The organism is Synechococcus sp. UW140, assembly GCF_900474295.1.
In the GTDB taxonomy this organism is placed as follows: Bacteria; Cyanobacteriota; Cyanobacteriia; order PCC-6307; family Cyanobiaceae; genus Synechococcus_C.
The window spans coordinates 1-56,781 of sequence record NZ_UCOB01000021.1; the positions used below are offsets into that span (position 1 = coordinate 1).

Consider the following 56,781-nt stretch of genomic DNA (forward strand, 5'->3'; position numbering starts at 1 on the left):
CCTGTGTATCACCAGCCTGCTTATGGCTATTCGCAGCAGAGCAGCTACCAGCAGCCCCGTTACGGCTACTGATCACACCGCCGGGGAGCCTGATGCCTGCGGGCTGAAAGCAATACAACACCAAGGCGTGGGAAAGCAGGGCAGTCATTGGAGGTGAGGACTGATCCATCCCCCGGCACAACACCACAAAGCCCCGCCAATGGCGGGGCTTTGTTTTGGCAAAAACGTCATCCCCTGAACGCTTGAGCGGCCAGCGTGGATTTCATTCCGGAACCGAAGACGGCTGACATTCAATCCAGAGAAGCCAAAGAGGACCAATAATTGGGACAAGCAATAAGAGAATCCATTGCCATTGACGACCAGTGTCGCGAATGCGCCGAACATTCATTGCGATGCCAGGGCAAATTGATGCAATCGCAAACAGGTAATAAAGAGGATCAGGGGTGAATTTTGAAAGGACTAGTCCTATGACAAGATTTACAAGAAAAATCTTCCAATAATCAATCCGCTTTGTACGCCCTTCAAAATCGAAGGCTTTCGTCCAGAACTGAGGATAAAAGTCGAGCATCAAAGACTTAGAAAGGCCATTTTCACAATGTATCCGTTTTCCACTTTTGGCAAGAGCTGTCAACAAAAGTAAGCACCAATGCTGCGAGCAGATCCTCTAAAAATCCTTCTCAACAACAGAAGCTAGTGCCTTGAATTCCGTCTGAAGAGGAATCCGTATGCCTAGGGTCCAAGACCGCATCGAAGAACCTCAAGAAATTACAGAATCAACGAGGCAAGAGATAACGGATGGATGCTCCCCAGGCGATAGCGGCTCAGCCCGTGCCTCTCGTATCTCTCTGTCAGTTCACCCAAGCAAGGCGGGAACTTTGGCCCGTGCATAACTGACGATTCCACCCGGCTCTGCCCACGTGGAACGACCCAATGCCTCGCGAAAGCCTTTAGGCACTCATCGCTGCAGGTGGTAGCTAGACCAACCCTGGACGATTGCGCGAGGCATCCGGTCAAAGGCATGAGCTATACCAACGGTTCAATAGGCACACTGCGAGATCTCTGCCCCGCACTGGCGAACAAGACCTACTTCAACTACGGAGGACAAGGGCCACTTCCCACTCCCTCGTTAGAGGCAATCAGCCTCAGCTGGCAGCGGATCCAACAGCTTGGCCCCTTCACCACAGAGGTGTGGCCTTTTATTAGCCGCGAGGTGAATAGCACCCGTGCGTTGCTGGCTCAGCTTTGCGGGGTTGCACCCCATCGCCTTGCCCTCAGTGAAAACGTCACAACTGGTTGTGTGCTTCCGCTTTGGGGGCTGCCCTTCGATCCAGGCGATCGTCTGCTCATCAGTGACTGCGAACATCCGGGCGTGGTGGCGGCCTGCCATGAGCTCGCCCGGCGCCAACAGCTGCAGATCGACACCCTGCCGGTAAAACAGATCCGTGGGGGCCGAGATCACCAGTCCGAAACCGAAACGGCTGTGCTGAAGGCTCTGGAACAGAGCATGCATCCGAACACCCGCCTCGTGGTGCTCTCCCATCTTCTCTGGAACACAGGCCAGCTGATGCCGATCGAAGCGGTGGCAGCACAACTGCACAACGAATCTCAGCCTCCTTATCTGCTGGTAGATGCAGCCCAGTCAATGGGGCAGATTCCCGTCAAGGCTGCCGCCAAGGCCGCCGACATCTATGCCTTTACAGGCCATAAATGGGCGTGTGGCCCGGAAGGGCTGGGCGGCGTCGCCCTGTCCGAACGGGTGCTAAGCGAAGCCAGCCCGACTCTGATCGGTTGGCGCAGCCTGCAAGATGAAAGCAAAGCCGTCCTGGATGATCCGGACCCCTTCCACCACGACAGCCGCCGCTTTGAAGTGGCCACCAGCTGCGTCCCTCTTCTGGCAGGACTGCGGACATCGCTTGAAGTCCTGGAACGAGAGGGCAGCGCTCAGCAACGCCTGGAGCGGATCCAAGCGCTGAGTGGTCAGCTTTGGCAAGAGCTCATGGCCATGCCCACAGTGACCCCTTTGCTCGAGGGGGCCCCACCAGCAGGACTGGTGAGCTTTAGCTTGAACGGTGACTCGGCAACGAGCACACCGGCCGAACTCGTGCAACGCCTCGGGAATAAGGGGATCTGGATCCGCGATCTGGCCGATCCCTCCTGCCTACGGGCCTGCACCCACGTCTGCACCCTGGCCAGCGAGCTGCAAAACCTGGTTGAGGCCCTCGATCAGTCCATCACCGAAACCACGCAATCATCAGCGCCTGAAGCGGCTCGAACAGACCGAACAGTCCCATCAGACTGAGCCCTACGCATCACACCACCCATGCTCTGGATCCTCGTCGTCCTCTGTGTGCTGACCATCGGAAGCTGCCACTGGCTGGCGGCCCTGATCTCGAAACAGCCCACCCCAATCCAGATCCGATGGGCCTCTGTGGGTGGAGGTGCAGGTCTGGCCTATGTGTTCATCCACCTGCTTCCGGAACTCGCCAGTGGAGGACAAACCATCAGTGACGCAGCAGGCATCAAGAGCTTTGTACCCAGCGCGATGACTGAAAGCCTGTTGTTTCTTATCGCTCTGGTTGGGGTGTTGATCCCATACACGCTCAATGTGATCAGCAAACAACACCCCACGAGCAAGCAATGGACCGGGGCAGCACGCCTACTCACCTTTGCGCTGATCAGTTATCTCTACGCCTATTCACTGCCGTCGCTGCTCAGCACAGGCATCAGCTACGGACTGCTCTTCACCATTGCCATCAGTGCCCATGTGCTGCTCGCCGATCGCACCTTGGCAGCTGAGCACCCGGTGACATTCCGACGCCGCTTCCGCTGGATTGGTAGCGCCGCACTAGTGCTTGGCAGCCTGCATGCCGCAGTCCTCCATCCCGTCTCCGATCTCACCTTGGCAATCGCCACAGCCTTTGTCGGCGGCGGGTTGCTGATCAGTGTGTTCCGCGAGGAACTTCCCGACGCCCGTCAATCACGTCTGATCTGGTTTTCACTCGGACTGTTCAGCATGGGGGGCCTATTGCTGATTGCGACAGGCCACGGCACAGCGATCCATCATTGAACCAGTCATCCGATCAGAAGAGATTCCAACCCATCAACCTCCAAGCCGACGGCGCAAAGCCATCTCTGCCTGTTCACGGTCATCAAAGTGCACCTTGCTGGTGCCGAGGATTTGATAGTCCTCATGGCCTTTGCCGGCAATCAACACGAGGTCATCGGGACCAGCCCCCTCAATGGCTGCGGCGATGGCTGCAGCCCGATCGCACTCCACTGTCAGCGATGTTCCCGCCGGAATCCCCGCCACCACGTCGTCCAGGATCCGTTGAGGGTCTTCCGTGCGCGGATTGTCGGAGGTCACCACCACGCGATTGGCCAGCGCAGCGGCAACGGCCGCCATCTGGGGACGCTTGCCTCGATCGCGATCACCTCCGCAGCCAAACACGCACACCAGAGCGCCGGTCACAAACGGCCGGCAGGCCGCCAGGGCATTACGCAGGCCATCAGGCGTATGGGCATAGTCCACCACCACCGACGGCAGCAGGCTCATGGCCTGATCAGACGGCACCATCACCCGTTCCATCCGCCCAGGCACCCCCTTAAAGCAGCTCGCCGCCTTCAGCAGCAGGGGCAAGGGCAACCCGTTCTGCACCAGCACCCCCACGGCCTGGAGCAGGTTCATCAGATTGAAATCACCCACAAGTGGCGACAGGAAGTCGGCGCTGCCCACCGGTGTGACGATCGTGCCAGAGACGCCCGAGGCCGTGAGGTTGAGATCCGTCATCGTCAGCTCAACGGGCTCAGGCTGGCGATCAGGCTTGAGCGAGCAGCGCCAGCAGCGATCACCAAGCTGCTGCGCCAACCTTTGCCCCCAGCGGTCATCGATGTTGACCACGGCGCATGCACCATCGCCCACGAGCAACGGCTCGGTGAACAACCTGGCTTTGGCGTCGAAATAGGCCTCCATCGTCGGGTGGTAATCGAGATGGTCCTGGGTGAGGTTTGTGAACACCGCCGCGGAGAACTGACAACCAGCAACCCTGCCTTGCTCGAGAGCGTGGGAACTCACCTCCATGGCCGCCAACTGGGTGCCACCAGACACCGCTTCTGCCAGCTGAGCCTGGAGCCGATCTGCAAAGGCTGTGGTGTGGGTCGAGGTGATGCTGTGCCCAGGCCAGCGGTTCACCAACGTGCCGAACAGGGCAACAGGGAGGCTGATCTGCTTGCAGAGATGCTCGATCAGATGGGTGGTGGTGGTTTTGCCATTGGTTCCGGTGACACCGATCAGGGTCATCCGCCCCGAGGGGTGCTGCCAAAACGCTGCCGCTAATGCCCCGGCCCAGACCGCCACTGGATCGGGCACCACCACCACTGGATCCATCCTCCCCGGTGGATCGGCAGCTGCCGCAGCCGGACCGATCACCGCAGCGACGGCTCCTGCCGCCAATGTCTGACGCCAGAAGGAGCCACCATCCACCCTCTCGCCAGGGAGACCGAGAAAAAGGCTGCCTGCACCGGCACAGCGTGAATCACAGGTCAGAACCGTGATCGGCGCATTAGGCAAGCCTTCTGCCAGAGGCAAACCGACTGCATTGAGCAGCGAATGGAGTGTCTGAGCCATTAGCCGACCACCATCAGTGGTGCAGTTCTAATCCGATCCAAGCGCGCTGGAGCAGGCCCGTTGTAACCAGGCGTACAAACCATCACCATCAAGTCGTGGTGACACTCGTGGCAGGGGCATGGAGGCCAACGCCAGCACAGGCACTTCGAGGTCATAGCGGGCCTTCAGAGCGGGATCGGTGCCCGGTGCATCGATATCGATCACTTCAAGCACGAGAGGCGGAGCGATAGCGCTGAGATCCAACCTTCTCAGGCGTTGTTCGAGGCCCTCGCACAAACAGCAACCCTGGCGGCTGTAGAGAAGCAGCGGCTGCTGGGCTTTAGTCAGGAACGGGGTCACAGCCACAAGGGGTGAAGGGATGGCAACGCAACAACCGACGCAGGGTTAGCCAGCCACCGCGCCAGGGGCCATGGCGCTCAATCGCCTCTATCCCATAGGCGCTGCAGGAGGGAATGAAGCGGCAGCGAGGGCCGATCAAAGGTGAGATGAAGCGCCTGTAAAAGCCGATCAAAGCAAGCAGCACAGCTGCGAATGCCCGGGTGATCGTGGTCTTTAACAGTGCCATCGCAATCCTGTCCCGTGCCTGACTGTTGCCTCTAGCTTAGGAATCGAGTGTGAAGCTGCCGTGACCCGACGACGTCGCATCAGGCTGCTCCTGATTGGCGTTGCGTGCGCATTGACCTTGCTGTTCAGCCTCCCTCAGGTAGGGGCTCAAGAAAGCATTCCCGGACAAGCCAACAGGGTTGGGGATCTCTGGAAACTGAACACAACACGGCAGCCATGTCCCGCAGCAGAGACACTGCCAAGCCATCCGTTTATCCCACCTCAACGATCGGATCAACCCGGACCGATCCCAGTGGGCTTGAACATCCACATCAACGAAATACCCTCGATTTCCGACACCCACAACCAATTTCAAGTGGATGGCCTACTCACCTCAACGTGGTGCGACAGCCGAATAATTGATGAACTCCCGAAGGGAGAGAAGGAACTGGTGCTCTACAACAGCGCCGCAGAGAACTGGATTGGAGAACACTGGTCTCCACAACTGGAATTCACAAACCGCATAAGAGAGGCTTTTTACCAGACCCAAACCATCACGCTTCGACGCAATGGTTCAGTCGAAAGAACAGCTCGCTTTGAGGAAGGACTGGGGTCAGAATTCAAACTCGAGAAATTTCCGTTCGATCAGCAACTGTTGCGGCTGTATGTGCAGTCGTTCACTTGGGACCAAAGCATCGTTCGCCTGATCGACCTGGGCGACGTTGTAAGCCTGAGCCGTACATCAAAACTTCCAGAATGGCAAATCAAAGGCCTAAAGTATTCCATTCGCAATCATGACGACCCGGAAAAAGGGAGCAAGGAATTTTCTCGCCTCTCCTCCAGGATCACCATCGCACGCCGATCGGGATATTACATCTACAAGATTTTCCTACCCCTTGGAATCCTCACCTTCACCAGCATTTTCTTTCTAGCCATTCCGATCGAGGCATTCGCCGATCGAATGGCCTTTATTTCCGGCCTGCTGTTCACAACGCTGGCTTATCAGATTATTATTGCAAGCTCAGTTCCGAGGGTCCCGTACCTCACCCTGGGAGATACATATACGATCTTCCTATTCATCTTCATGATATCGGAAGTCTTCATTGCCTATCATATTTCGCAAAATGTTCTCAAAAACGGAGCCGAACGAGTGCCCGCAATTGAACGTGTCATGGAGATCTTTTTGCCAACAATCTTCATCGCTTCACAGGTTCTATTTTCTTGGCTAGCAATGAGTTGAATTCAAGCCCGATCGGATTCATCGCCTCGGGTTAAGTAGGCACGGATAGAAGCAATTCCCTTCGCAATCGCGCCGAATTCATCGCGACGACCGTCAAGGTCTTGGTCCTCCTGCTCACCACGAAGCAAGCGCAGCAATTGAGAGAGCGGTCGTAGCACCAGCCGGGAGAAGACCCGATTGACCGCCAGCACTACCAAGATCGACATGGAGCCGACCGCCAACACCAACAGAAGCGCAAAACGGCCTGGAGTGGGGAGACCGGCATCTTCAGGAAGGGTGACAATCTGAGCCCCTACCACCTCGCCAAGTTTCCACCCAAATCCATTCTTGGATCCATAAGCCCTGATCTGACTGCGAGGGGCACGATCAGGGGTGGAATGGCAACTGAGACAACTCTCATTCGTGAGACGAATCGGCTTAGCCACGAAGTACTGACGATGATCACTACGACCGGCCTGGGTTCCACTCACTTCCCGCAGTGATGGGTTGGCCATGAAGCGGCGAATCAACTGAGCCTCCTGCTCATCAGCAAGGTCAGCCGAACTGGTGGGATTGAGTGATGCCTCGCGATAGTGGAAATCCGCGTAAGCATTGTTCAAGCGCAAGTACTCGAAGACTTTCGTTGCCGAATAACTGGGGACGGCCGCCGCAAGAAACGCTTCATCAGAGACTGCATTGATTGGAGCGATGATTGGGTTCACCTTGCGGGAGGTGTACTGACGCACTGCCAGCATCACGTCCATGAACTGGTGGGCCTGCGAGCTGACGTACTGATGAGCAACAAGGGAATAACCCGTAATCACCAGCACCACAGCCACCACCAGAGCCGCGAACTGAATGCCCACAAAGCGGAGCAGGAAATCGGTGGCTATGGATCGGGATGGCTGGCTGTCCACTCGCCTGGGCCCTGAAAGAGCTGGGAGCAGCCTACCGAGGCTTTAAGGTGGTGGATTCGTGCTTCGGCGCGAAATCCAGATCAATCAACGATTTCCCTATGTCTCGCTACCGCGGCCCTCGCCTGAGGATCACGCGGCGCTTGGGAGACCTTCCCGGTCTCACCCGGAAGGCCGCAAAGCGGTCCTATCCCCCTGGTCAGCACGGCCAAGCCCGTCGCAAGCGCTCTGAATACGCAATCCGTCTCGAAGAGAAGCAGAAGCTTCGCTTCAACTACGGCGTCTCCGAACGTCAGCTCGTGCGTTACGTGAAGAAAGCGCGCGCCCAGGACGGTTCCACCGGAACCAACCTGCTCAAGCTGCTCGAGAACCGCCTCGACAACGTTTGTTTCCGTCTCGGCTTCGGCCCCACCGTGCCAGGTGCCCGTCAACTGGTGAACCACGGCCACGTGACCGTGAACGGTCGCGTCACCGACATCGCCAGCTACCAGTGCAAACCCGGTGATGTAATCACCGTCCGTGAGCGCAAGTGCAGCAAGAAACTGGCCGAGGCAAACCTGGAATTTCCTGGTCTTGCCAACGTGCCTCCCCATCTCGAACTCGACAAGAGCAAGCTCAGCGCCAAGATCGTTGGTCGCTGCGAGCGTGAGTGGGTCGCACTTGAGATCAACGAATTGCTGGTGGTGGAATACTACTCACGCAAAGTGTAAGTTTCCCCTACAGCCAAGGGAGTGGAGATTTTCCGAGTCCCCGCTCAAGCTTGAAGCCAACTCTTGCGAACCGTTGCTCTCAACGGCTTGCAAGAGTTTTTTTATGTGCATGACCGAGAAACCCCAGAACTCACAACTCGAACCATTCAAGGACGATCAAAAGCCCCGACCACAATGGGCCTTCAACTCTTGACATGCATTGCACAGCAAGAGATGAGCAGCCTTCTCGACACAGACTTACCCCCGAGCAGCACGAACTCAAATGAAGGCCGTAGCAGCAGCGAACTACGAGGCCAGCCCGTCCCCAATGCACGCAAGCTATCGAGAAAAGCGGAGAATCAGAACGCTATTCAAATCCCTCCCAACCCTCTTGACCAATGCCATCGAGTCCATGCAAAACATGCGAAACCTGATCAGGATCCACCCAACGGATCGCTCCATCATCCACATCTGCAACCTGCAATAATCGATTCACTTTTGAACCCGTTAAACCTCCCTCGCAAAACAACACTTGCCCCATCCACCAACCCGTATCGGTCGGAATCGAGTGGTTGTGGTTCTCGTTAACAATGACGAACTGTCCCGGCTTTACACGCAAGAAAAGCGGAGCAGCGTTAACGACATTTGAAGGGGGAATCCCTCCTGCACGATGCGCACTCATTGGCCTATCCGTATTAGTACTTACGTTCTAGCCCTGGCGGCGTTGTGGATGCAATGAGTCAAAGCACCTCAAAAATCGTGACCCCACGCTTCGCAGGGAAGCCCCTCAACCAAGGCCGGGGCAGGAAAGGGCCATGGTGATGGTTGCACCGCAAGGGATGACGGTCTGACCGTTTCTTAGCCTTCAGCCTCAGAGGCGTGGCAGAACGCGTCATCCCCAACTGACCCGTGGCAAACGACTTCTCTTCCAGACCGCAACCCGCGGCAGCGACCCGTGCCATTCACCACGGTGAGAGCTTTGCCAGCGAAACCGGCACGGTGATGCCGCCGATTTACACCTCATCCACGTTTGCCCACGGCAACCCAGGCGGATTCGACTACACACGCTCAGGCAATCCCAATTTCAGGATCTTGGAAGGGGTGCTGGCCTCCATTGAGGAATGCAACCACGCCACCGTGTTCGGCTCCGGGGTGAGCGCCATCACCGCAATCGCCTCCTCTCTCAGCCAGGGCGACCTGGTGCTCTGCGAGGAGAACCTCTATGGCTGCACCGTGCGCTTGTTCGAGCAGGTCTTCGCCAAATTCGGTGTACAGACTGAATGGATCGATTTCACCAATTCTGCTGCGCTAACCACGATCGCCACCCGCAAACCAGCGATGGTCTGGCTGGAAAGCCCAACCAACCCCCTGCTCAAAGTGATCGACCTGGAGGCGGTCTGCGCAGCCGCCCGTGCCGCAGCTGTGCCAGTGGTGGTCGACAACACCTTTGCCACTCCCCTGGTGCAGCGCCCCCTGCAACTGGGAGCCACCCTCTCCCTCACGAGCACCACGAAATACATCAATGGGCATTCCGACGCCCTCGGTGGAGTCGTTTGCTGCGACGACGCTGAATGGCAGCAGAAGATGCTGTTCGCCCAAAAAGCGCTGGGGCTGATGCCCTCTCCCTTTGACTGCTGGCTGATCACGCGCGGGCTCAAGACCCTGCCTCTGCGCTTACGCCAACAGATGAACAATGCTGCCGCCGTGGCGAACCATCTCGCCCATCACCCTGCGGTGGCCTGGGTGCGCTATCCGCTGCGGGCGGACCATCCCCAACACGCTGTGGCCAGTCGTCAGATGAGCGGTGGTGGCGCGATCGTGACCATCGGCTTGAACGCCAGCCGCGACCAGGCCTATGCCGTCTGCAAGGCCCTGCATTGGTTCACGATGGCCGAAAGCCTGGGAGGAGTGGAAAGCCTGATCTGTCATCCAGCCACCATGACCCACGCAGCCGTGGCGACCACGGTCAAAGAGAAACTAGGAATTAGCGACGGACTGGTTCGGCTCTCGCTGGGTTGTGAAGACGAAGCGGATCTCATCGCCGACCTCGACCAAGCCCTTGCTCTGCTGCCGTGAGCACCCGCGATCTGCTCATCGACCCCTGTTGGCAGGGGCATGATCTGGGACAGCCCCTACCCGACAGCACGCATGCCGTCTCGGTGGCCCTACCCCGGTGGAGCGACGTCATCGCCTACGAGGAGAACGACCCCGCCTGTCGCAACCAACTCAGAGCGGTCTATCCCCGCTTCGGGTTTCACCCTCTGGTGGCGGAGCTGGCCCTCAAAGCCCTGCGACACGTGAATGCTCCAGCAGACAGCAAAGCCTGGCCGTATCCCACAGGCGCGGCAGCCAAGGCCGCTCGCGAGCACTGCCTGCGCTGCCAGCCAAACGCTCAGGCATCCATCGAGGTCGTCAACGGCCTGCACTGCCTGATCACCGATTCCACCGCCAGCCCTTCAGCGAAGGCCTTCTGGCAGCACGCTGGCCTCGGGGCTAGCTCCCGTCAGGCAGCGATAGCCCTGGGCCATGAAGCGTCGCCAGCCCAAAGCGCTGGCGATCAGGCCCGTGGCCGCATTCAGGAACGACTTGCTGCGATCTATGGCTGCCCTCAGGGTCAGATCAGCCTGCATCCTTCTGGCATGGCCGCGCTTCACAGTGCCCTGAATCTGGTCAGCGCGCTGCATCCAGGCCGTCCCACCCTCCAGGTGGGATTTCCCTATGTGGATGTGCTCAAGCTGCCCCAGGTGGTGTTTGCTGGCGCCGAGCTGCTCACCGACAGCTCCCCTGAGGCAGTTGCCGCCAGTCTCGACCGCCTCAACCCTGCAGCAGTCGTGGTGGAGTTACCCAGCAACCCCCTGCTGCAGTGCGTTGATCTGATCACCGTGGCTGAACTGGCCCATCAGCGCGGTATCCCTGTGATTGCGGACGACACGATCGGCTCCGGGCTCAACATCGACGCTCTCCCCTTCTCTGATCTGGTCTTCAGCTCCCTGACCAAAAGCTTTGCCGGCAGGGGAGATGTGCTTGCCGGCACTCTGGTGGTGAGCCCTAGCTCACCCTGGCGAGGCACGTTTTGCACCGGATCAAGCGTCGCCCCATCCGGCCTCGGCGATGCCGATGCCATTTGCCTGGAGGAAGCAAGCCGTGACGTCCACGCCCGGATCCCACGGCTCAATGCACACTGCAGTGCCCTCGTGGCACGGCTAAGGCGACACCCCGCCGTCAAGCAGGTGTTGCATCCTGACCGCTGCCCCACCTTTCAGGCGCTGATGCGCAGCGGTGCAGGCCATGGATGCCTGCTCTCGTTTGAACTCCATGGCGGAACCCCGAAAGCCCAACGCGTCTATGACGCCTTGGCTGTCTCCAAGGGGCCGAGCCTGGGCACCCATTTCACGCTGTGCTGCCCCTACGTTCTGCTAGCCCACTACGAAGAACTTGATTGGGCCGCGTCCTGTGGCGTTCCCTCTCACCTGCTGCGGGTCTCTGTCGGCCTGGAAGATCCGGATCAGCTTTGGCAGCGGTTTGAACGCGCTTTGGCGGCGTAAGCACGACAACGCTCACGGATCAACCCTGGCTTGGATTGGATTGGAGCAGAACCGTTTGAACGTACCCTCGCCGTTGCGTGGTGAAGCCATCGCCTTGTCAAAGTCTGAACAAGGCCTTAAAGCCAGAGCCCTAACGGGTTGATCTCACTAAGTTGACGGACCTGGGCATCCTGCGTACCCCTCCATGTCTCGCGTTTACGCCGATAACAGCCAAGCCATCGGCAACACCCCTCTGGTTCGTCTCAACAATGTGACCAAGGGCTGCAAGGCCACCGTGCTGGCCAAGATCGAAGGCCGCAATCCCGCTTACAGCGTCAAATGCCGGATCGGCGCCAACATGATCTGGGAGGCTGAAAAAAGCGGCGCTCTCACGGCAGACAAGACCATCGTCGAGCCGACATCTGGCAACACCGGCATCGCCCTGGCTTACACCGCAGCAGCGCGTGGGTACAAGCTGATCCTGACCATGCCCGAGTCGATGTCGATCGAGCGTCGCCGTGTGATGGCCGTGCTCGGGGCCGAGATCATTCTCACCGAAGCTGCCAAGGGCATGCCGGGCGCCATTGCCAAGGCCAAGGAAATCGCCGAGAGCGATCCGGCCAAATACTTCATGCCTGGTCAGTTCGAGAATCCGGCCAACCCCGAGATCCACGAGAAAACGACTGGGCCTGAGATCTGGAACGACTGCGACGGCGCCATCGATGTGCTTGTGGCTGGCGTCGGCACGGGCGGCACGATCACCGGCGTCTCTCGCTACATCAAGAACGAAGCGGGTAAGGCGATTGAATCCGTCGCTGTTGAACCAAGCCACAGCCCCGTGATCACCCAGACGATGAATGGGGAAGACGTCAAGCCCGGTCCGCACAAGATCCAGGGCATCGGCGCTGGCTTCATCCCCAAAAATCTCGACCTCTCCGTTGTCGACAAGGTGGAGCAGGTGACCAACGATGAATCGGTGGAGATGGCCCTACGCCTGGCCAAGGAAGAAGGGCTTCTGGTGGGCATCTCTTGCGGTGCCGCAGCCGCAGCCGCCATTCGCCTCGCCCAGCAGGATGCCTATGCCGGCAAAACCATCGTTGTGGTGCTTCCCGACCTGGCTGAGCGTTACCTGTCCTCAGTGATGTTCGCTGACGTCCCAGCAGGCATCATCGAGCAACCGGTCCCGGCCTGATTGAGGCGACCTTTCGAACAACCCCGTGCAGTCGTACGGGGTTTTTTGTTGTCTACAAGTCAGCGGTGAGGCCGTGCGACCTCAAGCACCGCCTCCGGGGGGATCCACATGGCATCCCCGTAGGAATAAAAGCGGTAGTTGTGTTCAATCGCGCAGGCATAAAGCCCTAACAAACGCTCACGACCGATCAGAGCACTCACCAAAAGCAGCAACGAGCTTTTGGGCAAATGGAAGTTGGTGAGCAGACCCTGCACCACAGCGAAGCGATAGCCGGGCTGAATCACCAGATCCACTGGACCCTTCAACGGCTGCAAGCGACCGCCCCCAGCCTGAGCAGCACCTTCAAGGGCACGCACACTGGTCGTCCCAACTGCGATCACCCTGCCGCCGCGTTGACGGCAGGCGGCCACGGCCTTCACCACCTCCGCTTTCACCTCCACCCATTCGCTGTGGAGCGTCAGCTGCGTGAGATCCTCGGTTTCAACTGGGCGAAACGTCCCCAGGCCCACATGCAGGGTGACTCGCGCAATCTCCACACCACGTGCCTGCAGGGCCGCCAACAGTTCATCGCTGAGATGCAAACCCGCCGTTGGTGCAGCGACCGCTCCCGGACGGGAGGCATAACGCGTCTGATAGCGCGTCTGGTCATCGGCATCGTGTCGAGAGATATAGGGAGGAAGAGGCACTTCGCCAAAACGCTCCAGCAGCCCCTCAATCTCCAAGGCATCATCACAACCTGGTGGGAACTGAATCAGCCTTCCACCCGTCGCGGCATCACTGGAAAGCACCTGCAACGGCAACGGTTCCTGGTCCAACCCTTCAAGCCAGAGCTGATCACCTGGTCGCAGCTTCTTTGCCGGTCTTGCCAGACACAGCCACTGCCCATCCCCCCGGGGCTCCAGCACCAACAGTTCCGCCAAGCCACCGCCGGAGCGGCGCACCCGCAGGCGAGCTTTGAGCACCCGCGTGTCATTGACAACCAGGAGATCACCAGGCTGCAACGCCTGCTGCCAGTCCCAGACCTGTTGATGGCTGGCCTCCTCCAGGGTGGCGTCCATTGGCGGCACCATGAGCAGCCGAGCCGCATGGCGAGGCTCCGCAGGCACCTGGGCAATGCGCTCCTGCGGCAAGGAGTAGTCGTAAGAGCGGAGCTGACGATCCCTGGAATCGGGCACAGATGCCTGTTGCACGGTCATTCACCATGCTGCCGAATAGCAAGGACGCGCAGATGCCGGTGGCGTCAATCCACCGGCTGCACAGGCTCCAGTGAGGTACGCACCACAGAGAACACGTGCGTGCCCTGGGCCGAGAGCGCTCGATACAGATAAAGCGCCCTCTGGTTGAGCAAGAAGCGATCAAGCAGATTGTCGGACACGGCCACCGGCATCACGACGGTGGTTCTTCGCTCGGGATGGGTGGTCTCCTGTTCGCGAACAAAGGCACAAAACGGCTGAATCACCGAGCTGTAGGGGCTGACCAAAAGCTTGAGCTGCAGATCACCGCTATCCGCTCCCACCAAGCGATCCCAATCGAGGCTGATCTGGCCGGGATCGTCGCGGTCCCCAACCACCATCACTGCCGTGACCTGTTCAGCGATCGTGCAGGCATAAAGCACCGCCTCAAGGGTTGCGCGCGTCAGTCCCCCCATCCAAACAATCGCCTGATGCTGCACAGGCGCTTCCACAGGCGCTAGATAAAGAGGCTCAATCAGCGGATCCGGAACCATGGCTGCAGCCACTTCCCGGTGACGCCGCCGAATCGCCGCGAGGGCCCAGACCAATAGAGGAATCGCGATCACGACCGTCCAGGCCCCTTCCCAGAACTTGCTGATGATGATCACCACCAACACCACGAATGTGGCGCTAGCACCAAGGGCATTCATCAGCATCCGGCCCTGCCAGCCCTCACCGCGCTGACGCCACCAACGCAAGAGCAATCCCAGCTGAGAGAGGGTGAAGGCTGTGAACACACCCAGGGCATACAAATTCACAGCCACGGTTGTGTCTCCTTGGCACACCCAAATGATCAGAGCCGTGCCAGCCAACAACACACCGATGCCGTTCTGATAGACCAGCCGATCGCCGAGCCACGCCATCTGACGGGGCAAGCAACGATCATCAGCCAACATTGCCGCCAAGAGCGGAAAGCCTGAAAACGCTGTATTTGCCGCCAGCACGAGAATCAAAAGGGTGGAGATCTGCAGGCCCCAAAGCAGTGGAGTTCCAGGCCCAAACACCTTGGTGCCGATCTGGGCCAGCACCGTGACGTTGGGGTCCGGGGCGATTCCGTAGAGGAACCCCATGCCACTGACGGAGAAGAACATCAACGCCAACAGTCCTCCCATCACCAGCAAGGTCTGCCTGGCATTAACGGGAGCGGGTTCGCGGAACACTTGCACGCCATTGGCGATGGCCTCGATACCGGTCATGGCTGAACAGCCGGAGCTGAAAGCACGCAGGATCAAGAACAGCCCCAAGGGTTCCATGCTCGTGACCAGAGGCGGTGGATCGGGGCGAAAGCCGTGATGCGCCACAAGATCGTGCAATCCCACCAGAGTGAGCAGCGCGATCATCACCACAAACGCATAAGTCGGTAGGGCAAAGATGCGCCCCGCTTCCCGCAAGCCCCTCAGATTCGCCCAGCCCACCAGCGCCAGCAGCAGCAGCGTGAGCGCCACCTCATGGTGAAGCAGAGATGGGATCAAGGAGCTGATCGCCTGACCGGCCGCCATCAAGCTCACCGCAGCGGTGAGGGTGTAGTCGATCAGCAGCGCCGCCGCCGCCACCAGGCCAACATTGCGGCCGAGGTTGTCACGAGCCACCACATACGAGCCTCCCCCCTGGGGATAGGCAGCGATCACCTGGCGGTAAGACAACACCACCACGGTGATCAAAGCGATGATCGCCAGCGTGATCGGCAGTGAGAGGCTCAGGGCCCGACTGCCCGCCAGGATCAGGACTCCAAGGGCTGCCTCGGTGGCATAGGCCACCGACGACAGCGCATCGGAGGAGAGAATCGGCAGCGCTTCCAGCCTGGGGAGGCGCTCCTGGCCAGCACTGCTTTTAGGGAGGGGTCGCCCGATCAGGACGGAATACAAGCTCATCCGGCGGGAATGCGATCACCGCCTCCCCACCATGCAGGCTGAGCCGGACTTCGGCAGCCCTAGATCGGCAGAGGCTCAAACTCGATCACCTAACAACACATCCATCAAGACCAACCAATCAACAGCTGAAGCATTGAAACAGCAATTCAGACAGTCGCCACAGCAGGCCTCACTGACGCCGAGAAAAACACTCAAAGACCACCCAAAACAAGGAGAAGAGTGACTCAGCAAAGGAAACAAGAACCTCGCATCTTTACTTCACTCAACCAGAACACAGCAGCGCAAGCAGAAATAGCATTAGCAACTAATTCAACCTGCCACCGAAACACCAAAACCAAGACTCACTTTAGAAATTATCCCAAAAGAAAACCTAAATCCAACGACAAAGGCACCTCGACCACTATCACTAAAATCAAACAACAATCAATTCCATACACATATTTCTAACACCACTCATGAATCAGCGGAGCCAAATAACGGGAAGAAACTATTTCACATTCGAGGCCAAGACGGCAAGCAAAAGCGAGATTCACAATGCAAATATTAGACTTTGATCATTGCCAACCTCAAATCTCAGCCCTTTACCACAGACAGAGACAGCCAAAAAACTGGTACGAGTTAACAGACAAAAACCAAGAAATGCATAAATTAACAAAAAAAGATTAGTCATGCCTAAAACCAGCACTTTTCTAAGTTTTTCTGGTGGCGGCTGGAATACTCATACTGCAAGCTCTGCCTTTATTGGTGCAGGCCTGCAAGCAGCCAAACGAGGATCTGCAAGCTATAACTTTGACTTATTATTTAAGAATATTGACGGCATCGGATCAATATCAGGAGGAAGCTGGTTTACATCCATGCTTTCAAACTCTAAAGGTTTTGCAGACTTTCTCGCGACTCGACCCGATGACTGGTTCGCAGCCGGAGGATACATGGGAATACAAAAAAAAATATTTACAGAGCAGGTTTCAAGTAAAGATGTTGCCAAAGCAAAAAAGTCTATTGAAGATAAGTTCGAAAATCTTTTATTCGGCACTGGCCGTATAGCCGGCAAAATTGAAGAGGCTAAAAGTTCATGGACTGGTTGGGCCGCCAGCTGGTTTGTGGATCTTGACAAGGAGATCAAAGATGCCATTCAATCTTTAATCAATGGTGTCGATCCAACAGAGCTAGTTCCAACAGGAGCATTTAATGCATTTAAAAATATAAACGGAGAGTACATTTTTGACTGGCTTGAGTTCACCAAAAATACCGTATACTCCGCCTACGGAATGAGAACTTCCTTCGAGGGTCAATCCTTAAGCGGTAATCGTAATGATTGGTCGAAAGACAAAGATATTATATTGACTACAACCTATGACGCTTCTGGCGCTCTCAACTACTCAACCTATTCCGGGTCAGGGAAGAATAGAACCTACAACAACTTCCTAACGGGAGCCAGCAATGCCAACATCATTTTGCCATCTCAATTCGTTTCTAGCGCAAAGGGTGCAAATTACTCGCTAAATCCTTTCAACGAACTAGCGGCATCTTCACTTCAATTTTCAGTTAACTCAGGCTCAAGCAAGACTTCAGCTTTTAAAGCTTATTACAGCTCAAATCTAGACATCATTGAATCGACCGCCGTTTCCTCCGCTGCCGCAGGCATACTGGCATCCACATCCACACTACAAAACCTTTTAAAAGACAACCTCCAAGACTACATCCGAAAAGACTTAAATAAAGATGGCTGGATACTTACCGACAATTCCCTGAATAGATACTTGAAGAATACCCTGCACGAAAAACTTGATTCTCAATACAGCTGGTACAATCCAAAAAGAAAAGCTCTTAAGATAGGGGCCAGTAATTTTGTAGATATATTTATTCCCACTTCAAAAAGCTCGAAAGCCGTCACTGGTGTTGATGGCTTCATCGAAGAGATTGTCTATACTCTCCAATCGAACGTTTTAGGCTTAGCAATTCCTCTGAGTCACAATACTAATTCCAATACAGTTGATTATTTGCAGCCCATTGAGAATGGATCCCTTAACACACTTCAGCAAAATGGAAGTTACAGATTCTACGATGGTGGTTATTCAGACAATACTGGCATCGCTGGCGTTGTAAGCAACATTCAAAACACAAAAGGTTTAGACAATGAGCTAGATCTCACTTTTTTTGTTAATAATTACAATACTATTGGTATTTCGAAAAACCTGACTGGTGCCGATACCAATCAATATATCGCCGGTGACGCAGCCCACTTATTTGGAATTAGTGAACTGGACAAGTGGAGAGATGAATCTCAGGTTCGCAACAAAATCGATCTTGATGGCTACAATGCCGCAGGGGACATCGACATAGCGTTCCCATATATTTTTAGTAAAAATGCATGGAAAGGAAAGCATAATGCAGACTGGGAATGGGACAATTACGAAATCTTATTAAAACCATTTCTTGATGAATACAATAAAATCATCAACCCTTCAAAGCAGCAAACGAGCGATTTCAATAAAAAGAAAGCTCAGCTCGAGAAGGAAGCAACTTATTTAGCCTATTACAAATTAGATATTCAAACCGTAGACAATCCATACTGGAATATCAAGAAAGGACAAAGAGGCGAGGCCAACATTTTCATGAGCTGGAAAGGTGATTCATTTGCAGCACCAAAAAACAATGATTTTTTTGACATTTACGAAGACCTATATAAAGCAACTCGCGAAGGAATTCTCAATCAAGGGGGCTATGTCCACCTATTGGGAGCACTCAATGTTCAAAACCTTGTAGAAAATACAGAGAACACGCTCAAGTTCAAAGCCGAAGAGGGAGTCGTGCACAAGTTCGAGGTTAACTTCTTAGATAGTAACTCTGCAAAATTTGGCGGCGACTATATGAACGTAATCGAATTCTATTTAACCGACTTGTCTGGAAAGAGAGATTACCTAGGAACCGTTGGCGGCAGTGAAACCGAAAACGGCTTTAGTTTTGAAAATGATGTCAATCCCAACTTATTTTATCTCGAGCATGGGGAGTCACTTGACTTTGTCTACAAAAACAAATCCAATGAAACCGAATCCAATGATCGTCTAATCATTGAAGAATATGATGCAAATCGATACGAAATTAAGATTATGGACGAAGCAAAAAATCAGCAAATTGCCAGCCTGCTGACAACATTTGTCCCATTCAATTCGAAAGCTGACTCTCTGGCATTAGATCCAACACAACGCACGAGCTCTGATGATACTTATTTCAAAATCAATGCTGGTGAAAAATTCTCAATCTCCCTTGATGCCATTGCTGCCATGCGCAACACTATCGGCTTGATTCAAGTCGACGTGGATCCCATCACCGGAAACGCTACATTCAATGGATTTGCAACCGATAGCAATGAGTTTGATCAAGCCGTAAGAGCAGCACTAGCCAGCAATTCAGCTGGCTTTACGACACAAGTGCTCAATCCCGGAGTCACGGACAAAAAGGTCCAGTGGACTGCGAGTCAAGATGGCTACTACGCTCCCGCGATGATTACAGAAAAGGACAGGCTTTTTGCACTGAATCATACTCTTGATTCCACGACTCACACCAGAATTGTTGGTGAATACACAGTTGCTTTTGAAGATATGATTGGCATAAATCAGAGTGACTTCGACTTCAACGACGCTGTCTTCCAACTCACGCCAATCGTCTAAAATAAATTGTAGCCATTGATGATTTATTTGGGTCTTAGCAAAGCCCAAGTAAATCATCAAGTTTTAAAATCCCTTTAGTACTCAGCAAGTTGATGTTGGTTGCCTTGCTCCTGAAGCTCAAAAGCTTTTGTGGACTCAACGTTTGATCCTCCATCCCTACTAGGGGCAAGGTTTGAAACTCTTGGCTTGGCAGCAACAAGAAGAAATCCCCCAACATTGGAGGGGGGGGTGCTTGAAAACCTCAGATCGCCAGGCTGTCTGGACGGGTCTCGATTAACTCAGCCAAATCCTTCAGGAAGGCGGCACCGTCTGCGCCATAAATCACACGGTGATCAGCGGTGAGGTTCACCTGCATCTGGCGCTTCACAGAGATCGAACCGTCCTTCCCGGCTACCACCGTGGGACGAGAAGCGGCGACAGCCAGGATCGCACCGGTGCCAGGCGGAAGGATCGCATCAAAACGATCCACCCCAAACATGCCCAGGTTGGACAACGTGAAGGTACCGGTGCTGTACTCCTCGGGCTGCAGTTGCTTGCTGCGAGAGCGCTTCACCAGGTCTGCCCACTGGCGAGACATCTCATACAGATCAGTGCGGTCGGCCTGTCGCAGGACTGGTGTGATCAAACCTCCGTCCTCCATGGCGACGGCCACCGCCACGTTCACATCGGCGGGATACGCCATCCCAGCCGCAGTGGTGGCTGCATTCACCTGGGGATGACGAGCCAAGGTGACGGCCACCGCCTTAGCCAGCAGCGCCGTCATCGTCACGCCCTTGGGCTTCACCTGCTTATAAAAAACATCCAACTTGTCCGTGGTGATCGTGTATCCAACGCGGAAGCAAGGAACAGCCAGGCTGGCTTCCATGTTGCGGTTCACCGCGGCCTGGAGAGTGTTGAAGGCCACGGTCTCACCAGGAGCACCGAAGCTATTGCCTGCCTGGGCAGTCGGCACTGCTGGGGCACCAGCACCAGCCACGATCGCTGCAGAGGTACCTTCCCCAACCCGCGGAACACTGACAGGGCGGCCAGCGGCCCGTTCGACATCTTCTGCCTGAATACGACCATTCGGGCCACTGCCGCGAACGCTGGCGAGATTCACCCCCATCTGAGAGGCGAGCTTCTTGGCCCGGGGGCTAGCAACAAGACGACCATCACTAACGACAGGCGCCGGAGCCGCTGCAGGCACAGGGGCCGGTGGAGCCACCACAGGTGCAGCAACTGCTGGGGCAGGAGCCGGGGCGGCGGCCGCAGGAGGCGATGACGGAGCTTCTGAAGAGGGAGCTGGGGAGGCTCCACCAGCGCCACCGCCCTTGGCCTGAGCCTCAGCGATCTCAGCTTCGGTCTCCACGATCAGACCAATGGTTTCTCCCACTGGAGCGGTGCTGCCGGCCGGCATGAGCACAGCAGCCAAATAACCCTCGTTAAACGACTCCACATCCATGTCGGCCTTGTCGGACTCGACCACAAGCACCGACTCACCTCGGCCCACCTTGTCTCCTGGCTTTTTAAGCCACTCGACAATCTTCCCCTCCGTCATCGTGGAGCTGAGGGCAGGCATGAAGATGTCGTGGGTCGCCAAAACCTTCTCCAGTGGGGCTGAGTAGCGGAATTTTACGGGCCGGCAGGCCGAGCAGGAGCAGGATCAGCCCTGCTCGATCGACTCGACCACACCATCACGGACCACAACGGCGACCTGCATCTTGCTGACGAGGTTGTCGCCGACGGCCAGTTCACAGAAACTCTCGATCTGACCCTGATCAACGATCTCCTCCATCGCGACATCGCGCACCTGCGACTGCTGCTGGAGAAGATTGCGCTTCTGCTCTTCCAGTTCAGAGCGCTTGGCAGCGACCTGCTGCTGCACCTGTGCCACCTGATCCTGCACCCTGGGATCCAGAGGATTGGCGCTCTGACGACGCACCTCCTCAACCACCTGCTGCCCCTCCTGCTCCAGCTGGCCTAACTGCTGATCGGTGGTCGCGATCGCGGTGCTGAGCTCCCGCTCCGCTTCTTCCTTCCAAGCCGGCGTCACAACAGCACGGATCGCGATTGTGCGCTTAATCGACAGGGTGGTGCCGTCAGACATGGAAGAAAGGAAAGAGCGCCAAGCGTCTCAGTCCCAGCCTCGGGGGTCAAGCCACCCCGATGGCGGGTTCCCGATCCAGGAGGCTCAGCGCCCGTAGAAGCCCTGGATCACAGCCCGATCGCGGTCAGTGATGCGATCGCGACGTTGCTTAAGCGTTTGTGTGAGCAAACCATTTTCAATCGTGAATGGCTCCACCAGTCCCACCCCGGCCAGACGCTCATCCCCCCTGGAGCCAACGCGTGCTGTCAACAACCGATTGAACTCACCACGCAGAAGACGACAAATCTCAGCCTGCCCAGGGGATCCACCCAGATCGGCCGCCACACTCACCCCCTGCTCCGCAGCCCAAGCCTGAATGGCGTCAGTTCGAGGGACCACAAGGGCACCAAGTTGACGCTCGTCCTGACCCACGAGCATGACTTGCTCTACCAATGGGCTCGACACCAGTAGCTCCTCCAGCGGCCCCGGTTCAATGTTTTCACCGCTGCTGAGCACGATCGTGTCTTTGGCGCGGCCAGTCAGCACCACGGAGCCATCGGGCAGCAGCATGCCCAAATCACCCGTATCGAACCAGCCGTCGCCATCAAGCACCTTGGCAGTGGCGTCTGGCTTGCCGAGGTAGCCAGCCATCACCTGGGGACCGCGAACCAACACCACGCCGCGCTCCCGGAAGCCGAGCGGTGCGCGAGTGTCGGCATCAACGATGCGAAATTCGGTTTCTGGCATGGGCAGCCCCGAACTTCCACGGATATTGCGCCAAGGTCGCCGGCAACTCACCACCGGACTGGTCTCAGTCAGTCCGTAACCCACCAAAAGCTCGATCCCTACCGCTTCAAAGAAGGCATCCACATGGGGGGCAATGGCACCACCGCCATTGATCGGGAACTGCAACTGGCCACCACTGAGCTGCAGACGCAACTTGGGCCAGATCAGCGTCGAGGCGAGGGCATGGGCGGGCCAGCGCCGCGTCATCTCAGCGGCAGCCTTCAGGCGCTGACGTCGCCCCAGGGACTCGAGCATGAGATTGCGATTACGACGGCGGGCCAGGCAGTAGGCGCTGCTATTGGCCAGAGCGGCGCGCAGGAGACGCTGGCGTGAGGCTGGAAAGGTCTTGAGCACATCCTCAAAACCAGCCTGCACTGCCTCCCAAAGACGCGGCACGGTGGCCATCACCACCGGCTTCACCCTGGGCAGATCACGCTTGAGCTGCTTGATCGTTGTGTAGCTCTGTGAGCAGGCGCAGGAAAAGAAGTAGTACTCCGCGCTGCGCTCATAGGAATGCCAGATCGGCAGCACGCTCAGCACAGGTGCTCCTGGGGCTGGATGGGCCACACAGGCGAGGCTGCGGATCTGATGCAACAAGTTGGCGTGGGTGAGCGGCACCCCCTTTGGCTGACCGGTCGTCCCAGAGGTGTAGAGAATCGTGGCCGTCGTGGAGCCAGCCGTATCCAGGCCTCGGCTAACGATCGGATCCGGTGCTGTGCCCAAAGCGCCCATGGCCAAAAAGGCCTCCCACCCGATCACCCCCTCGAAGACCGGCTCACCTTCCAGCTGGATGATGCAGCGCAGACTTTCCCGCAGGGGCTCCGCAAGGTCCAGCCGTTGCAGCAGCTCAGCGTTCTGCACCACAAGGGCCACGGCTTTGCTGTCCTGAAGGATGTAATCAAGCTCCTGCACAGGAGCAGCGGCACCCCGCACAGCGCTGACAGCACCCGAACGCATCAAGCCCTGATCAACCACGAGCCAGCGAGGACTGTTCTCGGCAAACAACCCCACCACATCGCCTGAGCCGACCCCAAGGGAACGGAAGGCGGCAGCGGCGGCGGTGATCCGGTCCGCCAGCTGCCGGTAGCTAAAGCATTCGGGATGGGTCGCATGGGGCGCATCGACCGCCATCACATCCCCATGGTGACTCGCCAACCAAGGCCAGATTTGATCCACTCTGCCCAGATCCTCCACATGGGAATGAGCCTTGAGCGCTGCCTGCTCACGAGGGGTGGGGGTCCAGCTGGAGCGGGCGGCGATGGGCACGGGGATCGAGGGCAGACCGCCCAGGGCTATCACCCCCTCGGCTCATCGGCAATCATCAAGTGGCTGAATGCGGCACCAGGCCCCTGCCAGCGGAGCCCAAAGCGTTGCCCCAGGGCATCCCGCAGCAGCGGCTGCACATCCTCCACTCTCAGCCCCGGGATCCACTCACTCAGTCGCCCCACGGCCTTCCCTTTCAACCCGCAAGGCACAACTGCGTCAAAACCGCTGAGGTTGCCACTCACATTGAGCGCCAGGCCGTGCTGGGTAATCCATCGGCGGCAACCCACGCCGATCGCCGCCAGTTTGCGGCCATCCAGCCACACCCCAGTCATCCCCTCAATCCGTTCGCCCTCGAGATCCAGCTGGACCAGTACATCGATCACCACCTGTTCCAGCTGCCGCAGATACCAGTGCAGATCACACTGGTGCCGGTGCAGATCCAGCACGGGGTAAGCGACCAACTGGCCGGGCATGTGATGGGTGACTTCCCCGCCACGATCGATGCGGTGCAATGGTGCTGGCGGCTCAGCAGGATCGAAGAGCAAATGCTGGTCGGAGGCGCCGCGGCCAAGGGTGTAGCAAGAGGGATGCTGCAGCAGCCATACCGCTTCCGGAGGCTGCACCACTTCATGATCGTTTTGAACCGAACGAGTGGAGAAGGCCAACAATCTCTCCTGCCAGTGCTGCTGCCAGCTCCAGGCGACGGAGAACGGCACCAGCTGCTGCGGCTCAAAAAGAAATGCCGAAGGCCTCTGTGCGCCCTGGTTTGGCGTCTCTAGCGTGCAGATATCAATCGGCACCGGAGAGATGCCATGAAGCTTCTGATCCATGGTCGCAACCTGGAAGTGACCTCGGCTCTGCGCGACTACACCGAATCGAAGCTCGAGCGGGCCGTTCAGCACTACAACGACATGGTGATGGAAGCGGATGTGCACCTGTCAGTCGCCCGCAACCCCCGCGTTCCCCAACAGACAGCTGAGGTGACGGTGTTCGCCAACGGCACGGTGATTCGTGCCCAGGAACGCAGCGAAAACCTTTACGCCAGCATCGACCTGGTGGCCAACAAACTGAGCCGTCAGCTGCGTCGTTACAAGGAACGCCACAGTGACCACCACCACAGCCATGGCCATCGGGCCAGCACCACCCCGACCACCGAAGCGGTGATCGACGAATCATCGGTGGATGGCTCACTGCTCGATGGCAAGGAGGCCCACCTGCCTGATCCTGGTGTGCGTCGCAAGTATTTCACGATGCCCCTGATGGGCGTTGAAGAAGCGCGGCATCAGCTCGATCTCATCGACCACGACTTCTATTTATTTCGCGATGCAGAGACCAAGGAGTTGCAGGTGATTTACCGCCGCAATCATGGGGGCTATGGCGTCATCCAGGCGCGAGACTGACGCTTCCCACCCAAGCCCATGACCCGCTTGCCCCGGCAGCAGGAGCTGCCGGATCTAGCCCCCTTGATCCATCAGGCCCTGCTGGATCCTCTACTCAGCCGTGATCGCCTGAACGAGGGCTGCGATGCAGCCCGCCAGCTTGGGCTTGGAAAGCTATGCACCAACCTCAGCCAGCTGACGGCCGTGCGGGAGCGTCTCGGCGCTCCGGGACCCACGGGCCTGATCGCAGTGATCGCCTTCCCCTTCGGCGCCATCCCCACAACCCTCAAACAAGCGCAAGCGGAGTGGGCCGCTGAGCACGGCGCTGAAGCACTCGACGTTGTGCCTGACCTGACGGCACTGGCTGAAGACCGCCCCAACGCCTTTGCTGAGGAGCTCGCCATCCTGATCAACGTTGGGTTACCGGTCACCGTGATCCTCGACATGGCGAGGCTGGAAGAAGCACAGCTGAAGCTGGCGGTTGAGGCCGCCATTGATGCAGGCGCTGAAGCCGTACAGACAAGTAACGGCTTCGGAGCCGCCACCACAGCCAGGCAAGTCCAGCAGCTGCGAAGTCTCAGCCGCGGACGATGTGGCATCAAGGCTGCCGGCGGCGTGCATAGCCTGGAACAGTGTCAGCAGCTGATCGAAGCGGGCGCCACTGCTCTAGGCACGAGCAGTGGACCGCAGTTGATGCAGGCTCTGCGCACCCCGATCGCCAGCGGCAACGGAAACATCGATGGCTGACCGCCGGCTGGAAGGGCTGGCCTTAAAGGTGGGCCCCCTGGGCGAACATGACCGGCTGTTGACCCTGCTCAGCGCAGAAGCGGGGGTGATCCGTCTGGCAGTGCCCGGTGCCCGCAGACCACGCAGCAGCCTGGCCGCCGCCGTGCCCCTCACCCAGATGGAGCTGCAGGTGGTGGGGCGTCGCGGTTTGCCTCGGGTGCGTCAGCTCAGGGTGCAGCACAACTTCGGCGCCGTCGGGCAACGACTGGAAACCTTGGCCGGGGCGCAGGCTCTGGCCGAACTTTGCATGGCTCTGGTGCAAGACGACGACCCTTTGGCAGGCCTCCTTGACACCGTGGTGATCCACCTAGAGCGACTGGAAACCATCAGCCGTGATCAGAGCAGCGGCTGCACAGCCCTTGCCAGCAGCGTTCAAGCCTGTATTCATCTGCTCGCCCTTGGCGGCTACGGCCTACCGCTGCAAAACTGCTGCCGATGCGGCGACGCCCTGATCCCCCCCATTGGTCAATGGGACTGGCGCTGCAGCCTGATCGTCGATGAGGGCCTGGCCATCGGTCGCCAACCTGGTGCGGCCGTTCAGCTCAATCCCTCGGAGCTGGCCCTACTCCAGCGACTGCCTCGCGCAGAACTGCCTCGCCGCCGCGATGGCAGCCTGATGGGCCCTGAAGATGTGTGGTTGCGCCTCCTGACCGTCGTGGAGTGCTGGATCCGCTGCCATCTGCCCAGGCCGGTGCGATCCCTTGCCATGCTGCGGGAGTCAGTGATTGTCTCCAGCAGTGACGGCGCTGGGCGATCATGAGCCGGTCTTCTCTGGCATCTTGAGCGGTCCCTCCATCAACAGCCCGGAGCCAGCACTCCCCACTGGCGGCAACCCCCAAGGAGGGCGCGGACTTCAAGCAGTCCTGCGCCTGAACGACTTCCGCAAGCTCTGGATCGGCCAGATCTTCTCCCAGCTGGCTGACAAGTTCTACATCGTGCTGATGGTCTTTCTGATCGATCAGCACCTATTGCTGACATCCCAGCAGAACGGTGTGCTTGCCGATGTGGCGTCGGAGGTCGGCCTCGATATCAGTACGCGCACGCAGGTCATCACACTCCTGGCCACCGGCATCTTCGTGGCCAACACGCTCCCTGCCATGGTGCTCGGCAGCGTGGCAGGGGTTTGGGTTGACCGCTGGCCAAAACGGCGGGTGATGGTGGCCTCCAACGGTCTGCGCGCCCTGATGGTGCTGTTCACACCTCTTTTCCTGATCCCGGGTCCGCTGATCCTTGGGCTGCCTTGGGGCTACTGGGGACTGGTGTTGATGACCTTCGTGGAGTCGATCCTCACCCAGTTCTTCGCCCCGGCAGAACAGGCCGCCATCACGCTGCTCGTGCCCAGCGAGCATCTTCTCGCGGCCAACTCCCTCTATCAGACCACCAGCATGGGCGCCACGATTGTTGGCTTCGCCCTCGGTGAGCCGATCCTTCGCGGCCTCAACCATGTGTTCAGCACGATTGGCATTCACGGCGGTGAATTCATCCTGCTGCCGTTCTGCTACGGCATGGCAGCCCTCAGTCTGCTGGCCATCCGGCACCGGGAGCAGGCGATCCGCAGCGATGGCCGTTCGGTCTGGCATGAGATCGGCGAGGGCCTTCAGGTGCTTAAACGGATCCCCACCGTGCGCAATGCCATGGTGCATCTCGTGCTTCTTTACAGCCTGCTGGCCGCCCTCTACGTGCTGGCGCTCCAGCTGGCAGGGTTGATTCAGAGCCTGGGTCCCTCCGGTTTCGGCACCCTGCTGGCCATGAGCGGCCTGGGCATGGCCGTCGGCGCCGTGGTGATCGCCCAGCTTGGCCATCACTTCAACCGCCGCCGCCTCACTGCCGCCGGCCTCGGAGCCATCACCTTCTCACTGGTGCTGCTGAGCCAGTTCAAGGGCTCTCTGAGCAGCACCCTCACCCTGTGCGGAGTCCTCGGAGTCGGAGCAGCCCTGGTCGCTATTCCGGCTCAGACCACCATCCAGGAGGAGACCCCAGAGACCCAGCGAGGCCGCGTGTTTGGCCTTCAGAACAACCTGATCAACATTGCCCTGAGCCTGCCCCTGGTACTGGCGGGAACGCTGGTGAGCAGCGTCGGTCTCAGTCCGGTGCTGTGGCTCTTGGCCCTGTTAGCGATGTTCGCCGCGCTCATGGAGCGTCCTTGGGAGCGCTGCTAACTTGCTTGTTCAGAAGCGGGAAAGGCAGAGCGGGTGGCCCACATCGCCTGGCTGGGAAAAAAATCACCGTTCTGCGGCAATGTCACCTACGGGCTGAGTACGACCGAAGCGCTCAGAAAACGCGGACATCAAACCAGCTTCATTCATTTCGATAACCCTGGCTCCCCTGCCAGCAGCACCACGTCTTTGCTGGCCAACGACCCAGACGTGAGCCTGCCGTATCTAGTCAAATCGCAGGTTTACACAATTCCATCCCCGCGCGCCCAGCGGGAACTGCGTGAATCGCTCGAACGACTGCGGCCCGATCTGGTGCACGCCAGCCTCACCCTCTCACCGCTGGATTTCCGCCTACCGGAGCTCTGCCAGCAGCTGGGTGTGCCCCTGGTTGCAACCTTCCACCCGGCCTTTGATGCTGGCCTGCGCAACCTCACCGCCGGCACCCAGCAACTCACCTATCAGCTCTATGCCCCTGCCCTAGCGCGTTACGACCGCGTGATCGTGTTCTCCGAGCTCCAGGCGGATGTGCTGGCGCGGCTCGGGGTGAGTGAAGACCGACTGGCGGTGATCCCCAACGGCGTGGATCAGCAACTCTGGGCACCTCCCTGTTCCATGCCTGCCGCAGCCAGAACCGATGCAATCCGCTGCCAAGTCGAAGAGAGGCTGGGCAAGGAGCGGATCTTTCTCTATATGGGCAGAGTCTCCACTGAAAAAAACGTTGAAGCCCTGCTCAAGGCCTGGAAGCTGGTCAATCCCCCCGGTTGCAGGCTGGTGATCGTGGGCGATGGACCTCTGCGCACCACTCTGCAGAACGCTCATGCCAACAACAGTGTGGTCTGGTGGGGCTACGAGTCCGACCTGGAAACTCGGGTGGCCCTGATGCAGGCCGCGGAGGTCTTTGTCTTACCCAGCCTGGTTGAAGGACTCTCTCTTGCCCTGCTGGAAGCGATGGCGAGCGGATGCGCCTGTGTGGCGACCGATGCTGGAGCCGATGGCGAGGTGCTTGCCGACGGCGCCGGCATTGTGCTCAGCACTCAGGGAGTTACCACCCAGCTGCGCACCTTGCTGCCTGTGCTTCGGGACCAGCCGGTACTCACCGCTGAATTGGGCCAACGGGCACGTCAGCGGGTGATGGAGCGTTACACACTGAACCGCAATATTGATGCTCTTGAACAGCTCTACCGAGGTCTTCTGGTCACACCAGTGGCCGCTTAATCAGCGCAAGCTGCGACCGTGCTCAGCAGCAGCCACCACAGCTTCGATCAGAGCCGAGCGCAGACCCGCCGCCTCCAACCTGCGGATTGCGGCCATGGTCGTGCCTCCTGGGGAAGCCACCATGTCCTTCAGCTGGCCAGGATGAAGCTGCTGCTCATGCAGTAATGCTGCGGTGCCTGCGAGGGTGCGGTGGGCCAAATGCTGGGCCTGATCGCGGGGCAGACCCACCGCCACTGCACCATCCGCCATCGCTTCGGCAATCATGGCCACATACGCCGGACCTGAGGAGGTGAGCGCAAGGAATGCATCCAAACGCTCTTCAGGCAACTCCAACACTTCACTGACCGGCGAGAACAAGGCCTGAACCTGAAGCTTTTGCGCGTCGGTCACTCCCTGCCCCCAAGCCAATCCCGTCAGCCCAGCCCGAACCAGCGACGGCGTGTTGGGCACAGCCCTCACACAAACCCTCCCAGGGAAGCAGCTCTGAAGTCGCTCCAGCGTGATGCCCGCCAGCACTGAGATCAGCAGCGGCGACGATCCCTCCTGCACCGGAGGCGCTGCAGCCGCCACCTGATCCAACTGATAGGGCTTAATCGCCAGCAATTGCATCGGTGCTCTCCAAGCCGAGAGCGCTTGCGGGTCAGAGGCAGGCAGCAGGGTGAGCTCAGCAGGCAGCTCTGAGGCCAGTCGCGTCACTGTTGCAGCCTGCCCAACGACAGCAATCACCTCCTCAACGCTCGGCTGGCCCTGCTCCAAGAGAGGTAACAACAAAGCCTGGGCCATCCGGCCCAGGCCAATCACGCCAAGGGAAAAGGTCACAGTGATCAGTCGATCAATGTCCTCAGAGTGCCGCAGCGCTGGCTTCACCCCAAGCCGGTGCCGGAGCAACACTGGCTTCGGCAGAACTTTGTTCCACGTCCTTGGTCACCACCGTTGGAGCAGAAGCCTCGTCCTGACTGGCATTCGTAACGGTGACACAGCTGGGAGCGAACAAGAAGATACTTTCGCCCACACGCTCTTGATGACCATCGATGGCGAAGGTGCCACCGGCCACAAAGTCAACGGCTCGCTGTGCCTGGTCAGGCTCCATCATCGTGAGATTGAGGATGACGGTCTTGCGCTCGCGCAGCGCCTGAATCGCCCGTGGCATCTCATCAAAACTGCGCGGCTCCATCAGCGTCACCTCAGCGGCATTGGTGCTGATGCCGGGCATGCCAATCACGTTGGAACTACCACTGGAGAAGGGCTCAGCATCGGCGAAAGGGTTGCCTGCATCGAGAGGAGCCAACGCCCCACCGACGGCATGGCTGGCACCATGATCCGCTTCAAGCTCTTCGCCAGTGTCGTAATCGAGATCGTCATAGTCACCGTCGAGATAATCATCGCCAGCAACAACAGCACGAAGGCGGGAAATCAACGACACCGGGAGACTGCAAAAACCTTGACCCTGGATAGCGCTCCGACCAGGCCTGAGCAAGCTCTGCAGCAGATTTCAATTATTTCAATTCATCGAACTCATGCCGGGAAATGATGGCGTTAGGCGTGGATTGACGGGCACCGAACAGGCCGGAACCCACGCGCACCCAGGTGGCCCCGGCCTCAGCCGCCGCCTGCCAGTCACCACTCATCCCCATCGAGCACTCCTGCAAGCCCAGACGATCCGCCAGCGAGCGACAGTCGCGAAAGAGAGCAGGCCGCTCAGCAACGGCCAGATCCAACGGCGCCATGGTCATCAGCCCGCTGAAGTGCAGATTTGGCAATGTCTTCAGCTCGGGCAAAGCCTCCTCCAGCTCGACAGGATCCCAACCCGCTTTGGCGGGATCAGGCCGCAGCTTCACCTGCAAGAACGCCTCCGGCTCCACCCCCTCCTCAGAGGCAATGCGCGCCACGCGCCGAGCCAAGGCGAGGGAATCGATGGAATGGATCACAGCAAAGGCACGGACCACTGGCCTCACCTTGTTGGCCTGGAGACGACCGATGAAATGCCAGCGCAGCTGTTGAAGGTCATCCAGTTCAAGCTGTTTTGGCAACGCCTCCTGGACGCGACTTTCCCCGAAGTCAAGCTGGCCTAGTTCTGCGATTTGACGCACCGCAGAGGCCGGATGGCCCTTGCTCACCGCGAGCAGATTGACCCCCTTCGGCAGCAGGTCTTGTAGAGCCTGCCAACGCTCAGCCTTCTCCTGCTCTGCCATCACCGTGTGGCCCACCCCGACCGATCAAATAAAGGTCTGGTCAAACAGCTCTTTCCAACGCTGATGCTCTGCCTGACCATCGCGACGGCTGCGAGCGAGATTGATTTCAGCGTGATGGCGAGCATCCTGAAATGGAATCACCTCGAACTGGGCCCCACGAGGCTGGAGAGTGACCAGAAAGAACATGCGCTGGGCATAAAGGGTTGCATAGACATCTCTTCCCTCACCGGCTGGAGCCACGCGATAAAGCATGCCGAAAGTGGGGTGATTGAGATAACGCTCGGCTCCCACAGATCGCAAACGCAAACATTTTCAGAGGGAACCGTACCTCCCACGCAAGCCAACCACCACGATCAGCAGGATGCCCCCCAGCCAGTTCAATGGCCTAACCCCTGATGCAGCAAGGCTTTCAGGGCGGAAGTGCTCGGATGGCAACCATTGCCCACCGCGAGCGATCAGGGCCTCAGCACCCTGTTCAGCACGCAGCAGGATGTTGGCAAGCAAACGTTCTCCGACCGCTAACACCAGCCCAAACGAGGCTTTCAAACCGAGGCGCTTGAGATTCACCGCCCGACTGGCCAACGCGCGCAGCAGATTCTGCAGCTCCTCCTGAACAAGCGGAAGAAAGCGCAGGGCAAGCAACAGCTGAAAGCTGAGCCGATCCACCGGCAAGCCCAACGCCGCCAACGGCGACAGCAGCCAACTCAGAGCCCACACCAAATCCTCACTGGGCGTGGTGAGCAGCATCAAGTTGACACTGTGCACCACGGTGAGGATCAGGGTGGCACTGTTGAGGCCAAGCTCGGCAGAACGACGATTCACCACCAGGGGGCCGAGACTGAAACCTGCAAAGTTCAGTGGCCCGAGACGCAGCAGTTCCCAGGCGGGCGTGGAGGGCAGCGTGACATCCAGCTCTTGCTGGGGACGGTATGGCAGCAGGGCAGGGGCATCTCCGGTGGGGAGCAAGGTGGCCAGCACCCCAGCCAACAGGGCCAACAAGGTCACCAAGGCAAGCGAGCGCCACCAGACCCGCACCGACAGACCACTGCAGAAGGTGATCAGCAACAGCAACAGCAGCAACGACACACGCCAAAGCGGCCCGGCCAGGACTGGCGTAAGCAGGAACATCAACACCCAGCCCAGCTTCAGGCGTGGATCCAAACGGCGCAGCCAGCCCGAGTTGGCATCGACGTACTGACCGATGGGAATCTGACGCAACCAATCCATCGGTCAGCTGGAGCGGCTCTGCTGCCGTGCCAAATCGCGCTCGGCATCCCGTTGCTGCTTCCCACGCCAAAACAGCTTCAATGGCGTTCCCTCAAAACCAAGGCCTTCACGGATCTGACGCTCCACATAGCGCCGATACGTGTCACCAAACAGCTTGGGCTCATTCACGAACAAGGTGAAGCTCGGAGGTCGACTGGCCACCTGGGTGCCGTAATACAACCGACCCTGACGGCCGCCGCGGGTGGTGGGTGGACTGCGCCAGCTGAGCGCTTCCTTGAGAACTTCATTGACCACGGATGTAGTAACCCGACGACGGTGCTGCTCCACCGCCAGGGCCGCCAAGGCAAAGATGCTGTCGACCCTCTGACCAGTGAGGGCCGATGTGAACAACATTGGAGCCCAATCGAGGAAATAAAGCTTGGAGCGGAGCTCCTTCTCCATCGCGGGCATGGTGTGGCTGTCCTTCTCAACAGCGTCCCATTTATTGACGACCACCACACAGGCACGGCCCTCATCTTCGATCCGACCTGCTAGGCGCTGATCCTGCTCGGTGACACCATCAAGAGCATCAATCACCAGAACGCAGACGTCACTGCGCTCGATAGCTTTGAAACTGCGGTTGATCCCAAAAAACTCAGGGCCGTAGCTCACACTGCGACGGCGGCGGATGCCGGCGGTGTCCACCAACTTCCAAGGGAATCCTTGGCGCTCAATACTTGTGTCGATCGTGTCGCGAGTCGTGCCACGGATCGGACTGACGATCGCCCTCTGCTCACCGCAAATAGCATTGAGCAAGCTCGACTTACCCACGTTGGGACGGCCAACAATGGCCATCTGAATCGGCTCATCATCCGTGCCTTCCTCATCCTTTGGAGGAAGAAAGGTGAGCACCAGATCAAGCAAATCACCAGTTCCTGCACCATGGATCGCGGAAATCGGGTGGGGTTCACCCAAGCCAAGCCCCCAAAAATCCGCTGCCATCGCCAGTCCCTGATCTGGCGACTCACACTTGTTCACCGCCAGCAGCGTGGGGCACTTCTGAGTGCGCAGCCATTCGGCAATCGCTTCATCCGCTGCCGTCACCCCTTGCTGACCATCCACGATCACCAGAGCGACGGAAGCCTCCGCCATGGCCAAGTTCGCCTGCTCACGGATCTCAGGCAAAAACTCGCTGTCGTCGTCGAACACCAAACCGCCGGTGTCGACAACTTTGAATTCACGATCACCCCAATACCCATCTTGGTAGGTCCGGTCCCGCGTCACCCCCGGCTCGTCATGAACGATGGCTTCCCTGCTGCGGCAGAGACGATTCACCAGCGTTGACTTGCCAACGTTTGGGCGACCGATGATGGCAACGACCGGACGCGCCACGACATGCAACGAAAAGAGATTCTTTGACCCTACAGAGGCGCGAAAGGCAAAACCTTTCCGTTTGCGACGCACGAGACGCGAGTGAGACAGCTATGGATCGGACAGTTGCCTCCGCCCCGAAAGCGGATCTTTCCATGATCGAACTGATCGCCTCCATGGTGGTGGATCTCTCCGAGCAAAAACTGACGGTGTATGACCACCAGGATCAGATCGTGCGGGTCATCCCCGTCAGCACCGGCAAAGCCAGCACCCCAACCCCCACTGGCATCGGATCCGTGCGGACGAAATACCGTTCGGTGACGATGCGCGGCCGCAACTACGTCGCCCCTGGTGTGCCCTACGCCATGTGCATCACGGCCAACGAAATGATTTGCCTGCATGGCGCCCCCTGGCAGGAAGACGCTGGTCAGGCCTTCGGGGTTCCCAGAAGCAATGGATGCGTTCGCATGCCAACCCATCAGGCACGGTGGCTGTTCGAGAACACTCGCAAGGGCACCGAAGTGCTGATTCAGGTCTGAACCGGGGCCGTTCCAGCGTGGTTCTCAGGCTCAACGCACTGGCAAATCACCAGGGTGGCCACAAACGGGATCCAATGGAGGCTCCAAACGCTCCGGCAGAAGCCCCTCCTCAGCGAGGGGTTCCTGCCGTTCCGCCAGCCAAGCCAATAGCCAGTTCACCACCGTGGCCCTGCGGGTGCGACGTGGATAAAGCTCGCCGATTTTGTAACCCTCAAAGCCAAGCTGCTGCTTGAGCAACTGCTTGAGCGGCTTGGGGACCGACCGGGTGAGGGCGACAGAGGCCGGTCGGGTGGCGATCACTTCTGGAGCCTTCGGAAAGGCCTCACGCCACGGCTCTGGCGTCGTCGGACCAGCCTGCCAACAAGACTCACCATCCTGCCCAGGCAAGCAGAGATAACCAAGTCGCTCCCAGACCCGTTCGGCCACGAAACGATCCGTGGTGCGATCCTCGAGAATCTGCAGCAGCAGGGAGCGACTGAGAGGCCAGAAGGTCTCCACGATGACCCATGCGTGACCCACCATCGTTTCATGCCCCCACGACACAGACAGGCCGCCAGCGCCTCCGATAGCGTCCGGATATGTATGTGATCGACACAACCCTGGCTCCAGGCAGCCGCATCAGCCCGGACTCAACCCTGCAGCGCCTCGTCTTTGCTCTACCAGCCGCCATCCAGGCCAAGGTGCGCAAAGACCAGCGCAAGCTGCTGGGCAAGGACGCGGCCAAGCAAGCCCCTCTGCCCTGGGACGAACACGGCCTGGTGACCTACAGCTTCCTCCGAACCTCCCGACGAAGCCAACCGCTGATCTGCGACCGTCGGGATGAGCCCCTGCCCCGCCGCAGCCGAGATCAGCTGCGGGTCGGCCAGAGGGTGCGCCTGTCGCTCCGACAAGTCCCCCGTCTCGGCAAACCCCGTCTCGGGACAGTCGGGAGCACCCGTCTGGAAGTGTTGAAAGTGCAGCTGCCGCTGGTCGATGCCCCCGCCGGCAAAGGCAAACCTGCGAGTCCTCACAGCATCCAAACGGTCAAGATGCCCCTCCCCGTGGATCTGCTTCAGGAGGTGGAACGGCTTGCAGAAGCCGATGGCTGGTCCGTGTCTGCCTGGTTGCGGAACGCCATCGAATCCCAGGTCAGTCGAGAACAGGGCAGGATCGGCACGAACCGTCCAGCCGCCTGAACACCGCCAAGGAGAATGTCCACCTCTGCTGGAAGCCATGTCGGCACAAACGGTTGAGCGCTTCGCCACCCCCCTTGCCTTAAAAGGGGGTGCCAGCGTGCGACAACTGCGCTGCCGGGTCTTGCAATCACCCCTGGCTGGGGTGAGCGATCGCATCTTCCGCCAACTCGTGCGTCGCTGGGCTCCAGATGCCCTCCTGTTCACCGAAATGGTGAATGCCACCAGCCTGGAGCTGGGTCACGGACGGCACAAAGTCGAAGAATTAGCCCAGGAAGCCGGGCCGATCGGAGTGCAACTGTTCGACCATCGCCCCCAAGCCATGGCGGAGGCCGCCCGTCGCGCTGAGGCCGCCGGGGCCTTTCTGATTGATATCAACATGGGCTGCCCCGTGCGCAAAATCGCCCGCAAGGGCGGCGGCAGTGGCCTGATTCGTGAGCCAGACCTAGCGGCGAGGATCGTTGATTCAGTGGCAAGGGCCGTGAGCATCCCCGTCACTGTGAAAACCCGCCTGGGCTGGTGTGGCAGCGATGGCACGGCCTCAGCTGCTGTGCAGTGGAGCCAGCAATTGGAAGCAGCCGGAGCCCGACTGCTCACCCTTCACGGCCGCACCCGTGAACAACGCTTCAGCGGCAAGGCCGACTGGGAGGCGATTGCAGCCGTCAAAAATGCACTCACGATTCCTGTGATTGCCAACGGTGATGTGAACAGCCCGGACGATGCCCTGCTTTGCCTGAAGGTCACGGGTGCCGATGGGGTGATGGTGGGGCGGGGAACGATGGGAGCTCCCTGGTTGGTCGGGCAGATCGATGCCGTCCTGTCTGGACGATCGGTACCCGCCACACCCAGCGCCGAGGCACGGCTCCACCTGGCCCGTGAACAACTCGTGGCCCTGGTCGCTGATCGAGGCCACCACGGCTTGCTGATCGCCCGCAAACACATGAGCTGGACCTGCAACGGCTTCCCGGGGGCACCCCAACTGCGCCATGCCCTGATGCGAGCACCCAGCCTTGATCACGCCCTTGCCTTGCTCGACGCCCAGATCAACCAGCTGGCATGAGTTGGTGGGCACTGCTGACGCTGCTCTGGCCGCTCTGGCTTAGCCGTCGCCCAGAAACCCTCACGCCTCTCTGGGGCCGTCGCAGCCTGATCGTGCTGATTGGCGCCCTCACCCTCCGTTACCTGAGCTGGCGAGTGAGTGCCAGCCTCAATCTGACCAGCGTGACCTCCATCAACCTGAGCCTGGTGCTCTTGATCACGGAAGGCTGGCTACTGCTCAGCGGCCTGATCGCGATCAGCCTTGCCTGGAAACGCGTTCCTGATCGCCGCGGCCAAATCCAGGCACTGCATCAGCACTGGCAATTGAGCGAATGGAGGCCTGCGATTGATCTCTATGTGCCCACATGCGGAGAACCGATCGCGGTGCTCGAACGCAGCCTGATCGGCTGCACCCAGCAGAGCTATCCCAACACCACCGTCTGGGTGCTGGATGACAGCGGCCGCTTGGAGGTGAAGCAGCTGGCCTCCCGACTGGGATGCCGCTATCTGCACCGCCCAGACCGGGTGCATGCCAAAGCCGGAAACCTCAACCATGGCCTCAGTCATGGCCAGGGTGAGCTGGTGGCGGTGATGGATGCCGATTTCATTCCCCAGAGTGACTTTCTCAGCAGTTGCATCGGCTTTCTGGCGCAACCAGACGTTGGCCTACTGCAAACGCCGCAGTGCTTTCTGAATGCCGACCCGGTGATGCGCAACCTGGGCATGGAGTCTTGGCTGCTGTCGGATGAAGAGAGCTTCTATCGCTGGATTCAACCGGTACGCGACGGATGGGGTGCTGTCGTCTGTTCCGGCACCGCGTTCCTGGCACGTCGATCAGCCCTTCAAAGCATTGGCGGTTTTGTGGAGGGTGCCATCTCCGAGGATTTCGTCACCGGCATCGCCCTGCGAGCGAAGGGCTGGCAGTTGCTCTATCTCCCAAAGAAATTGAGTGCAGGCCTAGCCGCAGAAACCATGGCCGATTTCGTGCGCCAGCGGCAACGCTGGGCGGAAGGCACTCTGCAGAGCCTCACCCTGCCCCAGGGCCCACTACGCAGCCCAAATCTCAGCCCAGGCCAACGACTGGCCTACCTAGAGGGGGCCCTCCATTGGTTCAACAGCCTGCCGCGCCTGCTGCTTCTGCTGATGCCCCTGAGCTACGGGCTACTTGGCGTGGTGCCGATCCTGCTCAGCTGGCAGAACGCGCGCGACTATCTGCTGCCGCTGTGGGGGACACTCCTGCTCAGCGTGGGTTGGCTGAACCGCGGTTCCCGTGGAGCACTGATCAGCGAACTGACTGGCTGGGTGCTCACAGTGCCCCTCAGTCTCACCTTGATCAGGCATGGCACCCGCCTGCTACGCGGGCGAACCAGCCATGAATTCCTCGTCACCCCAAAGCACCAGCGACGGGACCGTGGGAGCTGCAGTGCCCAGCTGGTGCTGCCGCTGCTGCTGCTCACCCTGCTCACGTTGATCAATCTGCGCGGACTGCTCCTGCCGGCTGCATCCCTTGACCCGATCGCCCTGAGCGGACGCCCGATCGGCTTGGTCTGGGCCAGCCTCAATCTGGTCAGCCTCTTGATCGCCCTGCGAGCCTGCTGGGACCCGCCAGCAAGCAATCCAGCACCCTGGCAACAACTCAGCAGTGAGGCATGGCTCGAAAACAACGGCGGACCCCGCCATCCCTGCCGGATCAACGCCATCAGTGAAACCGGAGTGGAAGTGAGCTTCACCGGTTTGGCACCGGAGTTCGTCATCAATAGCCGCCTCATCTGGTGCGACAACGTTGCAGCCCTCCCCGTGACCCTGGTCCGCCGCAGGGGACCGCAGCTGGCCCTGGCCTGGGCAGGGCTGACGCAGCACCAACACATGGCGCTGATCCACTGGCTCTACGGACGGCCCGATTGCTGGCCAGACCGAAAGGCCAAACAGGAATGGAGAGCTCTACTCATCCTGATCAGCAGGGTGATCCGACCCGCTGCCACACCTGGACCACTGCAGCGCAGCAAGATGCCCCAACAGCTCAAAGGAGCAGATTGCGGGTTCCGCTGATTGCCTGGGTGGCCAGCAGCAAGGCCACCACCAGATTCAGAGCGACATGCAGGCGACGAATGGAGGGCCAGCGGTCGATCTCCGCTTGCAAACCCATCGACAACAACAACAAACCTGCAAGAACCACGCCTCCCCAATAGTGCGATTGCCAGAAGGCCGCCTGCCAGGGCCAATCGGCACCGCGCTGCACTTCAGGCTGCGACCCCAGCAGCAACAACATGATCCACGTGCTGATCGCCCATCCCAAGCGCAGAGCAGTGCGACGGCAACGCAACAACGCCACAAAAGCTGCAATCACGCCGGCTTCAGCAGCCAAAAACGCAATCAGGCGGGGCAAGGAAGGCGACACGGCAGCAAGATCAGCAACCGGACGCCCAATCCAGGCCTCGGCAACGTCATGGGCAATGGCAATCAGGGACGCGAGGATCACAACAGCCGTCACCCAGCGACCGTGATCAGCGTGCTCCACCGGGACGGTTGGAGCAATCGGATTGATATCGAGACGCCGCTCCCGCGCCAGGATTCCCAGCCTGATTGTGGCTCCCACCACGGGGTAGACAAACAGAATGATCAACACTGGATGCACCAGTCCAAGCCACTGCATGGCAGACAGCGAGGGCACGGAAAGCAGGGTCAAAATCTCCTCCTATGGCAAGACGACACTGCTGCTTTGACGGACCAGCAGCAATGAGAAATAGGGCCGCGACCCAGCTTGCACGGCGGCCGCAGGCACCACCTGCTGATCACCCCAACCGATCCGCTCAGCGAACAGAGTCTGATCGAGTAGCCCCCGAGCCCGAAGCAGCGGCTGGATCCACTGCCAACGCACCCCCAACTTGATCAGAGCGAGAACGGTGCCACTCTCCTCAGCCTGATCAAGCAATGCCTCCATGGCTGCAGGTGTTTCAGGGCAAGGACGGATCAACAAGCCCTCCTGTTGCAAGGCCAGTGGCCAGGCGCCGGCGGCGGCGGCGGCGGATACCGAGGAAATCCCAGGGATCAGTTGCAAGCTCACGTCAGGATGATGGCGCTGAAGCGCCAGCAGCACGTAACTGCCAGTGGCGAACAACGAGATATCCCCCTCACAAAGAAACACCACCCGATGCCCCTGGCTCACTTCCTTGGCAAGGGTGGAAGCGGCCGCTCGCCAGGCCTCTTGCAGCGCGTCAGGCTCTGTGACCATGGGGAAGACCAGGGGTAGATGTCGCTGATTCGGCTGCAGATACGAAGCCACAATCGAAGCGGCCATCCCCACGGCCTCCGGCCGTGCCACTGGATAGGCCACCACCTCAGCTGCGCAGAGACAGCGATGGGCCCGAAGCGTGAGCAGATCAGGAGCACCGGGACCGACTCCGATCAGGACCAGCGGAGACGTTGAGGGAACAACGGGGGATGCAGTAATGCTCAGACCCCTGGGTGCAACTGGGCTTGTTCTAGGTCACGCCAGCCCTGCCCCCAGAATGCTCAACGACCTCGAAGCGGCAATGAGCACACTTCGCATCCATCAAGCCGCCAAGCCATCCGCACCGCCCTTACTCGAAGCCTCTGATCCAGACCAGATTCAGCAGGAGCTGGCTGAGAGGGGGATTGACTTCCAACGCTGGCCAACAAGCCAAGCTCTGCCAACCGGAGCCAACCAGGAGGTCATCCTCCAGGCCTACGCCAATGAGGTGGCCAGAGTGCAGGCGTCAGGTGCTTATCCCACCGTTGACGCCATCCGGATCACACCGGATCACACCGACAAAACAAGCCTGCGTGAGAAGTTTCTGCGGGAACACACCCACAGCGAAGACGAGGTGCGGTTGTTCGTGGAAGGAAGGGGGCTATTCACCCTTCACATCGGCGAGGAAGTGCTCCAACTGCTCTGTGAAGCTGACGACTGGATTGCCGTTCCGGCAGGCACCAAACACTGGTTTGACATGGGAAGCGAACCAAACTTCTGCGCCATCCGTTTCTTCAATCAGGCCGAGGGCTGGGTCGCAGAGTTCACCGGCGACACCCTGGCCGAACACTTCGATCGATTGGAATGATCAGGGAATGGACTGGGATGAAGGCTCTCAGGCAGCGAGCAGCAGATGAGCATCCACAACGGACTTCAACGCAATTCGGTTGCTGCTGGGAGACTGCTGCGGAACGGACTCGCCCACCAGCAACGCCGCCTCAAGATCAGAGCACTTGCGCAACAGGTCTTTGACCAAAGGGTTGGCCTTCAGGACATCCCACTGATCATCTGTGGTGCCATTCCGAAGAGCCTGGAGGGAATCGGCAACCGCCACAACAGGTTCAACCATCGCCAGACAAGCAACGACAGGACCAATACTAAAACTGCCCACAGGGCACTGGTCAATCTCTTTGGACTTCTTTTGGACTTTGATTGCGATTGCGTAGCGATTGCAACCCTGGCGACACCGAACCCCAGCAAGAAGACCAACAGGCAGAGCTCTGGGCAGTACAGAACCACCGCAGGCAGGCGTCAGGCCGGCTGGATTGCGCAGCTCCAATCCCCAGTCAGCTGGCCGTAGCCGACTGCTCCTCTAGCTGCTCAAGCAGCACGTCCACAGGAATCTTGGTGGAAAAGCGACAGGCACAGGTCTCACTGGCATTGAGCGTGCCGTGCTCCCAATACTTATTACTCCCGGTACCACCACCACAGAAACCGTAGTAATCGCATTGGCTCCTGCACTCAGCCATGCCGGCATTCATATCGTGCTGCAATTGGCGAAACGCTTGCGTTTGCGTCGCATCCTCAAGCGAAAGATCGCGAAGGTTGCCAAGATTGAACAGGCCATAGCGTTCGGTTTCAACCGAGAGCAGCTCCGGATCAAAGGTTGAGAAATTGCCCGCCGCATCCACACTAAGAATCGAATAAGGGCGATTCATCTCGTTTTGGCGAAGGCGTTGACCAAAGCTGATCATCTCCAACACCTGATCAAACTCCCGCAGCTTGATAGGGAAGCCATCCCGTTGATTACGGCGCCAGAAACGCCGCAAAAACTCTCGGTACTGCTTCTCACGCCTCAACCCCTGCATGGAGGAGTGGACATGAACACCTTCCTGCTCCTCAACATTAAATCCGACGTGATGAATGCCTTCATCCCGCAGAAATTCATACATCTCATCAGGCTGATCTAGTGCTTCATGGGTAAGCACTGCAATAGCGTGAAAGGGAATACCATGATCTTGAAGGGTGCGAATTCCACGCATCGTGTGCCGATGGGATCCGTTGCCGTTACGGAAGCGTCGATGGGAGTCATGAATGCACTCAGGACCATCAATACTGACGCCAACCTCAATCTTATTTCTCTTAATACACGCTGCCCATTGATCATTGATCAGGGTGGCATTCGTCTGAATGTGCTGATCAATCACCACGCCCTGCTGCTGCAGCTCGGCAGTCGCTTTTTCAAGGCATTTCGTGGCCTCATCGTAATAGCTACAGGGCAAGGTGAGAGGCTCACCGGCATGCCAGAGAATCGAAAGATGAGGACCCCAGAAGGGACTCTCGTAAATCCTCTGCAACAACAGCGGCAGCTGACTGAGATCAAACTGGTGACGCTTCTGACGGTCGGGCAGGTAGCAATAGCTGCAATCAAGATTGCAGAGAGATGTGGCCTGGATCACCACCAGGCCAATAGGACCGTAGTCAGCGCTGTTCACCAGTTTGCGAATCCTCCCCGGTAAGCATTACCAAAGCCTCCTCCGCCACCATTGGCAAATCCGCGACCACGGCCATTGCCCCAGGCACGTCCACGACCATTCCCCCAGGCCCGCGCCACCAAGGGTGGCGTTTGGGGGGGCTGATGATCCAGGTCGCTCCAGACCTGATGATCAATCTTTTGAATCCGTTGTTCCAAGGCATTGCTTGCATCAGGCTGACTGTGCACAGCAGCACGACTGGACTCACAGAGCACAGAGCTGGCAGCCAGTGCAGCAGCAAGGCTGAGAAGTGTGGTCTTGTTCATGGTGAAGGTCAAAGAAACACGACGTAACTGGAGAAGAGCGCGCGTGGCGCTACTTGTTGCTGAACTGTGCAGTGGTCGACAGAACCATCCGGAAGAAAGTGCTGATCTTCTGATCGCTCAGGTCAATGGCGCTGTCGCTTCCGATCCAGCGATTGATTTCCGAACGCACCGCAGGATCGTTGTCGATGTAGGCAGAGAGCAGACGACCGATCGCCAGATTGCTGACGTTGAGTAAATGGGGCGTGGAATCACCCACGACACAGCCCACGCCTGAGCGGCTGTAGGCCCGGTCAGGAACCAACGCATCATCGGGAGCGGTCGCCTGTCGATTGGCCTTCAACCAGAGACTGTCACCACCAAGGAAGGACACATCACCATTCTTGAGGCCTGCTAGAGCCTGCTCAGGAGTATCGAAGAACTGAAACTGAGCGTCGTCAAGCGACCGTGCCAACACATCGGCAGCAACCGTGTTCTGGACAACACCAATGGTCTTGCCCTGGAGACTGCCTGGAGTGCCATCGTTGCCCTCGGGGGCTAACACCCGCACACCACCATTGGCGAAGGGGATGGTGAAATCAAGCGTGCGCTGACGCTCCCAACTGAATGCCACACCACAGGCGATATCTGCAGCACCGGAGCGAATTTTGTCGAGCCCTTCTCGGGCTGATGTCACCGCAACCGGTTCGATCGCGAAGCTGTCGGCCTTGGCATGGGGCGCCGTTTTCATCTGATCACGGATCGCCTCCAGCACAACAAAAGACAGGCCGTCATAGTTGTCGCCATTCTTCTGAACCATCGGCAAGGCATCACCGATCACCACGGCCCGCAAGCTTCCGGTTTCAAACGCGTTAGCTGTGGCCTGTGCTGCCTTAGACCCGCCATCCGACTCGGCGGCGGGCTTCTGACAGGCCACCACTGCCATGGCCGAGAGAGCGAGCAATCCGCATGTGGCCGTCTTCCGCAAACCCATTGTGCTGACCTTCGAATGAGATCCAACAGACCTCAGATCTAGACAGAGAAGCCAGAAGCGACCACAGATCAGATCTGAACCAGCACGATCGGGATCAGAACGGCAACTCAGCTGCCGTCAGTTCATACAGATGAAACGAAGCCCACTCTGAGCCCAGGCATCCGTGCGCCTTCGCAATGCACCCACCAACCTCTCCAGCCATGACATCAAGAATGGTGCGGTATGGAACCTGCAGTCGCGAGACGATCGGAAAAGTCGCCAAAGGCACGGACGTGCGCAGCAGTTTGCACCAGGGTTATGACTGACCCAATCTCCTCTGGTGTCCATGTCATTCCACGACTCAAACACGGCTCAGCAGAAGAAATCCGAGGCCGGAAAAACAGGGGCTGCCAAGCAGAACACACTCCTGGCTCGACCGATTTACCCAGGGACACGCGGAACGTCTCACCCTTCCGCCTAATCCAGTGCACTCAGCGGCGAACCAAGTGCTCACCAAGCATGGGCACTTGGTTCGCCCGACCACGGCAGTTCGCCAAACTGCTCCTGCTCACAAGCCAGTCCTTCTGGATCTCGTGCTTCACGCGGCTGAACGAGCAACCCTTCACATCAGAGGGACCGGCCAACGCAATAAGGCGCCTTTCCAGATGCAACAGAACGAGGCCTTCACAGTGCACCAAGCCGAGCTGCCTCAACAGTGCATCAGGGCCGCAACAACCCTGATTTAGATCGCGGCACTCTGGAACGAGTACTCAGCGAGGCATCGAAACACTTCTTGCTTCTTTTGAAGCAGAAACTCCTGCTCGCTTGGGTCACCTCCGCCCCAACTTTTAAGCGCATCGCAGGTCGTCTTGTATTCGAGTCGCAAGGCATTGAGGTCGTAGGAGAAAGAAGCAACGGTCTCATCCATGGCATCGAAAAAAGAATGGCCAAATTATTACAAGACACTTCATCTCCTTGACGTATCAAGGGCGACTCTCCTCGATTCGGACGATGGACGATAACCGCAGGCCGCGCGCACCGCGATCCAGCCAAGGTGTGGGTATCTCCGTCACGGCCAGCAGCCAGTGTTGGCCACAGTTTCTGGGTTCGTTCATTCGCTTTGACATGACCACCGAAATTCGCAATTGGGCCGTTGTTGCGGCAGCGATGGAAGCCCAAGGAGCCACCCACAGCGAGATGTATCGCCGCGCCAAAGCGCTTGCAGAAGGCCAGTCCGACCCGATGCCGACCAGCTTCCCAGCGGCACCCTTAAGCATCTCCGCTGCTTGAGCACCTCGCTATCAGCCCACTAGATCGAAACGCCTCGAGCTTCGGCTCGGGGTGTTTTTTTTGACCAGCATCGTTGCCTCAGCCAACCCGAATCCAGGCCCTGGGGCGATCCTTGCCCCACCAGGAATCGAACGGACCGGAAGGGCAATTAAGCCACAACATCCAGCACCAAGACGGGGCAGCATGTAAAACCTGCTACTCCACAAAAGCTTGAACCGGAGCTAAAGTGAACCAAGACAGACTGGTACTTGATGCAAGCATTGCTCTTTCTTGCGCTTGCGCTTTTTAACATCGCCCTAGTCATTCATCTAAGCGAGAAAGTTCGTCAATACATCAACAACTGGCGTCATTACAAGCGCCTGGTTAACGACCATCCCGAGATGAATAGTGTCGATCCAGATCAAGGCTTAATCGTGTTTGAAAGCGATGATGCTCTCCGCGCTCTCGTACTCGATAACGACCAACCCGGGGCAAACGAACCTTTCTACGTCGCCGAAGACGAGTAGCCGTCAGAAACCACGCCAAGCAAAACCGCGGCGGCACAAACTCAATTCGGCCAAGAGCTCAAAAGCTGAGCTCTAACCAGTCAGGAATTCAAACATTCCCAGAACGTCAATTCCTCCTCTGAAACACAAGAGAATCACAAAGGCGATGATTCCAGCATTCAGAGCCAGAAATGCAGAAACGGTTTTCAACTCATCGCTCATACACAGATGCTCGCAAAGACCGCAAAACACCCGAGGGTCGAAATCTTTTGCAATGCCAAAGATCTATCCATTCGACAGGCTTGACCTCAGCATGTGCGGCGCCACGTCAGAGCCTCACTCCACCCCCCTTCTGGATTGCAAGGCAGCAGGAGATGACGTTGGATCTGGAGCCAGCGACAACCATCAGTCGTCGTGCTCATTCTCGACAACATCAACATCCACTACTTGCCCATCCTCATTGGCCTCACTCTTGATCTCCTTCACTCCACGCAGAAGCCCTTTAACAAGACGGCTCAAGAAGTAGACCGTCAGGGCTAGCCAGAGGATCTTGATCATCAACGCCCAGCCACAACAAGCATCAGGCCTCCACTGTGAGACGCATCACCGCTGGAAGGCAATGAGCATGAAGACGGGTCAGCAGCGCTAACACTCTCCAGCACAGGCTGGACTCGCCGATCAACCGGCCTTCCTGCCTTCAATAAAAAGGAGCCCTCCCCCCAGAAGACTCCCAGACTCGACGCACCGACCACCAACAGGCCGGCTAAGTAATTTTGCTGTGCCATCCCGATACAAAAAGTCGCCAAAAGCACGGTCTAGAGGGTTCCTCCAAACAACATGCCAAGAGCGAAGGCAGCTGCATTAGGGGCTAACCACCCCAACGGAATGCATGCGAACATCCACCGGATTCTCCAACTCTCCAGTCAGGATCTGGGCTTCATGCGCGGCCAACTGCTCCAAACGAGGTATCACGACGGACCGATCCCAACGCTCTTCGCACAGCATCCAGTAGAGACCGAAGTGGCGGGCCTCGCTAGCCAGTAACGCTCCATAGAGCTGCCGTAACTCCTGATCAGGACTGTGCTCTGCAAGCAATGCCATGCGCTCATGGCTGCGCGCCTCGATCAGACCGGCGACGAGAAAGGAATCCAGCATGCGGTCCGGCTCGGGCCGGCGCACCTGTTTCGCCAGCTTCGCGCCGTAACCCGGTGAAGGCAGAGGCTCGAGGTAACGCCCTCGTCCCTTAAGCACCGCTAGCACCTGCTCAAAATGCTGGAGCTCCTCGCGAGCAAGTGGGCTCAGGGCTTCCCCAAGGCCAGGCTCACACAGGTATCGAAACATCAGCTGCACGGCCGCACCCGCAGCCTTTCGCTCGCAATGGGCATGATCGATGAGCACTTCGATCGGCCTGGCATTGGCTTGATCCAGCCATGAAGCACTGGTGGGAGCGGCGAGCCAGCGGATACTTGCGACAGTTTTTTGAAGGCTCTGATCACCAGCCTGAGCAGGAGACAAGAGCACCATCAAACCGCCTCTTTCACACGAGCCCGCAGATGGCCAACCAGTCCATCGAGAGCCAGGCGATAGCTGTCGGCGCCGAAGCCACAGATCACACCCACAGCCTGATCGGCCAGATACGACTGATGGCGAAAGGGCTCCCGTGCATGGATGTTGCTCAGATGCAGTTCCAGATAGGGAATCGCCACTCCCAACAAGGCATCCCTTAGAGCGATCGAGGTGTGGGTGTAAGCGCCGGCATTGATCATGATCCCATCCACCTGGCCCATCGCCTCGTGGATGCGATCCACCAGAGCTCCCTCAAAATTGCTCTGGAAGCAGTCCAGCTCCACGCCGAGATCACTGGCTTGGAGCGCCAGCGCAGCTTCAATCGCTGGAAGAGTCGCAGATCCATACAACCCTGGTTCGCGCTTCCCCAGCAGGTTGAGATTGGGGCCATTAAGCAAGAGCAGGCGCATGGCCCTCACGCGGACTGAATTGAATCTGATCGTATCGAGCTTCTGGTTCTTGCCCTGATCAACGAAGAAAATGGCAGACCGGCTGGTAAATTCTCTGGGTGTGGTTCGGGTCGGTGCCCGAGTGGTTAATGGGGGCGGACTGTAAATCCGCTGGCTCTGCCTACGTTGGTTCAAATCCAACCCGGCCCATCCTCCACATGCCCTTGTAGCTCAGCGGTAGAGCACTCCCTTGGTAAGGGAGAGGTCTCGAGTTCAAGTCTCGACAAGGGCTTCTTCTCCACCCCCTGGCACCGGGGGTGGATCTTGTTGATTGATTCAAATCGATTGCGTGGGGCATGGCCGTTGAAGCGTTTGCGCCTTGACACCCGTCAGTGGCAACGCAAGGTTCCGATTGATGGCGTCCATGCCGACACCAAAGATCTGAGCCATCGCCTGGATGTCGTCAGTCCGAACAGCCTGAGCCTCCTGTGCCTTGGCTCAACAGCACCGCCGATTGCGGAGACAGTGTCAAGGGTGAAGGCCCAGCGGCCCCGCTCAGCAACTCGCAGTCGAGCGTTGCGTCTGATGCCTGACTAACAAGCTGAGGATCCAGAGTCAGGACCCGCTGCCGACTGCGGTTGAGGCCAACCGCCAAGCCGGGGGCGAGACCGATCAGCCCATCGCGGCCCTGAGGATGCCAACACAATCCGCCCTTCCTGAGGATCGGGAAGCGACGACGCAACTGCAAAAACGCCTGGATCGCAGAGCACAAGTCATGCGGCCAGGGCTGCCCCCAAGGCATGGCTTCGCGGCACTCAGGCTCCTCACCACCCCGCAATCCTGCTTCAGTGCCGTAATAGATGCAGGGCGCTCCAGGCTGGAGGATCAACAACAACAAGGCGAGGCGCAACGCGGCTGCATCTCCCTTAAGCGTGTGCAATGCCCTGGGGACATCATGACTATCAAGCAGGTTCAGCTGGGCAGCGTTGACCTCAGGCCGGCAGCTGTCCTGGGTGGCCGTCCAAATCGCGAGCAGCGCGTCAGCGTCAAGCGGCTCCAGCGGATATTGAGGGTTGTTGTAGGCCTCTGATAATCGTCCTGCCGCGGCCCAGCAAAGACTGCTCCAACCGAGGCGATAGTTCATCACACCGTCGAACTGATCCCCTTGCAACCAAGGAACCGCATCACCCCAGATCTCCCCAACAATCCAGGCCTCCGGATTGACCGATCGCGCCATGCGCCGAAATGAAATCCAAAACCCAGAAGGAACCTCATCAGGCACATCCAGTCGCCAGCCATCAATGCCTCGCTCGAGCCAATGGCGTCCCACTTGCAAGAGAAAATCCTGCACCGGAGGATGCGCGTGATTGAACTTGGGCAGGGCCGGATCATTCCACCAACAGCTGTATCCGCACGACTCTCCGGTGCGGGGATAGGGATGCAGGGGCCAATGGTGGATGTGAAACCAATCCCGATAAGGAGACGTGATGCCGTTTTCCAGTAAATGGTGAAACGCCCAAAAGCCCCGGCCGCAATGGTTGAACACGCCATCCAGGATCAAGCGCATCCCGCGGCGATGCAGCTCCGCAAGCAATGCATCGAAGGCCTGATCACCCCCAAGCAGCGGATCCACCTTGAGGTAGTCGTAGGCGTGGTAGCGGTGATTGGCGGCCGAGGCGAAGATCGGTGTGAGGTACAGACAGGTCACTCCCAGTCCCTGCAGGTGATCAAGGCTTTCGATCACGCCCCAGAGATCACCACCTTGAAAGCCCTGGAGCATGGGGTCGCTTCCCCAGGGCTGCCACTGCAGCCCAGCCACCTGTCGCTGCTGAGACGCGATTGGCGTCACCCCAGCGCGCCGAAAACGATCGGGGAAGACCTGATAGACCACGGCATCCGGGACCCAAGCAGGTGGTAGTGCAAACGCATCACTCAAAGCCAACCACCTTTGCAGGAGCGTGCCCCACCGCTAGCACTTGAAAAACGAGTCGGCCATGGCAGCAACGCCTCTCCTCCTGGCGCTAGACCAGGGCACCAGCAGTTCACGTGCAGCCCTGTTTGACAGCAGTGGAACGCTGGTGGCAAGCGCTTCTGCCCCCCTCGCGATCCGCTATCCCGCCGATGGCTGGGTGGAACAGGATCCCTTGGCGATCTGGGAGAGCCAGCGCCAGGCCATGGCGCAGCTGGAGTCAATGCTGACTGACGAGCAGCGTCGGTCCGTGACCTGCTGTGGCATCACCAACCAGAGGGAAACCACGGTGCTGTGGCAACGCAGTAACGGAGCCCCGTGCGGCCCAGCCCTGGTCTGGCAAGACGGACGAACCGTCGACATCTGTCGTCAGTGGAAAGATCAAGGCCTCGAAGCCAACTGGTGCCACCGCACAGGCCTGTTACTTGACCCCTATTTCAGCGCCAGCAAGATTCGCTGGCTGCTGCTGCATGAACCAACAGCCCGCGCTGCCGCAGAGCGCCACGACCTCTGCTTTGGCACCGTCGAAAGCTGGCTTCTCTGGCATCTCAGTGGCAGACGGCTGCACTACTCAGACATGAGCAATGCCAGTCGGACCCTCCTGATGGATTTGGAACAGCGCCAATGGATGGAGCCGTTCTGTGATGCAGTGACCTTGCCGAGTTCAGCCCTACCCGAGCTGGTGCCGTGCCGCGGTAACTTCGGCGCCATCAGCGAGGGCCTGCCCTTTGCCGGCGTTCCGATCAGAGCCCTGCTGGGAGATCAGCAGGCCGCCACCCTCGGCCAGCTCTGCCTCGAAGCGGGGGAAGCGAAATGCACCTATGGCACTGGGGCTTTCCTGGTGGTGAATACCGGCTCAGAGCTACGCCGATCCAATGCTGGATTGCTCACCACGCTGGCCTGGACCGATGCCGACGGCACCCCCACGTACTGCCTGGAGGGCAGCCTGTTCAATGCGGGCACCGTGGTGCAGTGGCTGCGGGATGGCTTGGGACTGATTCGTGAAGCCGCTGAGATCAATGCGCTAGCCGCCAGTGTCGACTCTGCGGCAGGGGTGATGTTGGTGCCGGCATTCACAGGTTGGGGAACGCCCCACTGGGACCCCAGCGCACGTGGCCTCCTCATCGGCCTGACCCGCGACAGCCAACCTGGTCACATCGCCCGCGCGGCCCTGGAAGGGATTGCTCTGTCAGTAGCCAGCCTCGTGCAGCTCGCCGAACAATCGATTGGCCATGGCCTGGGGGAACTGGCTGTGGATGGCGGTGCTGCCGCTTCCGATCCCCTACTGCAGGCCCAAGCCGACAGCACCGGCCTGCGGGTGAGACGTCCTGCCAGCCTCGAGAGCACAGCACGGGGCGTCGCCCTTCTGGCAGGTGCAGAGGCCGGGGTGATCGCAGATCTGCGCGACCTGGTACCCGCCAAGATGGAAGGAGGAGACCTGTTCAAGCCCGGCCTCGACAGCAACCAGCGTCAGCGCTGGTGCGAACGCTGGGATGAGGCCGTGCGCCGCAGCCTGCACTGGAGCGAAGGAGGGCAGGGATGAGCGACCCCCTCGACCTTTTGATCATCGGTGGGGGTGCCAGTGGCGCCAGCGTGGCCTATGAAGCCGTTTGCCGCGGCCTTCGGGTCGCCCTCCTAGACGGAGCCGACATCGGCGCTGGCACGAGTTGCCGCAGCACCAAGCTGCTGCACGGCGGGGTGCGCTATCTAGAACTGGCCTTCAAAACCGCCGACCCGGCCCAGTTTCGCCTGGTGCGTGAAGCCCTCTTGGAACGCGGCCACTGGTTAGAACAGGCTCCGTTTCTTGCCCACAGACTCGAGCTAGCCCTACCAACCACCAACTTGGTGGGACAGGGTTATTACCGGATTGGCCTGGGCCTTTATGACGCCCTGGCAGGGCGAACAGGTATCGGCGCCAGTCGCTGCCTTTCCAAAGCGCAACTTCACCAGGCTCTTCCCTTGCTGAAGCCTGGGCTCAATGGTGGGGTCGCCTACAGCGATGGGCAATTCGACGATGCCCGTCTCAACCTTCTGCTGGCGCTCAGCGCCGAACAAGCCGGTGCACAGCTCCACACAGGTTGCCGTGTGACCAAGCTGGAGAAGACCCCTGAAGGACGCATTTGCGGTGCCATCAGCATCACGGCTGATGGCCGCGAACAACGTTGGAGCGCGCGGGTGGTGGTCAATGCCACAGGCATGCAATCCGACGCAATCCGGCGCATGGCCGATCCCGACTTAGCAGAGCGCATGCTCACGAGCAGAGGCGTGCACCTGGTGCTGAAGGCCAACCTCTGCCCGGAGGGAGTCGGCCTGCTGCTGCCCGCCACCGATGACGGTCGGGTGCTGTTCATGCTGCCGTTCTTTGGCCGAACCCTTGTCGGCACCACCGACACGGCTTGTGACATCGCGACCGCCTCAGCTCCCTCCGCCGAGGAGCAGGAGTATCTGCTCGCTTATGTGCGTCGCTGGTTTCCCCAGCTCAGCGATCTCAGCGTCGGCAGCTGCTGGGCTGGTGGCCGCCCCCTGCTGCGGCCTTCGGGCGACGACCGCAGCAGCAGTCGGGTCGTGCGTGAACACGAGGTTGAAACCCTGCCAAGCGGGCTGGTGAGCGTGATGGGGGGGAAGTGGACGACCTGCAGACCCATGGCAATCGACACCCTCGAGGCCGTGGCCGCGCAACTTGAAAGACCGTTGCCGCCCCGGCAAGCGCTGCCTCTGCTGGGCTCCGCCACGGTGCCCGGGCAGACCAGTGCCCTGTTGAGCCAGCAACGGCAGGAGCTGGAGGCACTGCTTCCGAACACGGTCTTGCGCACCGCTCAAGCCAACCATCTGCACAGCAACTTCGGCTTGCGGGCCCCAGCCTTGGTGGGTGGCTGGAGCGAGAGCGATCGCCAACCTCTCAGCGAGGTCATCCCCATCTGCCGAGGCGAACTCCAGCACGCCATCCACTCCGAACACGCTCGCAACGCGACCGATGTACTGGCCCGACGCTGCCGGTTGGCGATGGTGGATCAGAGCGAAGCCGAGCGGCTCGTGCCTCTCGTGAATGAGCTATTGGAGAACCAGGGGCATGCAGCCTGCGGGCCGAGCCTCAACCTTGCGCACTGACCGATTGGTCCTGCTGGACCGATTCCTGATCGGCTTCCTCATCCACTTCCCCGATCAGCCACCAGCTGAAGCCATGGGCAGGCAGATAAACAAACCAATTCCGATCCGCCTCAGGGAATTCACTGCCCCAGAGCACCTCCCGTGTGCGCTGGCCCTGCCAGCGGCTCAAATCCAAGCGAAGCGAGGCGCCGGCAGCCGAGAGATTGGCAGCCACCAACACGGTCATCGACTCACTGGTTCGCACGTAAACAATGACTGCCGGATGACTGCAATCCAGCAACTCAAAACCTCCGTGCCGCAAGGCCGGAAGCAATCTCCGACAAGTGAGCATGCGGCGATGCCAATTGAGCAGTGACCCCTGCAATTGCTTCTGAACCTCCACGTTCACAACCCGGTGGTGATAACCAGGAGCCGTGATCGAGGGCAGCACCAGTAAGGGGTCAGGTGCGGTTGAGAAGCCGCCGTTGCGAGCTGGGGTCCAGGCCATCGGCGTGCGATTGGGATCCCGATCCCGTAAGCCAGGCCAATCGCCCATCCCCAGCTCATCGCCGTAATAGAGGCAAGGCATTCCAGGCAGGCTGTAGATCAGCGCATGCAGCACCCGATTGGAACCGGGATCACCGTTCAGGAGCGGAGCCAACCGGCGATTGATGCCCCAGTTGAGCCAATGCCCCTGGCCCTGATGCAAGCCAGCTCTGATGGTCTGCACCACGTCATCACTGACCAGGTGACCATCCCCTAGCCAAAGCTCGTCGTGGTTTCGCAAGGGCAGAGCCCAGCGACAACCCTGCACAGCCTCCTGTGCTTGATCCAGGCAAACGCGCAGAGCCTCAGTACGACCACTGGCAATGGCCGCGAACAGATGGGCGGTGAGCGCGAAATTGAACGCCCCGTGCAGCTCGTCGTCCTGCAGATACGGAGCCGCCTCATCAACCGGCTGGATCGCTTCGGCCAGCAGCAGCACCTCCCGGCTGTGGGCATCCACCCGTTTCCGCAGTCGTTTCAAAAACGTATGCGTGGCCGGCAAGCCCTCACAGCGCGATCCCTCCTCTTCAAAGAGAAAGGGAATGGCATCAAGGCGAAAGCCATCCACACCGCGGTCGATCCAAAAGTCGACCACCTCGAGCATCGCCTCCTGCACCAGAGGGTTCTCGTAATTCAGGTCGGGCTGATGACTGAGAAAACGATGCAGGTAATACTGCTGAGCCACTTCATCCCATTCCCAATTCGAAGATTCGAAATGGCGAAAGAGGACAGGTGCATCGGCATAACGCTGGGGGTCATCGCTCCAGACGTAGACATCCCTTTCAGGACTGCCCTTAGCCGCCCAGCGGGCCCGCTGGAACCAAGGGTGCAAGGTACTGGTGTGATTCAGCACCAGATCGAGCACCACCTTGATGCCGTGCTTGTGAGCAGCAGTGAGAAAACGATGGAAGGCTGAAAGGTCCCCCAGGTCGGGATGAATCTCGGTGAAATCGGTGATGTCGTATCCACCGTCCTGAAGGGGCGAGGGATAGATCGGCGTCAACCACAGAGCATCCACCCCAAGCCAGCGCAAATAGGGGAGGCGCCCAGCCAATCCTTGAAGATCACCGATGCCGTCGCCATTGCCGTCGGCATAACTGCGCACGATCAGCTCGTAGATCACGGCGCCGTTCCACCAGGGCTGCTGCATTCCGTTCTGCGTTAGCCAATCCCATAGCTAGACCCGGATCAGACCGACGTCAGCCCTTTCGCCCGGATGAATTGCCAGCATGGCGCCGTAACGGTTGGCCCATGACGCTCAGTTCACCGCCTGCACCCCAGAATTTGCCGGACTTGCCTTCGCTTCGAGGGCTGGTCGTCCATGGTGCAACCCGCGGGGAAGCCTGGCGTCGCAAGCAACTGCAGACGATGCGCGCCCTGCTCGATCAACACGAGGGCGAGATCCTCGAGGCCCTGCGGGCAGATCTGGGCAAACCCACAACGGAAGGGATGGTGGAGGTGCTCGCCCTTCGGCAAGAGCTGCGGCTCTGTGACACGCAACTGCGCCGCTGGATGCGCCCACGCCGGGTCCCGGTCCCGCTACCGCTGCAACCGGGCAGGGCCGAAGTCATCCGCGAACCCCTCGGCTGCGTCCTGATCATTGGCCCCTGGAACTATCCCTTCCATCTCACCCTGCAACCACTGATCAGCGCCCTTGCAGCAGGCAACACCGCCGTGGTCAAGCCCTCAGAGCAGGCTCCAGCCACAGCTGCCCTCATCGAACGGCTGCTTGGCAGCGCCTTTGACCCTGAGGTGGTGCGGGTGGTGCAAGGCGACGGGTCCACAGCAGCTGCCCTGGTGGATCAGGGCTATGACCACATCTTCTTCACTGGCGGAGGCAGCATTGGTGCCAAGGTGATGGCTGGAGCAGCAAGGCATCTCACACCGGTCACCCTGGAGCTGGGCGGCAAAAGCCCCGCGATCGTGCTGACAGGTGCTGATCTCGCCGTCACAGCACGACGACTGATCTGGGGGAAAGGGCTGAATGCAGGCCAGACCTGCATCGCCCCCGACTACCTACTGGTTGAAGACAGCCTGCGGGATCCCCTGGTGAAAGCCCTTGCAGCGGCCCGAGTCGATCTCTATGGGACTGACCCAGTGGAATCAAGCGACCTCGGCCGGATCATCAACGACCGTCAGTATCAACGGCTAGAGGCTCTTCTCAATGGAGCCCGTGCCAATGGCCAGGTCCTGATCGGCGGCGAAAGCGATGCCAACAGCCGGCGAATCGCCCCAACCGTGCTGACGGTGAACACGCTTGAAGATCCGTTGATGCAAGAAGAACTGTTCGGACCGCTGCTACCGCTGATCGCTGTTCGCGATCTGGCCATGGCGATGGAACGGATCCGCCGCCTGCCCAAACCCTTGGCCCTCTATCTCTTTGGCGGGAAGCAGCATCAGCAGCACGAGCTGCTGATGGGCACCAGCTCAGGCGGTGTGTGCTTTAACGACGTGGTGATGCAGGTGGGTATTCCAGACCTGCCCTTTGGTGGCGTGGGGCCCAGCGGGATGGGCAGCTACCACGGCGAAGCAGGCTTCCGCACCTTCTCCCACGAACGCTCCGTGCTGAGACGGCCATTTTTCCTCGATCTGCGCCTGCGCTACCCCCCCTACCGGCTGGGCCGGGATCTGATGCGACGCATCCTTGGCTGAATCGGGACTGGCGCCCTTGCTGAAGCACCTTATGGTTTGCCAAGAGGAAATAAGAACATGCGCCGAGCCCTGTTTGCAGCCCTGGCCCTGACGGCCTTGATGCCGCTTCAGGCCCTCAGCGGCACTGTCACGGTGCGACGTGGAGACACCCTTTCCGACATTGCCGACCGTTACGGGGTGTCGGTGGGATCGCTGATGCGTTTGAACGGATTGCGCAACTCCAATCATGTTGAAGCCGGGCAACGCCTCAGGGTGCCGGGCCCAACAGTCACAGCTGGGGCCGGCCGTCACACGGTGGCCCGTGGCGAAAGTCTGAGCACAATTGCCAGCCGTTATCGCGTCACCGAAAGAGATCTGATCACCCTCAACCATCTCCGCGATGCCAACCATGTTGAGGTGGGCCAACGGCTCCGGCTGCCCAGCAATGCAGTACTGCCCCAACCCAAAGCAGCCAAAACCAAACCTGTGCCGGTCAATCCGGTTCCGAACGCCAGCAGCCACACCATTGCGCGCGGCCAAACCCTGACCCAAATCGCCAAGGCTTACGAAGTCCCGGTTGCCTCCCTGGTGGACATCAATGGCCTCACTGATCCCAACAAGGTGAAGGTGGGCACCAAGCTGCTGCTGAGACAGGCACCCTCTGAGTCTGCCGCCAGCCTCAGCACCCAGTCGGTGATCGAACCCAGCCCCAGCAACAGCAACGCCACCAGCAACCAAGCCATCAGCACCGGCGTAGCTCCAGCGCGGGATGAGGTCACCTCTGCAAGAGAAACAGCGAGCTCCTCTTCAGTTGAAGAGGCCTCCGTCACCAGCGCCAGCGCCAACGCTGCTGTGCAGCCGGCCACCACAGCCAGCAAATCCGACCTGATCGCCAAGGCCTCCACCAAGCCAACTGCATCGGTAGCCCCCAATCAGGCCGACTGGCGCAGCTATGGCCCACTGAAAGTGGACTGGAGCAACTGGCAGACCATGGCGGGCAGTGATGTAGCCCCAACCCTCAATGCTGACGGCAAGCCCTTGTACATCGCTGTGAACTGCGGAGCGCGCAAGATCAACGTCACCGGAGCCAATGGCGCCTGGAAAACCTGGAATGCACCCCAAAACAACTACGAGCAGGATCTTGTCAAGGACCGATGCCGCCAGGGAAGCGGCTCCTGAGACAGCCTGCGCTCAGGCGACGTAGTGCA

Annotated in this window: 56 protein-coding genes and 2 tRNA genes (1 of these 58 only partly in view); 26 read left to right on the plus strand and 32 right to left on the minus strand. The window is 59.0% G+C overall.

The features are described from left to right. Window positions 1–262 precede the first annotated feature (262 nt). Window positions 263–631 (minus strand): DUF805 domain-containing protein, encoded by a 369-nt coding sequence (locus DXY10_RS07955; RefSeq protein WP_244282098.1) that lies wholly within the window; start codon window positions 629–631, stop codon window positions 263–265. 387 nt (window positions 632–1,018) lie between these two features. On the opposite strand from DXY10_RS07955, the gene DXY10_RS07960 reads away from it, so the two are divergent. Continuing rightward, window positions 1,019–2,299 (plus strand): aminotransferase class V-fold PLP-dependent enzyme, encoded by a 1,281-nt coding sequence (locus tag DXY10_RS07960; protein WP_115018290.1) that lies wholly within the window; start codon window positions 1,019–1,021, stop codon window positions 2,297–2,299. A 21-nt stretch (window positions 2,300–2,320) separates the two neighbouring features. Then, the gene (locus tag DXY10_RS07965; RefSeq protein WP_115018292.1) at window positions 2,321–3,067 is read left to right on the plus strand and encodes a hypothetical protein; all 747 of its coding nucleotides are present in this window, start codon (window positions 2,321–2,323) and stop codon (window positions 3,065–3,067) included. A 33-nt stretch (window positions 3,068–3,100) separates the two neighbouring features. Here DXY10_RS07965 and DXY10_RS07970 read toward each other — a convergent pair whose 3' ends face one another. Genes DXY10_RS07970 through yidD form a run of 3 tightly spaced genes read right to left on the minus strand, consistent with a single transcriptional unit; the run spans window position 3,101 to window position 5,189 of the window. Continuing rightward, a complete protein-coding gene (locus DXY10_RS07970; protein WP_115018293.1) occupies window positions 3,101–4,624 on the minus strand; it encodes a UDP-N-acetylmuramoyl-L-alanyl-D-glutamate--2,6-diaminopimelate ligase in 1,524 nt (507 codons plus the stop codon). Between the two features lie 27 nt (window positions 4,625–4,651). After that, the gene (locus tag DXY10_RS07975; RefSeq protein WP_371411137.1) at window positions 4,652–4,963 is read right to left on the minus strand and encodes a glutaredoxin family protein; all 312 of its coding nucleotides are present in this window, start codon (window positions 4,961–4,963) and stop codon (window positions 4,652–4,654) included. Further along, window positions 4,944–5,189: a membrane protein insertion efficiency factor YidD gene (gene yidD, locus DXY10_RS07980; protein WP_115018297.1), complete on the minus strand. Its 246-nt coding sequence runs from the start codon at window positions 5,187–5,189 to the stop codon at window positions 4,944–4,946. The genes DXY10_RS07975 and yidD overlap by 20 nt, the downstream gene beginning before the upstream one ends. Window positions 5,190–5,249: 60 nt before the next feature. Here yidD and DXY10_RS07985 point away from each other — a divergent pair, with 60 nt between their 5' ends. Beyond that, window positions 5,250–6,407 (plus strand): hypothetical protein, encoded by a 1,158-nt coding sequence (locus DXY10_RS07985; RefSeq protein WP_170955749.1) that lies wholly within the window; start codon window positions 5,250–5,252, stop codon window positions 6,405–6,407. Between the two features lie 2 nt (window positions 6,408–6,409). Here DXY10_RS07985 and DXY10_RS07990 read toward each other — a convergent pair whose 3' ends face one another. Next, complete coding sequence (locus DXY10_RS07990; RefSeq protein ID WP_170955750.1) at window positions 6,410–7,303, minus strand: DUF3365 domain-containing protein; 894 nt, start codon at window positions 7,301–7,303, stop codon at window positions 6,410–6,412. A 98-nt stretch (window positions 7,304–7,401) separates the two neighbouring features. Between DXY10_RS07990 and rpsD the strand changes: the two genes are divergently transcribed. Next, a complete protein-coding gene (gene rpsD, locus DXY10_RS07995) occupies window positions 7,402–8,010 on the plus strand; it encodes a 30S ribosomal protein S4 (RefSeq protein WP_115018303.1) in 609 nt (202 codons plus the stop codon). A gap of 346 nt (window positions 8,011–8,356) precedes the next feature. On the opposite strand, the gene DXY10_RS08000 is transcribed toward rpsD, so the two are convergent. Next, window positions 8,357–8,671, minus strand: a complete 315-nt coding sequence (locus DXY10_RS08000; protein WP_115018305.1) for a DUF3104 domain-containing protein — start codon at window positions 8,669–8,671, stop codon at window positions 8,357–8,359. 227 nt (window positions 8,672–8,898) lie between these two features. Here DXY10_RS08000 and DXY10_RS08005 point away from each other — a divergent pair, with 227 nt between their 5' ends. The 3 genes from DXY10_RS08005 (at window position 8,899) to cysK (ending at window position 12,705) form a co-directional block, all read left to right on the plus strand. After that, on the plus strand, window positions 8,899–10,065 hold the full coding sequence (locus DXY10_RS08005) for a PLP-dependent aspartate aminotransferase family protein (protein WP_115018307.1): 1,167 nt from the start codon (window positions 8,899–8,901) through the stop codon (window positions 10,063–10,065). After that, entirely contained in the window at window positions 10,062–11,534 is a 1,473-nt protein-coding gene (locus tag DXY10_RS08010; protein ID WP_115018309.1) for a PLP-dependent transferase, read from the plus strand. Before DXY10_RS08005 ends, DXY10_RS08010 begins: the two co-directional genes overlap by 4 nt. A gap of 184 nt (window positions 11,535–11,718) precedes the next feature. Next, on the plus strand, window positions 11,719–12,705 hold the full coding sequence (cysK, locus tag DXY10_RS08015; RefSeq protein WP_115018311.1) for a cysteine synthase A: 987 nt from the start codon (window positions 11,719–11,721) through the stop codon (window positions 12,703–12,705). Between the two features lie 59 nt (window positions 12,706–12,764). Here the strand turns inward: cysK and queA are convergent, their stop codons facing one another. Both queA and DXY10_RS08025 read right to left on the minus strand, forming a co-directional pair. Beyond that, on the minus strand, window positions 12,765–13,901 hold the full coding sequence (gene queA, locus DXY10_RS08020; RefSeq protein ID WP_115018313.1) for a tRNA preQ1(34) S-adenosylmethionine ribosyltransferase-isomerase QueA: 1,137 nt from the start codon (window positions 13,899–13,901) through the stop codon (window positions 12,765–12,767). Window positions 13,902–13,945: 44 nt separating this feature from the next. Beyond that, window positions 13,946–15,808 carry an APC family permease gene (locus DXY10_RS08025; RefSeq protein WP_115018315.1) on the minus strand — a complete coding sequence of 621 codons (1,863 nt, stop codon included), beginning with the start codon at window positions 15,806–15,808 and terminating at the stop codon, window positions 13,946–13,948. Between the two features lie 668 nt (window positions 15,809–16,476). On the opposite strand from DXY10_RS08025, the gene DXY10_RS08030 reads away from it, so the two are divergent. Continuing rightward, the gene (locus DXY10_RS08030; protein ID WP_136989119.1) at window positions 16,477–19,479 is read left to right on the plus strand and encodes a hypothetical protein; all 3,003 of its coding nucleotides are present in this window, start codon (window positions 16,477–16,479) and stop codon (window positions 19,477–19,479) included. Window positions 19,480–19,720: 241 nt separating this feature from the next. Here DXY10_RS08030 and DXY10_RS08040 read toward each other — a convergent pair whose 3' ends face one another. The 4 genes from DXY10_RS08040 to lipB form a co-directional block, all read right to left on the minus strand. Then, complete coding sequence (locus DXY10_RS08040; protein ID WP_115018321.1) at window positions 19,721–21,058, minus strand: dihydrolipoamide acetyltransferase family protein; 1,338 nt, start codon at window positions 21,056–21,058, stop codon at window positions 19,721–19,723. 63 nt (window positions 21,059–21,121) lie between these two features. After that, window positions 21,122–21,565 carry a YlqD family protein gene (locus DXY10_RS08045; protein ID WP_115018323.1) on the minus strand — a complete coding sequence of 148 codons (444 nt, stop codon included), beginning with the start codon at window positions 21,563–21,565 and terminating at the stop codon, window positions 21,122–21,124. Between the two features lie 84 nt (window positions 21,566–21,649). After that, window positions 21,650–23,596 (minus strand): AMP-binding protein, encoded by a 1,947-nt coding sequence (locus DXY10_RS08050; protein ID WP_115018402.1) that lies wholly within the window; start codon window positions 23,594–23,596, stop codon window positions 21,650–21,652. 29 nt (window positions 23,597–23,625) lie between these two features. After that, a complete protein-coding gene (gene lipB / locus DXY10_RS08055) occupies window positions 23,626–24,396 on the minus strand; it encodes a lipoyl(octanoyl) transferase LipB (RefSeq protein WP_371411139.1) in 771 nt (256 codons plus the stop codon). A gap of 12 nt (window positions 24,397–24,408) precedes the next feature. On the opposite strand from lipB, the gene hpf reads away from it, so the two are divergent. From hpf to DXY10_RS08080, 5 genes are read left to right on the plus strand one after another with little or no spacing between them, the layout of a single operon-like run. Continuing rightward, window positions 24,409–24,996 carry a ribosome hibernation-promoting factor, HPF/YfiA family gene (gene hpf / locus DXY10_RS08060; RefSeq protein WP_115018325.1) on the plus strand — a complete coding sequence of 196 codons (588 nt, stop codon included), beginning with the start codon at window positions 24,409–24,411 and terminating at the stop codon, window positions 24,994–24,996. Between the two features lie 18 nt (window positions 24,997–25,014). Further along, complete coding sequence (locus DXY10_RS08065; RefSeq protein ID WP_115018327.1) at window positions 25,015–25,722, plus strand: deoxyribose-phosphate aldolase; 708 nt, start codon at window positions 25,015–25,017, stop codon at window positions 25,720–25,722. Beyond that, window positions 25,715–26,521: a DNA repair protein RecO gene (locus tag DXY10_RS08070; protein WP_115018329.1), complete on the plus strand. Its 807-nt coding sequence runs from the start codon at window positions 25,715–25,717 to the stop codon at window positions 26,519–26,521. Before DXY10_RS08065 ends, DXY10_RS08070 begins: the two co-directional genes overlap by 8 nt. 19 nt (window positions 26,522–26,540) lie before the next feature. Next, on the plus strand, window positions 26,541–27,920 hold the full coding sequence (locus DXY10_RS08075) for an MFS transporter (protein ID WP_115018406.1): 1,380 nt from the start codon (window positions 26,541–26,543) through the stop codon (window positions 27,918–27,920). 33 nt (window positions 27,921–27,953) lie between these two features. After that, complete coding sequence (locus tag DXY10_RS08080; RefSeq protein WP_115018331.1) at window positions 27,954–29,132, plus strand: glycosyltransferase family 4 protein; 1,179 nt, start codon at window positions 27,954–27,956, stop codon at window positions 29,130–29,132. On the opposite strand, the gene proC is transcribed toward DXY10_RS08080, so the two are convergent. The 6 genes from proC to der form a co-directional block, all read right to left on the minus strand. Beyond that, window positions 29,133–29,951 (minus strand): pyrroline-5-carboxylate reductase, encoded by an 819-nt coding sequence (gene proC, locus DXY10_RS08085; RefSeq protein ID WP_115018408.1) that lies wholly within the window; start codon window positions 29,949–29,951, stop codon window positions 29,133–29,135. It lies immediately after the preceding gene. Between the two features lie 22 nt (window positions 29,952–29,973). Beyond that, a complete protein-coding gene (locus DXY10_RS08090; protein WP_115018333.1) occupies window positions 29,974–30,555 on the minus strand; it encodes a cell division protein SepF in 582 nt (193 codons plus the stop codon). 73 nt (window positions 30,556–30,628) lie between these two features. Further along, entirely contained in the window at window positions 30,629–31,324 is a 696-nt protein-coding gene (locus tag DXY10_RS08095) for a YggS family pyridoxal phosphate-dependent enzyme (RefSeq protein ID WP_115018410.1), read from the minus strand. Between the two features lie 24 nt (window positions 31,325–31,348). Further along, window positions 31,349–31,615 carry a PipX family protein gene (locus DXY10_RS08100; protein WP_115018335.1) on the minus strand — a complete coding sequence of 89 codons (267 nt, stop codon included), beginning with the start codon at window positions 31,613–31,615 and terminating at the stop codon, window positions 31,349–31,351. A 21-nt stretch (window positions 31,616–31,636) separates the two neighbouring features. Continuing rightward, window positions 31,637–32,551, minus strand: a complete 915-nt coding sequence (locus tag DXY10_RS08105) for a CbiQ family ECF transporter T component (protein WP_115018337.1) — start codon at window positions 32,549–32,551, stop codon at window positions 31,637–31,639. A gap of 3 nt (window positions 32,552–32,554) precedes the next feature. Continuing rightward, window positions 32,555–33,922 carry a ribosome biogenesis GTPase Der gene (der, locus tag DXY10_RS08110; RefSeq protein WP_115018338.1) on the minus strand — a complete coding sequence of 456 codons (1,368 nt, stop codon included), beginning with the start codon at window positions 33,920–33,922 and terminating at the stop codon, window positions 32,555–32,557. Window positions 33,923–34,056: 134 nt separating this feature from the next. Here der and DXY10_RS08115 point away from each other — a divergent pair, with 134 nt between their 5' ends. Then, complete coding sequence (locus DXY10_RS08115; protein WP_115018411.1) at window positions 34,057–34,440, plus strand: L,D-transpeptidase; 384 nt, start codon at window positions 34,057–34,059, stop codon at window positions 34,438–34,440. A gap of 30 nt (window positions 34,441–34,470) precedes the next feature. On the opposite strand, the gene DXY10_RS08120 is transcribed toward DXY10_RS08115, so the two are convergent. Then, entirely contained in the window at window positions 34,471–34,962 is a 492-nt protein-coding gene (locus tag DXY10_RS08120) for a DUF1823 family protein (protein WP_115018340.1), read from the minus strand. A gap of 56 nt (window positions 34,963–35,018) precedes the next feature. Between DXY10_RS08120 and DXY10_RS08125 the strand changes: the two genes are divergently transcribed. Genes DXY10_RS08125 through DXY10_RS08135 form a run of 3 tightly spaced genes read left to right on the plus strand, consistent with a single transcriptional unit; the run spans window position 35,019 to window position 38,699 of the window. After that, a complete protein-coding gene (locus DXY10_RS08125; RefSeq protein WP_115018342.1) occupies window positions 35,019–35,615 on the plus strand; it encodes a hypothetical protein in 597 nt (198 codons plus the stop codon). A gap of 37 nt (window positions 35,616–35,652) precedes the next feature. After that, the gene (gene dusB / locus DXY10_RS08130; RefSeq protein WP_115018344.1) at window positions 35,653–36,672 is read left to right on the plus strand and encodes a tRNA dihydrouridine synthase DusB; all 1,020 of its coding nucleotides are present in this window, start codon (window positions 35,653–35,655) and stop codon (window positions 36,670–36,672) included. Next, window positions 36,669–38,699: a glycosyltransferase family 2 protein gene (locus tag DXY10_RS08135; RefSeq protein WP_115018346.1), complete on the plus strand. Its 2,031-nt coding sequence runs from the start codon at window positions 36,669–36,671 to the stop codon at window positions 38,697–38,699. The genes dusB and DXY10_RS08135 overlap by 4 nt, the downstream gene beginning before the upstream one ends. On the opposite strand, the gene DXY10_RS08140 is transcribed toward DXY10_RS08135, so the two are convergent. Together DXY10_RS08140 and cobI are read right to left on the minus strand one after the other, a co-directional pair. After that, window positions 38,671–39,303 (minus strand): DUF4079 family protein, encoded by a 633-nt coding sequence (locus DXY10_RS08140; protein ID WP_170955754.1) that lies wholly within the window; start codon window positions 39,301–39,303, stop codon window positions 38,671–38,673. The genes DXY10_RS08135 and DXY10_RS08140 overlap by 29 nt on opposite strands. Before the next feature lie 42 nt (window positions 39,304–39,345). Beyond that, window positions 39,346–40,065 (minus strand): precorrin-2 C(20)-methyltransferase, encoded by a 720-nt coding sequence (gene cobI / locus DXY10_RS08145; protein WP_115018347.1) that lies wholly within the window; start codon window positions 40,063–40,065, stop codon window positions 39,346–39,348. Window positions 40,066–40,183: 118 nt separating this feature from the next. On the opposite strand from cobI, the gene DXY10_RS08150 reads away from it, so the two are divergent. Next, complete coding sequence (locus DXY10_RS08150; RefSeq protein ID WP_115018415.1) at window positions 40,184–40,729, plus strand: acireductone dioxygenase; 546 nt, start codon at window positions 40,184–40,186, stop codon at window positions 40,727–40,729. Between the two features lie 27 nt (window positions 40,730–40,756). Here the strand turns inward: DXY10_RS08150 and DXY10_RS08155 are convergent, their stop codons facing one another. The 5 genes from DXY10_RS08155 to DXY10_RS08180 all read right to left on the minus strand — a co-directional run bounded on the left by DXY10_RS08155 (window position 40,757) and on the right by DXY10_RS08180 (window position 44,538). Beyond that, window positions 40,757–40,990 (minus strand): hypothetical protein, encoded by a 234-nt coding sequence (locus tag DXY10_RS08155; protein WP_115018417.1) that lies wholly within the window; start codon window positions 40,988–40,990, stop codon window positions 40,757–40,759. A gap of 217 nt (window positions 40,991–41,207) precedes the next feature. Continuing rightward, complete coding sequence (gene grrM, locus DXY10_RS08160; RefSeq protein WP_115018349.1) at window positions 41,208–42,356, minus strand: cyclophane-forming radical SAM/SPASM peptide maturase GrrM/OscB; 1,149 nt, start codon at window positions 42,354–42,356, stop codon at window positions 41,208–41,210. Then, window positions 42,353–42,661: a GrrA/OscA1 family cyclophane-containing rSAM-modified RiPP gene (grrA, locus tag DXY10_RS08165; RefSeq protein WP_115018351.1), complete on the minus strand. Its 309-nt coding sequence runs from the start codon at window positions 42,659–42,661 to the stop codon at window positions 42,353–42,355. Before grrA ends, grrM begins: the two co-directional genes overlap by 4 nt. A 49-nt stretch (window positions 42,662–42,710) precedes the next feature. Further along, on the minus strand, window positions 42,711–43,631 hold the full coding sequence (gene grrP / locus DXY10_RS08170) for an extracellular substrate binding-like orphan protein GrrP (protein WP_115018374.1): 921 nt from the start codon (window positions 43,629–43,631) through the stop codon (window positions 42,711–42,713). A 721-nt stretch (window positions 43,632–44,352) separates the two neighbouring features. Continuing rightward, window positions 44,353–44,538, minus strand: coding sequence for a hypothetical protein (locus DXY10_RS08180; protein ID WP_115018377.1), 186 nt, complete (start codon window positions 44,536–44,538; stop codon window positions 44,353–44,355). A 197-nt stretch (window positions 44,539–44,735) separates the two neighbouring features. Between DXY10_RS08180 and DXY10_RS14575 the strand changes: the two genes are divergently transcribed. After that, on the plus strand, window positions 44,736–44,900 hold the full coding sequence (locus DXY10_RS14575; RefSeq protein ID WP_170955751.1) for a hypothetical protein: 165 nt from the start codon (window positions 44,736–44,738) through the stop codon (window positions 44,898–44,900). A 251-nt stretch (window positions 44,901–45,151) separates the two neighbouring features. Further along, a complete protein-coding gene (locus DXY10_RS08190) occupies window positions 45,152–45,406 on the plus strand; it encodes a hypothetical protein (RefSeq protein WP_115018381.1) in 255 nt (84 codons plus the stop codon). 384 nt (window positions 45,407–45,790) lie between these two features. Here DXY10_RS08190 and DXY10_RS14580 read toward each other — a convergent pair whose 3' ends face one another. From DXY10_RS14580 to aroQ, 3 genes are all read right to left on the minus strand, one after another. Then, window positions 45,791–45,943 (minus strand): hypothetical protein, encoded by a 153-nt coding sequence (locus DXY10_RS14580; RefSeq protein ID WP_170955752.1) that lies wholly within the window; start codon window positions 45,941–45,943, stop codon window positions 45,791–45,793. 303 nt (window positions 45,944–46,246) lie between these two features. Next, complete coding sequence (locus DXY10_RS08195) at window positions 46,247–46,909, minus strand: tRNA-(ms[2]io[6]A)-hydroxylase (RefSeq protein WP_115018382.1); 663 nt, start codon at window positions 46,907–46,909, stop codon at window positions 46,247–46,249. Continuing rightward, window positions 46,909–47,361 (minus strand): type II 3-dehydroquinate dehydratase, encoded by a 453-nt coding sequence (gene aroQ / locus DXY10_RS08200; RefSeq protein ID WP_115018384.1) that lies wholly within the window; start codon window positions 47,359–47,361, stop codon window positions 46,909–46,911. Before aroQ ends, DXY10_RS08195 begins: the two co-directional genes overlap by 1 nt. Window positions 47,362–47,468: 107 nt before the next feature. Here aroQ and DXY10_RS08205 point away from each other — a divergent pair. Both DXY10_RS08205 and DXY10_RS08210 read left to right on the plus strand, forming a co-directional pair. Next, window positions 47,469–47,550, plus strand: a tRNA-Tyr gene (locus tag DXY10_RS08205). Between the two features lie 10 nt (window positions 47,551–47,560). Next, a tRNA-Thr gene (locus DXY10_RS08210) sits at window positions 47,561–47,632 on the plus strand. 171 nt (window positions 47,633–47,803) lie between these two features. On the opposite strand, the gene DXY10_RS08215 is transcribed toward DXY10_RS08210, so the two are convergent. Further along, complete coding sequence (locus DXY10_RS08215; protein WP_371411138.1) at window positions 47,804–49,282, minus strand: glycoside hydrolase family 13 protein; 1,479 nt, start codon at window positions 49,280–49,282, stop codon at window positions 47,804–47,806. Between the two features lie 52 nt (window positions 49,283–49,334). Here DXY10_RS08215 and glpK point away from each other — a divergent pair, with 52 nt between their 5' ends. Together glpK and DXY10_RS08225 are read left to right on the plus strand one after the other, a co-directional pair. Further along, window positions 49,335–50,852, plus strand: coding sequence for a glycerol kinase GlpK (gene glpK, locus DXY10_RS08220; protein ID WP_115018386.1), 1,518 nt, complete (start codon window positions 49,335–49,337; stop codon window positions 50,850–50,852). After that, a complete protein-coding gene (locus DXY10_RS08225) occupies window positions 50,849–52,417 on the plus strand; it encodes a glycerol-3-phosphate dehydrogenase/oxidase (RefSeq protein WP_115018388.1) in 1,569 nt (522 codons plus the stop codon). Before glpK ends, DXY10_RS08225 begins: the two co-directional genes overlap by 4 nt. Here the strand turns inward: DXY10_RS08225 and DXY10_RS08230 are convergent. Beyond that, window positions 52,401–54,092 carry an alpha-amylase family protein gene (locus DXY10_RS08230; protein ID WP_115018389.1) on the minus strand — a complete coding sequence of 564 codons (1,692 nt, stop codon included), beginning with the start codon at window positions 54,090–54,092 and terminating at the stop codon, window positions 52,401–52,403. The genes DXY10_RS08225 and DXY10_RS08230 overlap by 17 nt on opposite strands. A 101-nt stretch (window positions 54,093–54,193) precedes the next feature. Between DXY10_RS08230 and DXY10_RS08235 the strand changes: the two genes are divergently transcribed. Further along, complete coding sequence (locus DXY10_RS08235) at window positions 54,194–55,594, plus strand: aldehyde dehydrogenase family protein (protein WP_115018391.1); 1,401 nt, start codon at window positions 54,194–54,196, stop codon at window positions 55,592–55,594. Window positions 55,595–55,651: 57 nt separating this feature from the next. After that, a complete protein-coding gene (locus DXY10_RS08240; RefSeq protein WP_115018393.1) occupies window positions 55,652–56,752 on the plus strand; it encodes a LysM peptidoglycan-binding domain-containing protein in 1,101 nt (366 codons plus the stop codon). 12 nt (window positions 56,753–56,764) lie between these two features. Here DXY10_RS08240 and DXY10_RS08245 read toward each other — a convergent pair whose 3' ends face one another. Then, on the minus strand, window positions 56,765–56,781 hold the 3' end of the coding sequence (locus tag DXY10_RS08245; protein ID WP_170955753.1) for an ATP-dependent DNA helicase RecQ. 1,462 nt of this gene lie beyond the right edge of the window; 17 of the gene's 1,479 nt are visible here — the last part of the coding sequence; its start codon lies off the right edge, out of view; it ends in the stop codon at window positions 56,765–56,767.

Excerpts from the sequence above, each read along its gene's own strand:
- DXY10_RS14575 (WP_170955751.1), top strand. The coding sequence starts at position 44,736 with ATGACCACCGAAATTCGCAATTGGGCCGTTGTTGCGGCAGCGATGGAA.
- DXY10_RS08180 (WP_115018377.1), bottom strand. The coding sequence starts at position 44,538 with ATGGATGAGACCGTTGCTTCTTTCTCCTACGACCTCAATGCCTTGCGA.
- cysK (WP_115018311.1), top strand. The coding sequence starts at position 11,719 with ATGTCTCGCGTTTACGCCGATAACAGCCAAGCCATCGGCAACACCCCT.
- yidD (WP_115018297.1), bottom strand. The coding sequence starts at position 5,189 with ATGGCACTGTTAAAGACCACGATCACCCGGGCATTCGCAGCTGTGCTG.
- DXY10_RS07970 (WP_115018293.1), bottom strand. The coding sequence starts at position 4,624 with ATGGCTCAGACACTCCATTCGCTGCTCAATGCAGTCGGTTTGCCTCTG.
- rpsD (WP_115018303.1), top strand. The coding sequence starts at position 7,402 with ATGTCTCGCTACCGCGGCCCTCGCCTGAGGATCACGCGGCGCTTGGGA.
- DXY10_RS08070 (WP_115018329.1), top strand. The coding sequence starts at position 25,715 with ATGGCTGACCGCCGGCTGGAAGGGCTGGCCTTAAAGGTGGGCCCCCTG.
- DXY10_RS08115 (WP_115018411.1), top strand. The coding sequence starts at position 34,057 with ATGATCGAACTGATCGCCTCCATGGTGGTGGATCTCTCCGAGCAAAAA.
- aroQ (WP_115018384.1), bottom strand. The coding sequence starts at position 47,361 with ATGCGCCTGCTCTTGCTTAATGGCCCCAATCTCAACCTGCTGGGGAAG.
- glpK (WP_115018386.1), top strand. The coding sequence starts at position 49,335 with ATGGCAGCAACGCCTCTCCTCCTGGCGCTAGACCAGGGCACCAGCAGT.
- DXY10_RS08120 (WP_115018340.1), bottom strand. The coding sequence starts at position 34,962 with ATGGTGGGTCACGCATGGGTCATCGTGGAGACCTTCTGGCCTCTCAGT.
- DXY10_RS07960 (WP_115018290.1), top strand. The coding sequence starts at position 1,019 with ATGAGCTATACCAACGGTTCAATAGGCACACTGCGAGATCTCTGCCCC.
- DXY10_RS08235 (WP_115018391.1), top strand. The coding sequence starts at position 54,194 with ATGACGCTCAGTTCACCGCCTGCACCCCAGAATTTGCCGGACTTGCCT.
- DXY10_RS08135 (WP_115018346.1), top strand. The coding sequence starts at position 36,669 with ATGAGTTGGTGGGCACTGCTGACGCTGCTCTGGCCGCTCTGGCTTAGC.
- DXY10_RS08125 (WP_115018342.1), top strand. The coding sequence starts at position 35,019 with ATGTATGTGATCGACACAACCCTGGCTCCAGGCAGCCGCATCAGCCCG.
- DXY10_RS08140 (WP_170955754.1), bottom strand. The coding sequence starts at position 39,303 with ATGCAGTGGCTTGGACTGGTGCATCCAGTGTTGATCATTCTGTTTGTC.
- hpf (WP_115018325.1), top strand. The coding sequence starts at position 24,409 with ATGAAGCTTCTGATCCATGGTCGCAACCTGGAAGTGACCTCGGCTCTG.
- DXY10_RS08155 (WP_115018417.1), bottom strand. The coding sequence starts at position 40,990 with ATGGTTGAACCTGTTGTGGCGGTTGCCGATTCCCTCCAGGCTCTTCGG.
- DXY10_RS08195 (WP_115018382.1), bottom strand. The coding sequence starts at position 46,909 with ATGGTGCTCTTGTCTCCTGCTCAGGCTGGTGATCAGAGCCTTCAAAAA.
- DXY10_RS08190 (WP_115018381.1), top strand. The coding sequence starts at position 45,152 with ATGCAAGCATTGCTCTTTCTTGCGCTTGCGCTTTTTAACATCGCCCTA.
- DXY10_RS14580 (WP_170955752.1), bottom strand. The coding sequence starts at position 45,943 with ATGATCAAGATCCTCTGGCTAGCCCTGACGGTCTACTTCTTGAGCCGT.
- DXY10_RS08240 (WP_115018393.1), top strand. The coding sequence starts at position 55,652 with ATGCGCCGAGCCCTGTTTGCAGCCCTGGCCCTGACGGCCTTGATGCCG.
- DXY10_RS08025 (WP_115018315.1), bottom strand. The coding sequence starts at position 15,808 with ATGAGCTTGTATTCCGTCCTGATCGGGCGACCCCTCCCTAAAAGCAGT.
- grrA (WP_115018351.1), bottom strand. The coding sequence starts at position 42,661 with ATGAACAAGACCACACTTCTCAGCCTTGCTGCTGCACTGGCTGCCAGC.
- DXY10_RS08030 (WP_136989119.1), top strand. The coding sequence starts at position 16,477 with ATGCCTAAAACCAGCACTTTTCTAAGTTTTTCTGGTGGCGGCTGGAAT.
- DXY10_RS08095 (WP_115018410.1), bottom strand. The coding sequence starts at position 31,324 with ATGGCAGAGCAGGAGAAGGCTGAGCGTTGGCAGGCTCTACAAGACCTG.
- DXY10_RS08105 (WP_115018337.1), bottom strand. The coding sequence starts at position 32,551 with ATGGATTGGTTGCGTCAGATTCCCATCGGTCAGTACGTCGATGCCAAC.
- DXY10_RS08000 (WP_115018305.1), bottom strand. The coding sequence starts at position 8,671 with ATGAGTGCGCATCGTGCAGGAGGGATTCCCCCTTCAAATGTCGTTAAC.
- dusB (WP_115018344.1), top strand. The coding sequence starts at position 35,653 with ATGTCGGCACAAACGGTTGAGCGCTTCGCCACCCCCCTTGCCTTAAAA.
- DXY10_RS07965 (WP_115018292.1), top strand. The coding sequence starts at position 2,321 with ATGCTCTGGATCCTCGTCGTCCTCTGTGTGCTGACCATCGGAAGCTGC.
- DXY10_RS08230 (WP_115018389.1), bottom strand. The coding sequence starts at position 54,092 with ATGCAGCAGCCCTGGTGGAACGGCGCCGTGATCTACGAGCTGATCGTG.
- DXY10_RS08045 (WP_115018323.1), bottom strand. The coding sequence starts at position 21,565 with ATGTCTGACGGCACCACCCTGTCGATTAAGCGCACAATCGCGATCCGT.
- DXY10_RS08225 (WP_115018388.1), top strand. The coding sequence starts at position 50,849 with ATGAGCGACCCCCTCGACCTTTTGATCATCGGTGGGGGTGCCAGTGGC.
- queA (WP_115018313.1), bottom strand. The coding sequence starts at position 13,901 with ATGACCGTGCAACAGGCATCTGTGCCCGATTCCAGGGATCGTCAGCTC.
- DXY10_RS08150 (WP_115018415.1), top strand. The coding sequence starts at position 40,184 with ATGAGCACACTTCGCATCCATCAAGCCGCCAAGCCATCCGCACCGCCC.
- grrP (WP_115018374.1), bottom strand. The coding sequence starts at position 43,631 with ATGGGTTTGCGGAAGACGGCCACATGCGGATTGCTCGCTCTCTCGGCC.
- DXY10_RS08065 (WP_115018327.1), top strand. The coding sequence starts at position 25,015 with ATGACCCGCTTGCCCCGGCAGCAGGAGCTGCCGGATCTAGCCCCCTTG.